At 68.0% G+C, this 55,909-nt stretch carries 49 protein-coding genes and 1 pseudogene; 21 read left to right on the forward strand and 29 right to left on the reverse strand.

The window, feature by feature from the left end:
* Positions 1 to 88: 88 nt before the first annotated feature.
* From ABIC90_RS22925 to ABIC90_RS22960, 8 genes and pseudogenes are all read right to left on the reverse strand, one after another.
* A pseudogene (locus ABIC90_RS22925) lies at positions 89 to 322 on the reverse strand (RNA ligase family protein); the annotation flags it as partial.
* A gap of 310 nt (positions 323 to 632) precedes the next feature.
* The gene (gene mdoH, locus ABIC90_RS22930) at positions 633 to 2,648 is read right to left on the reverse strand and encodes a glucans biosynthesis glucosyltransferase MdoH (protein ID WP_354358204.1); all 2,016 of its coding nucleotides are present in this window, start codon (positions 2,646 to 2,648) and stop codon (positions 633 to 635) included.
* Positions 2,649 to 2,653: 5 nt separating this feature from the next.
* Positions 2,654 to 2,860 (reverse strand): hypothetical protein, encoded by a 207-nt coding sequence (locus ABIC90_RS22935; protein WP_354358206.1) that lies wholly within the window; start codon positions 2,858 to 2,860, stop codon positions 2,654 to 2,656.
* 193 nt (positions 2,861 to 3,053) lie between these two features.
* Complete coding sequence (locus tag ABIC90_RS22940; RefSeq protein ID WP_354358208.1) at positions 3,054 to 4,442, reverse strand: sigma 54-interacting transcriptional regulator; 1,389 nt, start codon at positions 4,440 to 4,442, stop codon at positions 3,054 to 3,056.
* The gene (locus tag ABIC90_RS22945) at positions 4,439 to 5,041 is read right to left on the reverse strand and encodes a hypothetical protein (protein WP_354358210.1); all 603 of its coding nucleotides are present in this window, start codon (positions 5,039 to 5,041) and stop codon (positions 4,439 to 4,441) included. The genes ABIC90_RS22940 and ABIC90_RS22945 overlap by 4 nt, the downstream gene beginning before the upstream one ends.
* A 104-nt stretch (positions 5,042 to 5,145) precedes the next feature.
* The gene (locus ABIC90_RS22950; RefSeq protein ID WP_354358212.1) at positions 5,146 to 6,573 is read right to left on the reverse strand and encodes a sensor histidine kinase; all 1,428 of its coding nucleotides are present in this window, start codon (positions 6,571 to 6,573) and stop codon (positions 5,146 to 5,148) included.
* On the reverse strand, positions 6,573 to 7,940 hold the full coding sequence (miaB, locus tag ABIC90_RS22955) for a tRNA (N6-isopentenyl adenosine(37)-C2)-methylthiotransferase MiaB (RefSeq protein WP_354358214.1): 1,368 nt from the start codon (positions 7,938 to 7,940) through the stop codon (positions 6,573 to 6,575). The genes ABIC90_RS22950 and miaB overlap by 1 nt, the downstream gene beginning before the upstream one ends.
* Positions 7,941 to 8,049: 109 nt before the next feature.
* A complete protein-coding gene (locus tag ABIC90_RS22960; protein ID WP_354358215.1) occupies positions 8,050 to 8,508 on the reverse strand; it encodes a hypothetical protein in 459 nt (152 codons plus the stop codon).
* A gap of 321 nt (positions 8,509 to 8,829) precedes the next feature.
* Between ABIC90_RS22960 and ABIC90_RS22965 the strand changes: the two genes are divergently transcribed.
* Together ABIC90_RS22965 and ABIC90_RS22970 are read left to right on the forward strand one after the other, a co-directional pair.
* Positions 8,830 to 9,996: an efflux RND transporter periplasmic adaptor subunit gene (locus ABIC90_RS22965; RefSeq protein WP_354358414.1), complete on the forward strand. Its 1,167-nt coding sequence runs from the start codon at positions 8,830 to 8,832 to the stop codon at positions 9,994 to 9,996.
* 67 nt (positions 9,997 to 10,063) lie between these two features.
* Complete coding sequence (locus tag ABIC90_RS22970) at positions 10,064 to 13,237, forward strand: efflux RND transporter permease subunit (protein WP_354358217.1); 3,174 nt, start codon at positions 10,064 to 10,066, stop codon at positions 13,235 to 13,237.
* 247 nt (positions 13,238 to 13,484) lie between these two features.
* Here ABIC90_RS22970 and ABIC90_RS22975 read toward each other — a convergent pair whose 3' ends face one another.
* From ABIC90_RS22975 to ABIC90_RS22995, 5 genes are all read right to left on the reverse strand, one after another.
* Complete coding sequence (locus tag ABIC90_RS22975; RefSeq protein ID WP_354358219.1) at positions 13,485 to 14,171, reverse strand: Crp/Fnr family transcriptional regulator; 687 nt, start codon at positions 14,169 to 14,171, stop codon at positions 13,485 to 13,487.
* A 53-nt stretch (positions 14,172 to 14,224) separates the two neighbouring features.
* On the reverse strand, positions 14,225 to 14,869 hold the full coding sequence (locus tag ABIC90_RS22980) for a histidine phosphatase family protein (RefSeq protein WP_354358221.1): 645 nt from the start codon (positions 14,867 to 14,869) through the stop codon (positions 14,225 to 14,227).
* A gap of 30 nt (positions 14,870 to 14,899) precedes the next feature.
* Complete coding sequence (locus ABIC90_RS22985; protein WP_354358223.1) at positions 14,900 to 15,514, reverse strand: DUF4136 domain-containing protein; 615 nt, start codon at positions 15,512 to 15,514, stop codon at positions 14,900 to 14,902.
* Positions 15,515 to 15,561: 47 nt separating this feature from the next.
* Positions 15,562 to 16,497, reverse strand: a complete 936-nt coding sequence (gene ttcA / locus ABIC90_RS22990; protein ID WP_354358225.1) for a tRNA 2-thiocytidine(32) synthetase TtcA — start codon at positions 16,495 to 16,497, stop codon at positions 15,562 to 15,564.
* Positions 16,498 to 16,567: 70 nt separating this feature from the next.
* A complete protein-coding gene (locus ABIC90_RS22995) occupies positions 16,568 to 17,509 on the reverse strand; it encodes a LysR family transcriptional regulator (RefSeq protein WP_354358227.1) in 942 nt (313 codons plus the stop codon).
* A gap of 99 nt (positions 17,510 to 17,608) precedes the next feature.
* On the opposite strand from ABIC90_RS22995, the gene ABIC90_RS23000 reads away from it, so the two are divergent.
* The gene (locus ABIC90_RS23000; RefSeq protein WP_354358229.1) at positions 17,609 to 18,832 is read left to right on the forward strand and encodes an MFS transporter; all 1,224 of its coding nucleotides are present in this window, start codon (positions 17,609 to 17,611) and stop codon (positions 18,830 to 18,832) included.
* A 39-nt stretch (positions 18,833 to 18,871) separates the two neighbouring features.
* Here ABIC90_RS23000 and ABIC90_RS23005 read toward each other — a convergent pair whose 3' ends face one another.
* Complete coding sequence (locus ABIC90_RS23005) at positions 18,872 to 19,249, reverse strand: dihydroneopterin aldolase (RefSeq protein WP_354358231.1); 378 nt, start codon at positions 19,247 to 19,249, stop codon at positions 18,872 to 18,874.
* A gap of 11 nt (positions 19,250 to 19,260) precedes the next feature.
* Positions 19,261 to 20,049 carry an SDR family oxidoreductase gene (locus tag ABIC90_RS23010; protein WP_354358233.1) on the reverse strand — a complete coding sequence of 263 codons (789 nt, stop codon included), beginning with the start codon at positions 20,047 to 20,049 and terminating at the stop codon, positions 19,261 to 19,263.
* Between the two features lie 30 nt (positions 20,050 to 20,079).
* Between ABIC90_RS23010 and ABIC90_RS23015 the strand changes: the two genes are divergently transcribed.
* Positions 20,080 to 21,189 (forward strand): class I SAM-dependent methyltransferase, encoded by a 1,110-nt coding sequence (locus tag ABIC90_RS23015; protein ID WP_354358235.1) that lies wholly within the window; start codon positions 20,080 to 20,082, stop codon positions 21,187 to 21,189.
* A gap of 752 nt (positions 21,190 to 21,941) precedes the next feature.
* Here ABIC90_RS23015 and ABIC90_RS23020 read toward each other — a convergent pair.
* Complete coding sequence (locus ABIC90_RS23020) at positions 21,942 to 22,334, reverse strand: DUF5329 family protein (RefSeq protein ID WP_354358237.1); 393 nt, start codon at positions 22,332 to 22,334, stop codon at positions 21,942 to 21,944.
* Positions 22,335 to 22,445: 111 nt separating this feature from the next.
* On the opposite strand from ABIC90_RS23020, the gene hisN reads away from it, so the two are divergent.
* The 5 genes from hisN to ABIC90_RS23045 are packed head-to-tail and all read left to right on the forward strand — an operon-like array spanning position 22,446 to position 26,453.
* A complete protein-coding gene (gene hisN / locus ABIC90_RS23025; protein WP_354358239.1) occupies positions 22,446 to 23,234 on the forward strand; it encodes a histidinol-phosphatase in 789 nt (262 codons plus the stop codon).
* A gap of 9 nt (positions 23,235 to 23,243) precedes the next feature.
* Positions 23,244 to 23,438: a DUF2905 domain-containing protein gene (locus ABIC90_RS23030; protein ID WP_354358241.1), complete on the forward strand. Its 195-nt coding sequence runs from the start codon at positions 23,244 to 23,246 to the stop codon at positions 23,436 to 23,438.
* Positions 23,439 to 23,453: 15 nt separating this feature from the next.
* Positions 23,454 to 24,380: an ROK family protein gene (locus ABIC90_RS23035; RefSeq protein ID WP_354358243.1), complete on the forward strand. Its 927-nt coding sequence runs from the start codon at positions 23,454 to 23,456 to the stop codon at positions 24,378 to 24,380.
* Between the two features lie 49 nt (positions 24,381 to 24,429).
* Positions 24,430 to 26,010, forward strand: coding sequence for a tetratricopeptide repeat protein (locus ABIC90_RS23040; RefSeq protein ID WP_354358245.1), 1,581 nt, complete (start codon positions 24,430 to 24,432; stop codon positions 26,008 to 26,010).
* A complete protein-coding gene (locus tag ABIC90_RS23045; protein ID WP_354358247.1) occupies positions 26,007 to 26,453 on the forward strand; it encodes a DUF1877 family protein in 447 nt (148 codons plus the stop codon). The genes ABIC90_RS23040 and ABIC90_RS23045 overlap by 4 nt, the downstream gene beginning before the upstream one ends.
* A 44-nt stretch (positions 26,454 to 26,497) precedes the next feature.
* Here the strand turns inward: ABIC90_RS23045 and ABIC90_RS23050 are convergent, their stop codons facing one another.
* On the reverse strand, positions 26,498 to 27,961 hold the full coding sequence (locus ABIC90_RS23050) for a PLP-dependent aminotransferase family protein (RefSeq protein WP_354358249.1): 1,464 nt from the start codon (positions 27,959 to 27,961) through the stop codon (positions 26,498 to 26,500).
* Positions 27,962 to 28,148: 187 nt separating this feature from the next.
* Here ABIC90_RS23050 and ABIC90_RS23055 point away from each other — a divergent pair, with 187 nt between their 5' ends.
* Positions 28,149 to 28,487 carry a hypothetical protein gene (locus ABIC90_RS23055; RefSeq protein ID WP_354358251.1) on the forward strand — a complete coding sequence of 113 codons (339 nt, stop codon included), beginning with the start codon at positions 28,149 to 28,151 and terminating at the stop codon, positions 28,485 to 28,487.
* A 59-nt stretch (positions 28,488 to 28,546) separates the two neighbouring features.
* Here ABIC90_RS23055 and otsA read toward each other — a convergent pair whose 3' ends face one another.
* The 5 genes from otsA to ABIC90_RS23080 form a co-directional block, all read right to left on the reverse strand.
* The gene (gene otsA / locus ABIC90_RS23060) at positions 28,547 to 29,932 is read right to left on the reverse strand and encodes an alpha,alpha-trehalose-phosphate synthase (UDP-forming) (protein ID WP_354358253.1); all 1,386 of its coding nucleotides are present in this window, start codon (positions 29,930 to 29,932) and stop codon (positions 28,547 to 28,549) included.
* Positions 29,929 to 31,851, reverse strand: a complete 1,923-nt coding sequence (locus ABIC90_RS23065) for a glycoside hydrolase family 15 protein (protein ID WP_354358255.1) — start codon at positions 31,849 to 31,851, stop codon at positions 29,929 to 29,931. The genes otsA and ABIC90_RS23065 overlap by 4 nt, the downstream gene beginning before the upstream one ends.
* Positions 31,848 to 32,678 (reverse strand): trehalose-phosphatase, encoded by an 831-nt coding sequence (gene otsB / locus ABIC90_RS23070; RefSeq protein ID WP_354358257.1) that lies wholly within the window; start codon positions 32,676 to 32,678, stop codon positions 31,848 to 31,850. Before otsB ends, ABIC90_RS23065 begins: the two co-directional genes overlap by 4 nt.
* 116 nt (positions 32,679 to 32,794) lie before the next feature.
* The gene (locus ABIC90_RS23075) at positions 32,795 to 34,651 is read right to left on the reverse strand and encodes an ATP-binding response regulator (protein ID WP_354358259.1); all 1,857 of its coding nucleotides are present in this window, start codon (positions 34,649 to 34,651) and stop codon (positions 32,795 to 32,797) included.
* An 83-nt stretch (positions 34,652 to 34,734) separates the two neighbouring features.
* On the reverse strand, positions 34,735 to 35,994 hold the full coding sequence (locus ABIC90_RS23080; RefSeq protein ID WP_354358261.1) for a multifunctional CCA addition/repair protein: 1,260 nt from the start codon (positions 35,992 to 35,994) through the stop codon (positions 34,735 to 34,737).
* Between the two features lie 160 nt (positions 35,995 to 36,154).
* On the opposite strand from ABIC90_RS23080, the gene ABIC90_RS23085 reads away from it, so the two are divergent.
* A complete protein-coding gene (locus tag ABIC90_RS23085; protein ID WP_354358263.1) occupies positions 36,155 to 36,880 on the forward strand; it encodes an OmpW/AlkL family protein in 726 nt (241 codons plus the stop codon).
* Positions 36,881 to 36,905: 25 nt separating this feature from the next.
* Here ABIC90_RS23085 and ABIC90_RS23090 read toward each other — a convergent pair whose 3' ends face one another.
* From ABIC90_RS23090 to ABIC90_RS23100, 3 genes are all read right to left on the reverse strand, one after another.
* On the reverse strand, positions 36,906 to 37,589 hold the full coding sequence (locus tag ABIC90_RS23090) for a glutathione S-transferase family protein (RefSeq protein WP_354358265.1): 684 nt from the start codon (positions 37,587 to 37,589) through the stop codon (positions 36,906 to 36,908).
* Positions 37,590 to 37,713: 124 nt separating this feature from the next.
* Positions 37,714 to 38,289 (reverse strand): MgtC/SapB family protein, encoded by a 576-nt coding sequence (locus tag ABIC90_RS23095; RefSeq protein ID WP_354358267.1) that lies wholly within the window; start codon positions 38,287 to 38,289, stop codon positions 37,714 to 37,716.
* A gap of 46 nt (positions 38,290 to 38,335) precedes the next feature.
* On the reverse strand, positions 38,336 to 40,339 hold the full coding sequence (locus tag ABIC90_RS23100; protein ID WP_354358269.1) for a lytic transglycosylase domain-containing protein: 2,004 nt from the start codon (positions 40,337 to 40,339) through the stop codon (positions 38,336 to 38,338).
* A 36-nt stretch (positions 40,340 to 40,375) separates the two neighbouring features.
* Here ABIC90_RS23100 and ABIC90_RS23105 point away from each other — a divergent pair, with 36 nt between their 5' ends.
* Positions 40,376 to 40,993 (forward strand): 5-formyltetrahydrofolate cyclo-ligase, encoded by a 618-nt coding sequence (locus ABIC90_RS23105; RefSeq protein WP_354358271.1) that lies wholly within the window; start codon positions 40,376 to 40,378, stop codon positions 40,991 to 40,993.
* 46 nt (positions 40,994 to 41,039) lie between these two features.
* On the opposite strand, the gene ABIC90_RS23110 is transcribed toward ABIC90_RS23105, so the two are convergent.
* The gene (locus ABIC90_RS23110) at positions 41,040 to 42,023 is read right to left on the reverse strand and encodes a LysR substrate-binding domain-containing protein (protein WP_354358273.1); all 984 of its coding nucleotides are present in this window, start codon (positions 42,021 to 42,023) and stop codon (positions 41,040 to 41,042) included.
* A 288-nt stretch (positions 42,024 to 42,311) separates the two neighbouring features.
* Between ABIC90_RS23110 and ABIC90_RS23115 the strand changes: the two genes are divergently transcribed.
* A complete protein-coding gene (locus ABIC90_RS23115) occupies positions 42,312 to 42,632 on the forward strand; it encodes a DUF2917 domain-containing protein (RefSeq protein WP_354358275.1) in 321 nt (106 codons plus the stop codon).
* A gap of 58 nt (positions 42,633 to 42,690) precedes the next feature.
* Here ABIC90_RS23115 and ABIC90_RS23120 read toward each other — a convergent pair whose 3' ends face one another.
* On the reverse strand, positions 42,691 to 43,095 hold the full coding sequence (locus ABIC90_RS23120) for a BLUF domain-containing protein (protein WP_354358277.1): 405 nt from the start codon (positions 43,093 to 43,095) through the stop codon (positions 42,691 to 42,693).
* A 92-nt stretch (positions 43,096 to 43,187) separates the two neighbouring features.
* Between ABIC90_RS23120 and ABIC90_RS23125 the strand changes: the two genes are divergently transcribed.
* A complete protein-coding gene (locus ABIC90_RS23125) occupies positions 43,188 to 43,958 on the forward strand; it encodes a Crp/Fnr family transcriptional regulator (RefSeq protein WP_354358279.1) in 771 nt (256 codons plus the stop codon).
* Positions 43,959 to 43,998: 40 nt separating this feature from the next.
* On the opposite strand, the gene ABIC90_RS23130 is transcribed toward ABIC90_RS23125, so the two are convergent.
* Positions 43,999 to 44,886: a DUF6279 family lipoprotein gene (locus ABIC90_RS23130; protein ID WP_354358281.1), complete on the reverse strand. Its 888-nt coding sequence runs from the start codon at positions 44,884 to 44,886 to the stop codon at positions 43,999 to 44,001.
* Here ABIC90_RS23130 and glmU point away from each other — a divergent pair.
* Positions 44,885 to 46,324: a bifunctional UDP-N-acetylglucosamine diphosphorylase/glucosamine-1-phosphate N-acetyltransferase GlmU gene (gene glmU, locus ABIC90_RS23135; protein ID WP_354358283.1), complete on the forward strand. Its 1,440-nt coding sequence runs from the start codon at positions 44,885 to 44,887 to the stop codon at positions 46,322 to 46,324. The two genes, ABIC90_RS23130 and glmU, sit on opposite strands and share 2 nt — an antisense overlap.
* A gap of 126 nt (positions 46,325 to 46,450) precedes the next feature.
* Here the strand turns inward: glmU and ABIC90_RS23140 are convergent, their stop codons facing one another.
* Positions 46,451 to 46,933 (reverse strand): Lrp/AsnC family transcriptional regulator, encoded by a 483-nt coding sequence (locus ABIC90_RS23140; protein ID WP_354358285.1) that lies wholly within the window; start codon positions 46,931 to 46,933, stop codon positions 46,451 to 46,453.
* Positions 46,934 to 47,074: 141 nt separating this feature from the next.
* Here ABIC90_RS23140 and glmS point away from each other — a divergent pair, with 141 nt between their 5' ends.
* From glmS to ABIC90_RS23170, 6 genes are all read left to right on the forward strand, one after another.
* Complete coding sequence (glmS, locus tag ABIC90_RS23145) at positions 47,075 to 48,955, forward strand: glutamine--fructose-6-phosphate transaminase (isomerizing) (RefSeq protein WP_354358287.1); 1,881 nt, start codon at positions 47,075 to 47,077, stop codon at positions 48,953 to 48,955.
* A 613-nt stretch (positions 48,956 to 49,568) separates the two neighbouring features.
* Complete coding sequence (locus ABIC90_RS23150) at positions 49,569 to 52,019, forward strand: phosphoesterase (protein ID WP_354358289.1); 2,451 nt, start codon at positions 49,569 to 49,571, stop codon at positions 52,017 to 52,019.
* Between the two features lie 80 nt (positions 52,020 to 52,099).
* Positions 52,100 to 53,524, forward strand: coding sequence for a cytochrome-c peroxidase (locus tag ABIC90_RS23155; RefSeq protein WP_436318242.1), 1,425 nt, complete (start codon positions 52,100 to 52,102; stop codon positions 53,522 to 53,524).
* On the forward strand, positions 53,521 to 54,168 hold the full coding sequence (locus tag ABIC90_RS23160) for a hypothetical protein (RefSeq protein ID WP_354358291.1): 648 nt from the start codon (positions 53,521 to 53,523) through the stop codon (positions 54,166 to 54,168). Before ABIC90_RS23155 ends, ABIC90_RS23160 begins: the two co-directional genes overlap by 4 nt.
* A gap of 42 nt (positions 54,169 to 54,210) precedes the next feature.
* Positions 54,211 to 54,882: a hypothetical protein gene (locus tag ABIC90_RS23165; protein ID WP_354358293.1), complete on the forward strand. Its 672-nt coding sequence runs from the start codon at positions 54,211 to 54,213 to the stop codon at positions 54,880 to 54,882.
* 13 nt (positions 54,883 to 54,895) lie between these two features.
* Positions 54,896 to 55,780: a 2OG-Fe(II) oxygenase gene (locus tag ABIC90_RS23170; RefSeq protein ID WP_354358295.1), complete on the forward strand. Its 885-nt coding sequence runs from the start codon at positions 54,896 to 54,898 to the stop codon at positions 55,778 to 55,780.
* The last annotated feature ends 129 nt before the right edge of the window (positions 55,781 to 55,909 follow it).

The raw sequence follows: 55,909 nt of genomic DNA on the forward strand, positions 1-55,909 counted from the left end.
GAACTGCAAGCCGTTCACATGGACAGCAACGGCCAATTCGATCCTCGAAAAACTCACCCGCCTATGCGGGCGAATTAACGGGACAGGACACTAGGTAGTGGCCGCGCGATTGCAGCAGCAGTTCGCCCGCCGAGGTGAACGACAGGGCCGCATTGGCGCCATCGAGTTTTTCCTCGATGACCACCTGCTGGCCGTGCAGCGCCAACAACGGCGTCTGGCCGTCGTCGGTATCGCCGGCCTGCAGGCGCGAGCCTTCCAGATGCGCAGTACGCGGGTACTTGAGCAGCGGAATCGACGAAAGAGAAGAAGAGAGAGGGAACACGTTGTTCTCCAGATGCAAATCAGGAAGAACCGACAACGCGCGGGAGCGAAGCTGGAAGAGAGAGTCGACTTCGATGGCCGTAGAGGCCGTGTCTGGTCAATGTGGAACGCAGCTTGGCGCCCGACATGACCAGCAGTGAGGTGGTGTTGTCGGCGTCAGAGAGTGATGACGGCGAATCGGGGCACTTGGCGCTCCAGGGGATCGACGGGGATCCGTGGGTTGAAAGAAAAGAGTCGGCGATTCTAGCCACGCCCATGAAAAAAGCCGACCACGGAGGCCGGCTTTTCGCGGGTGCTGTGTCTTCAGCGCATCAGGCTGCAGCCAGAGCCGCCGGGCGCGCCAGGCGCAGCGCATGCATCCAGGCGCGGCGCAGCACGGCGGGCGAACGCGATTCCTCGGGAATCAGCAGGAAGCCGCGGTCGCGCAGCGTGGTGCCCAGCGCGATCTGGCTGGTCAGCACGGTCAGCGGAATCGCCAGCAGCAGCGGCAGGCCGACAGGCATGAGCCAGATCAGCGCGCTCGGGTCGATCATGGCGACACCGACGGCCAGCATGGCAATCACCAGGGTCATGGGGGCCAGCTGGGTTGCAGCAACCTTCCACGGCACGGCGTTGGCTTCACGCGGGGGCGACTTCCAGTCGAGCTTGATGCCGGTGAGGGCGACCAGCACGAACAGCGAGTGGGCCAGCATGCGAACCGGTGCCTGCACGATGGCCAGGGCGCTTTCCATGAGCGAGCTCTTCACAAGGCCCCAGGTACCGCCGTACTGGCGTTGCTCGCCGCGCATCAGCACGGCAGCGATGCCGAGCACGCGGGGCAGGAACAACAGGCACAGGGTCCAGATCCAGAGGCCGGCCAGCTCGGCGGGCAGCACGCTCCAGCTCGACACCAGGCTGGAGCCGCTGAGCCACAGGGCCGTGCCCAGCGTCAGGAACGCGAGCCACAGCGGCGCCGAAACATAGGCCATGGTGCCGGTCACGAACATCGCGCGGTGCACCGGGTGGATGCCGGGTTCGGCCATCAGGCGGGCGTTCTGCAGGTTGCCCTGGCACCAGCGGCGGTCGCGTTGCAGTTCGGCCAGCAGGTCCGGCGGTTGCTGCTCGTAGCTGCCGACCAGGTCGGACACCAGCCACACGTTGTAGCCGGCACGGCGCATCAGCGCGGCTTCGACGAAGTCGTGCGACATGATGCCGCCCGACATGCCGCCGGTGCCCTTGATGGAGGCCAGCGCGCAATGCTTCATGAAGGGCTCGACGCGGATGATCGCGTTGTGGCCCCAGTAGTGGGATTCGCCCAGTTGCCAGAACTGCATGCCCAGCGTGAACAGGCGGCCCGTCACGCGGGAAGCGAATTGTTGTGCGCGGGCATGCAGCGTGACGTGGCCGATGGCCTGCGTCGCGGTCTGGATGATGCCGGCGCTGGGGTTGGCTTCCATCAGCTTGACCATCGAGGTCAGGCAGTCGCCGCTCATCACCGAGTCGGCGTCGAGCACGACCATGTAGCGGTAGTCCTTGCCCCAGCGGCGGCAGAAGTCGGCCACGTTGCCGGCCTTGCGATGGGTGCGGCGGGTGCGCAGGCGGTAGTACACCTCCACCTGCGGCTGGTTCGGGCTGTCGGCGAGGGCGGCGCGAAGGTCTTCCCAGGCGGCGCGCTCGGCGGCGGCGGTTTCGGGGGTGTAGCTGTCGGACAGCACGAACACGTCGAACTGCTTCGCGTGGCCGGTGGAGGCCACCGATTCGCAGGTGGCGCGCAGGCCGGCGAACACCGTGGCAACGTCTTCGTTGCAGATCGGCATGATGATCGCGGTGCGTGCCTCGGGGTTCATCGGGTGGTTGACCACCTGCTTGGCCGACAGCGCGTGCTTGTCACCGCGCACGGAAACGTAGAAGCCCATGAGCGCGGTCACGAAGCCGGTCACGACCCAGCCCGACAGCAGGCCGTACAGGCCGATCTGGCCGTATTCGAGCCAGACGTTGTTGTAGTCGGGTTGCACGCCGGCAAACAGCGTAGAGGCGATCACGGTGCTCAGCACGGTGAGCAGCATGAAGGCATTGCGGCGGCGGGCCGCGGCGCGCTGCCACGGCTGCTTGACCTGCGAAGCCTGCTCGGCGCTCGAGGCTTCGGCATCGCGGCCGGCACCCAGCTTCACCAGCAGGGCGGTGCCGATGCTGTTCCAGAAACCGCGCCAGGGGCGGGGCGTCATCGAACCACGGTTGACCGGGGGGGCGGTGACGGCGTTGGGATGGCGTTCTTCGCGCACCGGGCTGCGGTGCGAAAAGTCGGCTTCGGTCAGCACGTTCAGTTGGGAGAAGTCAGTGGGCTTCATGGGATTTACCAACGTTGCTTGTCGAGGGAAGAAGGGGTGTCGCCGATTGCAGGAAAGCGCTTGATCACGCAATCCGTCTCGGCGCTGCCGGCGCTGGCGAGAGCCGCCAGCGAATGACCCGCGGCACGGGGCCGCGAGAGGGAAAACTGCTTTTGACGCAGGCCGTCGCGCTGCGGACGCAGTGCGAAAGATGGGCTGGAAAGTGCTGTCATGCCTCTACAGGGGCAAACCCTGTGCCAGCATGGAAAAACGCTTTCAGATCAACGACTTGGCGCGATCTGGATGCCGTTTTGACGGGGATGGCCCGGCCAAGGCCTCCAAAACCCCTGTTTTTGTCGCCGAATCCCGACAAGCCTTCGAGGCTCGGTGGAAATGGCCTTTTAAATCAACAACTTAGGTGCGTCGCTAGTCGGCGACAGGCTCCGGACCCGGAGCGACAGCGTCGGCTTTGAAGTGCCCCGGCGTGAGCTCGTGCTTTTGCAGCAGGCGGTAGAACTCGGTCCGGTTGCGGTCGGCCAGGCGGGCCGCATCGGCCACGTTGCCGTCGGTCAGCTTGAGCAGGCCGACCAGGTAATCGCGCTCGAATCGCTGCTTGGCGTCCGCATAGGTCTGGACCTCGACCGTGGGCACCCGCAGCGCGCGCTGCACCAGCGCCAGCGGAATCAGCGGCGAGCTCGACAGCGCGCACACCTGCTCCACCACGTTGAAGAGCTGGCGCACATTGCCCGGCCAGGCCGCGGTGGTCAGCGCCTTCAGCGCCTCGGGCGCAAAACCCGAGAGCCGCTTGCCGTACTTGGTCGACAGGCGCTGCAGGAAGTGGTTGGCCAGGAGCGGAATGTCTTCGCGCCGCGCCGACAGCGGCGGCAGCGTGAGCGTCACCACGTTCAGGCGGTAGTAAAGGTCTTCGCGGAACTGGCCCGCCTCCATCGCGGCGTCCAGGTCGCGGTGGGTGGCCGAGACGATGCGCACGTCCACCTGGATCGACTGGCTGCCGCCCAGCGGCCGCACCGCGTGCTCCTGCAGCACGCGCAGCAGCTTGACCTGCAGCGCGGGTGGCATGTCCCCGATTTCGTCGAGCAGCAGCGTGCCGCCGTCGGCCTGCTGGAACAGGCCCTTGTGGTTGGCGTGCGCGTCGGTAAAGGCGCCCTTCATGTGGCCGAAGAGTTCCGACTCGAGCAGCGCCTCGGGAATGGCGCCGCAATTGACCGCCACGAAGGGCTTGTCGGCGCGCGCGCTGGCCTTGTGGATGGCGCGCGCCAGCAGTTCCTTGCCGGCGCCGGAGTCGCCGCGCAGCAGCACCGAGGCGTCCGACTTGGCGACCATGCGCGCCTCGGCCAGGAGCTCGGCCATGCGGTTGCTGCGGCTCACGATTTCGGCGCGCCAGCTTTCGTCGCCGCCCTTGGCCGGCGTGCTGGCGGGGGCGCCCAGCGCCAGCGCCTGCGCGATCTTGTCGAGCAGCTCGCGGGCGTCGTAGGGCTTGGTGAGGTAGGTGAACACACCGCGCGCCGTGGCCTCGACCGCGTCGGGGATGGTGCCGTGCGCGGTGAGCAGGATCACCGGCAGCGAGGGGTGGCGCTTGCGGATCTCGTCGAACAGCGCGAGCCCGTCGCGGCCGGGCAGCCGCACGTCGCTGAGCACCAGCTGCGGATGCTCGATTTCCAGTTGGGTGAGCGCGGTCTCGGCCGAGGTCACGGCCGTGACCTGGTAGCCCGCCGACACCAGCCGCATCGAGATCAGGCGCAGCATGTCCGGATCGTCGTCGACCACCAGGAGACGGGCGCCGGTTGTGCTCATGGGGTTGGTTTGGTTCCGTTGGTTGCCGGTGCCGGCGTGCTCGCGGGCCGCGAGAAGCTGCGCTCGATGGCGCGCAGCGCCTCGATGCGGTCGTTGAGCTGGTCGATGCGGCGCTGGCTGTCGCGCAGCTGCTGCACCTGCCTGTCGCGGTCGTCCTCGACACGGCGCTGTTCCACATAGCGGGCGGCCAGGGCGCGTGCGAGCGGATGCAGCGGCTGCGCCTCGGGCGAGGGGTTGGCGATCACGCGTTGCAGCAGGCCCAGAGCGCGCGCCAGGTCGGCCGGCACGCGGGTCTGCGACAGCAGGATCGCCAGCTGCATCTGGGCGGTGGGCGAATCGCCGGGGTCGCCGATGCGGGCCATCTCGGCATTGAGCTCACCGCCGCCGAGCGGGCGCACCTTGTCGGCATACGACAGCATGGCCGCCTGCGGGCCTTGGGTCATCAGCGTGAACAGCGAGGCGGGCTGCGTGGCGACCACCCTGGGCTCGGCCTCGACGGGCATCACGCGCGGCACGACGGCCGGCGGCGGCAGCGCACTGGCCTCGGCCGGCGGCTTGAGCTGCGTGGCGCAGGCGGCCAGCAACAGGGCGAAAGCCATGGCCGTGGCCCCGGCAAGGGTGGAACTGCGGACGAACGAAAAAGGCATGGATCGAAGAAAGGGCGGGAGGCGGTGTTTCAGATGGGCGTGCCGCAAGGGCGGGTTCAAGCCGTGCGCGGCAACTCGATGCGAAAACGTGCACCGGGTCCGCCAGGCTGCAGCGTGATGCGGCCCCCGTGGGCTGCAATGTACTCCTGCACGATGGAAAGTCCGATGCCGGTGCCTTTGACCGTGTGCTCGGGCTGGCGTTCGCCGCGAAAGAATGGCTCGAAGATCCGGTCGCGGTCGTTCTCGGCAATGCCGGGGCCGGCGTCGTTCACGTCGATGTGCACTGCCTCCGGCGTGCTCGACACGGCCAGGGTGATGACACCGCCCGACAGCGAGAAGCGGATGGCGTTGGACAGCAGGTTGGCGATGGCCGTGCCCAGCTTGGTGCGGTCCACGGTGAGCGCGATGGCTTCGCCCTCGGTGCGCACGCGCAGTCCGTGCGCCTGCCATTGCAGCCGCTGCGCCTCGACCTGCTCTTCGATCAGCGGCAGCAGCTCGGTGCGTTCGCGGCGCAGTTCGCGCGCCTCGAAGGCCGCGGCGTTGAAGCGCAGCAGCGCCTCGATCTGGCCCTGCAGCGAGACGGTGTTCTGGTTCAGGATCTGGGCCACTTCCAGCTGCGCCGGGGTCAGCGGACCCGTCACGCCGTCTTCGAGCAGTGAAACCCCTTCGCGCAGCGCGGCCAGCGGCGTCTTGAGTTCATGCGACACATGCCGCAGGAAACGCGCCTTGTCGGCGTCCAGTTCGGTCAGGCGCAGCCGCAGCCATTCGAGCTGCTGCGACACCCGCCGCACGTCGGCCGGGCCGCGGATGTCGATGGGCTCGTCCAGCCGGTTCTGGCCGAGGCCGACGATGGCGCTCTCCAGCCGCTTGAATGGGCGCGCGAGCCAGATGCCGAAGGCCAGCGCCAGCACCACCGCCAGCACGCTCGCGGCCACCACCTCGCGCATCAGCCGGCGGCGCGCGTTCTCGATGCGCTTGGCGAGCGCGTCGTTCTGCATCTCGATGAGGAACTGGGCCTGCTGCGCGAGGCTGGTGTTGAGCGTGTCGAGCTCGCGAAACTGCACGGCCATGTTGCTTTCGCGGGCCAGGGCGCTGTCGGCGCTGCCGCTCATCAGGCCCTCGATCACGGCCAACTGCGCGCGCCATGGCTCGGTGCTCGCAGGCAGCAGGCCGTTGTTTTCGAGCCGCTCCAGCACCTGGTGCGATTCGCGCGCGGCCTCGTCGAAGCGGCGGCGCAGCACCGCGTCGTTGAGCACCAGCGACTGGCGCCCCGCGCGCTCCATGGCCGCGCTGCGTTCGGCCAGCGACTGGGCCGCGCCCGAGAGGCGCAGCGCGCGCGCCGCGGCGTCGCGGCTCTGGGTCATGAGCGCGTCGTACTGGAACACCGAGCGCAGCGCCACGCCCACCAAGAGCGCGGTGATCAGCAAAAAGGCAAAGAGCAGGAGCTGCTGGAACGAGCCCCGGATCGAAGGTCGCTTCGCCATCAGTGGGCGATCGCCGCGGCGGGTTGTTGCAGCGTCGGCGACGATTCGCGTGTCACCACCTCGCCGCGCAGCGTGTAGGCCAGCGAGCGCGTGATGCGCAGGTCGGTCATCTGGCCGACCAGGCGTGCATCGCCCTCGAAGTTGACGACGCGGTTGCAGGCGGTGCGGCCCATCAGCTCGTTGGCGTCCTTGCGCGAAGCCCCTTCCACCAGCACGCGCTGCGTGCTGCCTACCAGCGCGTCGCCGAAGCGGCGCACGTTGCCGTCGATCACCCGCTGCAGCGTCTGCAGGCGCGCGAGCTTCACTTCATGCGGGGTGTCGTCGTGCAGCGCGGCGGCCGGCGTGCCGGGGCGCGGGCTGAAGATGAAGCTGAAACTGTTGTCGAACTGGCAGTCGTCGATGAGCTTCATCATCTTGGCGAAGTCCTCGTCGGTCTCGCCGGGGAAGCCGACGATGAAGTCGCTGGAGAGCGCCAGGTCGGGGCGGATGGCGCGGAGCTTGCGCACCGTGCTCTTGTATTCCATGGCGGTGTAGCCACGCTTCATCGCCATCAGGATGCGGTCGCTGCCGTGCTGCACCGGTAGGTGCAGGTGGCTGACCAGCTGCGGCACCTTGGCGTAGGCCTCGATCAGCCGCGGCGTGAACTCGTTCGGGTGGCTGGTGGTGTAGCGGATGCGCTCGATGCCGGGGATCTCGGCGACGTATTCGATGAGCAGCGCGAAGTCGGCGATTTCAGCGGTCTCGCCCATGCGGCCGCGGTAGGCGTTCACGTTCTGGCCCAGCAGCGTGATCTCGCGCACGCCCTGGTCGGCCAGGCCGGCGATTTCGACCAGCACGTCGTCCAGCGGGCGGTTGACTTCCTCGCCGCGGGTGTAGGGCACCACGCAGTAACTGCAGTACTTGGAGCAGCCTTCCATGATCGACACGAAGGCGGTCGCGCCGTCGACCCGTGCGGGCGGCAGGTGGTCGAACTTCTCGATCTCGGGGAAGCTGATGTCCACCTGCGGGCGGTCCAGGCGCTCGCGGTCGTTCAGCATCTCGGGCAGGCGGTGCAGCGTCTGCGGGCCGAACACGATGTCGACGTAAGGCGCGCGCGCGATGATGGCCGCACCCTCCTGGCTGGCCACGCAGCCGCCCACGCCGATCTTCACGCCCTTGGCCTTCAGGTGCTTCACGCGGCCGAGGTCGGAGAACACCTTTTCCTGCGCTTTCTCGCGCACCGAGCAGGTGTTGAAAAGGATGAGGTCGGCCTCGTCCACGTTCTGGGTGGGCTCGTAGCCCTGTGCGGCGTGGAGCACGTCGGCCATCTTGTCCGAGTCGTACTCGTTCATCTGGCAGCCGAAGGTCTTGATGAATACTTTTTTCATGGGAATTCTCTGAAGCCCTGCGCAAGGTGGAGGGCGCCGCGGCGGACCCGGAAGGCCTGCGCCGCTTCTTGCTCGGTCGCAGCGCGTGGCGCGCTGCTGCATGGCTGCGTTATTGCGTGTTGAGGGTGTCGTTCGAGGTGAACGGCCAGATGTTCAGCAGCGGCTTGTTCAGCGACTCGCGGCTGGCCACGGCTTCCTCGGGCGTGAGGATCCAGACCTCGCGCAGCAGGCCGGCGGCGTCGCGCGTGTAGTTCACCAGGTACTTCTGTCCGATGATCGCGCCGGGCATGACCAGCATGTTCTGCGCGCTGCGGATGCGGGCGCCGGCGCCCAGGCGGTCGGCCCGGCCGTCGAGCTCGACGTCGGGCGCATCGGTCACCATGAATTTGCCGCGCAGCGTGCCGATGGGAAAGTTGCGTCCGCCGTTGAGCGATTCGTTCTGGGTTTGCGGGCGGGGCACCTCGTCCTGGGCGCGTGCCTCGAGCGAGAAAAGGCCGGCGCCGGCAACGACGGCGCAAAGCGCCAGGAGGGAGAGAGCGTGCGTGGGATTCTTTTTGCAGCGGTTCATGGGGTATATCCAGAGGCTGGGGTGAGCGGCGATTTTACGGGGGGTTGGCGCGCGGGCCGACGGCCGCCGGTTTGCCCTTGCCATGCCGGCCCCAGCCGGTTGCGCGGGGGCCGATCGCTGCTTTGGCGCCATTCGCGCCATTGGCACAGGCCTGGCGGTTGACCTGCTTTACTATTCTTTACGGTGCCCGTGACCACTGCGCGTCGACCGCTGATTCAATAGACGGTGTTAGCCCAAAGTGCACAAGAACCCATGAAGAAAAATGCTGCCATAGCCCTTGCGGGTGTGTTGATCGTCGCCGTCGCGGCCGGGTGGTGGAGCATGTCCGGCGACAAGCAGGCGGCAAAAAGCGGCCAGGCCGCCCCGGCAGCCGCCGGCGCCGCCCCCGCACTCGTGACGCTCGCCACCGCCGAAAAGCAGGACGTGCCCGTGACCGTGCAGGTCAACGGCAGCGTGGTGTCCCTCAACAGCGTCGACCTGCGCCCGCAGGTCACCAACACAGTGAGCGCCGTCCACGTCAAGGAAGGGCAGTTCGTCAAGGCCGGCCAACTGCTCTTTTCGCTGGACGACCGCAACGACCAGGCCAACCTGGCCCGCGCCCGCGCCCAGCAGAAGAAGGACGAGGCCACCATGGCCGACCTGGAGCGCCAGTACAAGCGCAGCCAGGAGCTGGTGGCGCAGAACTTCATCGCCAAGAGCGCGGCCGACGCCACGCTGTCGCAGCTCGAGGCACAGCGTGCCACCGTGGCGTCCGACCGCGCCGCGGTGCAGTCGGCGCAGGTGGCGCTGGGCTATGCCACGCTGCGCGCGCCCATCGCCGGCCGCATCGGCGCGGTCAACATCTACCCCGGCACGCTGGTGCAGCCGACGCTGTCGCTGGTCACCGTCACGCAGCTGGACCCCATCGCGGTGAGCTTCCCCGTGCCCGAAGGCAACCTGCAGGACCTGCTGCAGGCCGCGCGCACCCAGGCGCCGGTCGAAGCCCTGGTGGCCGGGCGCAAGACGCCGCTGATCGGCAGGCTCGACTTCGTGGACAACACCGTCGATCCGCAGATCGGCACGGTGCGTGCCAAGGCCGTGTTCGACAACGCCGACCAGGGCCTGTGGCCCGGCCAGTTCGTCGGCACGCGCATCACGGTGCGCACGCTCACCGGCGCCACCGTGGTGCCGGCCGCGGCATTGATGATGCTGGCCGACGGCACCTCGCTCTATGTGGTCGACCAGGCCAGGACCGCCACCCGCCGCAAGGTGAACACGCTGCACACCTTCGGCACCAAGGTGGCGGTGAGCGGCGTCCAGCCGGGCGAGCAGGTGGTGATCGAAGGCAGCCAGAACGTGCGGCCGGGCGGCAAGATCCGCGTGGACGACAAGGGCGCGGCGCCCGCACCGAACGCCCCCGGCACCCCGGGCACCCCGGGTGCCACGCCCGGCAGCGCCGCCTCTTCGGACGGCAGCGACGCCCAGCCGGCAGAGCGGGAACGCGCATGAGCGCCGCGCCCGGCCGCCCCAGGCACACGCAGGCGCGCACCGCGGCGCGGCGCCCGGAGGTCCTCCGATGAACATTTCGGAACTCTGCATCCGCCGTCCGGCGATGACCGTGCTGCTGTCGGCCGCGGTCGTGGTCGTCGGCATCTTTGCGTACTTCAGCATCCCGGTGGCGGCGCTGCCCAGCTACAACACGCCGGTCATCAACGTCAACGCGCAGCTCCCCGGCGCGAGCCCGGACACCATGGCCAGCTCGGTCGCGCTGCCGCTGGAGAAGCAGTTCTCCACCATCCCGGGCCTGCAGACCATCAGTTCGGTGAACACGCAGGGCGTGAGCTCGATCACGCTCGAATTCGTGAGCAGCCGCGACATCGACGCCGCTGCCGTCGATGTGCAGGCCGCGCTGCTGCGCGCCCAGCGCCAGTTGCCGCAAGAGCTCACGCAGCTGCCCTCGTACCGCAAGGTGAATCCGGCCGATGCACCGGTGCTCTTCATCGCGCTGATTTCGCCGTCGATGAATCCGGCCGAGCTCAACGACTACGCCGAGAACCTCATTTCCCCCACGCTCTCGACCATCGACGGCGTGGCGCAGGTGAGCGTGTACGGGCGCAAGGCCTTCGCGGTGCGCATCAAGGCCAACGCCGACCTGCTCAACGCGCGCAACATCACGCTCGACGAACTGGCCAAGGCGGTGAATTCGGCCAACGCCAACACGCCGGTCGGCGTGCTCGACGGCCCGCGCCAGACGCTCACCATCCAGGCCAACCGCCAGCTGGTGAAGGCGGCGGACTTCGCCAAGCTCATCGTCGGCCAGCGCAACGGCGCGCCGGTGCGGCTGGACGAAGTGGCCACCGTGGAGGACAGCTTCGAATCGGTCAAGACGGCCAGCAGCTTCAACGGCCAGTCGTCCATTTCGCTGGCGGTGCAGCGCCAGCCCAATGCCAATACGGTGGAGGTGGTGGACGCGGTGCGCGCGCTCATTCCGCGCTTCAAGGCGGAGCTGCCGCAGTCGGTCGAGATCCAGGTGGTGAACGACCGCTCGCTTTCCATCCGCGAGGCGGTGCACGACGTGCAGCTCACGCTCCTGGGCACCATCGCGCTGGTGGTGATGGTGATCTTTCTGTTCCTGCACCGGCTGGTGGCCACGCTGATTCCGGCGGCGACCATTCCGATTTCGCTCATCGGCGCGGTGGCCTTGCTCTACGCCTTCGGCTATAGCCTGGACAACGTCTCGCTGCTGGGCATCACGCTGGCCGTGGGGCTGGTGGTGGACGACGCCATCGTGGTGCTCGAGAACATCATGCGCTACGTCGAGAAGGGCATGGAGCCCTATGCGGCGGCGCTGCGCGGCGCGCGCGAGGTGGGTTTCACCATCGTGTCGATCTCGATCTCGCTGGTGGCCGTGTTCATCCCGATCTTCTTCATGCCGGGCGTCATCGGCCTCCTGTTCCACGAGTTCGCGGTGGTGGTGGCGCTGGCGGTGCTGGTGTCGGCCGTGGTGTCGCTCACGCTGGTGCCCATGCTCGCGAGCCGGCTGCTCAAGCAGGTGCCGCGCAAGGAAGGCGCGCACGACGGCGGCAACGACCACGAAGAAGAACATCCCGAGCCGGGCACCGCCATCGGTCGCGGCTTCGAGCGCGGCTACCGCGCGGTGCACGGCGGCTACATGCGCTCGCTGGACTGGACGCTGGCGCACCGCAAGCTGATGCTCGTGGTGGCGGGCCTGACTTTCGTCATCACCGGCTGGCTGTTCGCCACCATTCCCAAGGGCTTCTTCCCCGAGGAAGACATCGGCCAGATCCAGATCACCACCGAGGCCGCCGAAGACATTTCATTCACCGCCATGAAGGCGCTGCAGGACCGCGTGGCCGCCGCCATCCAGGCCGACCCCAGCGTCAACTACGTGAGTTCCTTCGTCGGCGTGGGCGGCCCCACCGCCACGCAGAACTCCGGACGCCTCTTTGCCGTGCTCAAGTCGCGCAGCGAACGCCCGCAGATGGCCAAGGTGCTGGAGTCGCTGCGCGAGCGCTTCCGCGAGATTCCGGGTGTGGCCGTCTACATGCAGCCGGTGCAGAACCTGCGCCTGGGCGGGCGCCAGAGCAAGGCGCGCTTCCAGTACACGCTGCAGAGCGTGAACGCCGGCGAAATGGCGCCCTGGGCCACGCGGCTCATGGAGCGCATGCGCGCCGACCCCTCCTTCCGCGACGTGACCAGCGACTCGCAGAACCGGGGCCTGCAGGCCACGCTGGAGATCGACCGCGACAAGGCCGGCGTGCTGGGCGTGGCGGTGGGCGACCTGCGCACCGCGCTCTACAACGCCTACGGCGACCGGCAGATCGGCAGCATCTACGCCGCGAGCAACACCTACCAGGTGATTCTTTCGGCCGCCGACAGCGACCGCCAGTTCGAGGACGACGTCGCCCGCCTCTCGGTGCGCAGCACCTCGGGCAAGCTGGTGCCGCTGTCGGCCTTCTCGACCATCCAGCGGACCGTGGGGCCGACCTCGGTCAACCACCAGGGGCAGCTGCAGGCGGTGACCGTGTCGTTCAACCTCGCGCCCGACGTGCCGCTGGGCAATGCGACCGCCAGGATCGACCAGTTCAAGAGCGAGCTGAAGATGCCGCAGTCGATCATCACCACCTACGGCGGCGATGCGGCCGTGTTCCAGAGTTCGCAGGCCAGCCAGGCGGTGCTGCTGGTGCTGGCGGTGCTGGTCATCTACGTGCTTCTGGGCGTGCTGTACGAGAGCTACATCCACCCGCTGACCATTCTTGCGGGGCTGCCCTCGGCGGCGGTGGGCGCGCTGCTGTCGCTCAAGATCTTCGGCTTCGACCTCACGCTGATCGCCACCATCGGCATCCTGCTTTTGATCGGCATCGTCAAGAAGAACGCGATCATGATGATCGACTTCGCCCTGGACGCGCAGCGCACCGAAGGCATGAAGCCGGCCGATGCGATCCGCGAGGCCTGCCGGCTGCGCTTTCGCCCGATCCTGATGACCACGCTGGCCGCGCTGATGGGCGCCTTGCCGCTTGCGCTGGGCCTGGGTGCCGGCGCCGAGCTGCGCCAGCCGCTGGGCGTGGCGGTGGTGGGCGGGCTGATCTTCTCGCAGGTGATCACGCTCTACATCACGCCCGCCATCTACCTGGCGCTGGACCGCTACAGCGGCACCGGGCCGATGGTGCAACTGCCGGGCGAGGCGAAGGCCGAGGCTGCTGCAGGGCACGCGGCCTCGCACGCCTGACGGCGATTCAAAAGATGCCGGATGGTCATGCGCGTGAACCACCCGGCCAGGAAGGACTTCTGCAGTCCTGCGAAACGCCACACCCAGGCCATCGCCAATTCACGGCGCTCCGGCCTCTTTTTTCAACGGCTCCTCCCGTTCCCTCCGCCATCGCTCTTCTCTTGTGTGTGACGGGGTGAATGATGGCGATGGGGTGAAGGTGTCGACGGTATCCAGCGATACAGGAGGCGGTCTATTTTCTTAAGTGTTACGCATCGCGGAAACGACGCAATGCCGGCGCATTCGGGATGGTGACCTGCCGGGCCCGCGTTTCAATGAGCCCGTGTGTTGCGAGCGCATTCAACGTGCGGGTGACGGTGACGCGGCTCAATGCCGTCATGGCGCCAATTTGTTCATGCGTCAGATCGACGGTGAGTTTTTTCGATGCCTGCGTCGATTGCAGGCGTGCCACACGCAGCAGCAAATCGATGACCCGTTCCTTGGGCGCCGCCGAGGCCACCCCGGCAAGTTTGGCGACGACCATGTGGTTCTTGAATCCGAGCAGCTGGATCAAGGAGGTCGCGAGTCCGGGAAGCTCTGAAAACTGCTGCGCGACATCCGCCGGGCGGTAGCGGCTGAGAAGGGCCGGTGCAACCGCCCGGGTCGTCGTCGGCCGGGGACTGTCGGCAAACGCCGGGCCTTCGCCAAAAATCGCCCCCGGCCCGAAGATCTCGAGCAGGAACTCCGAGCCGTTGCTTCGCTGGATCGTGGAATGAACGAACCCTGATCGCAAGAGATAGAAGTAATCGTGCCGCTCCCCTTCGCGCGCAATGGTGTCGCCGGCTTCCAGGGTGACGAAGCTTCCCAGGTGCGTGGCGGCTATCCACAGGGCAGACAGCGTCTGGGATGCGTCCCAACTGGCGTACGCCGAGGGGGTGGGATTGGTTTTTCTCATGGGCGCGTCTTGCCCGGGTCGGAGAAAGGCAAGCGGCCCATCGTGCCGCCGCGCTAGGCCGTGGCTTCGTCGAGCGTGTCGTCGGCCGTGAGGTGGGCGGTGTCGCTCCAGCCCACCAGGCTGAATCCTTCGGGCGTCCACAGCAGGCGGTTGATGGCCGCATTGCGCAGCAGCCAGGTGCGCGGCGCCTGCAGCGCCAGGCGGGTGGCGGCGCGGTAGAGCACGTCCATCACGCCGCCGTGCGCAACCAGCACGACCAGCTCGCCCGGGTGGCGCGCCGCCAGTTCGGCGGCCACGCCGGTGACGCGGTCGCGGAAGGTCAGCAGGCTTTCGCCGCCGACCGGTTCGAACTCGGGGTCGCGCTCGCGCCAGCGCTTGGCGTCTTCGGGCAGCGTGGCTTCGATCTCCGCAAAGCTCATGCCTTCCATGTGGCCGAAGGCGCGCTCGCGCAGGCGGGGCTCGGGCTGCACCGCGAGGCCGTGCGGCGCGGCGATGTGCTGCGCGGTCTGCCAGGCGCGCGAAAGGTCGCTGGCATAAATTGCGGCGATGGGCTCGTCGGCCAGCGCCTGGCCCGCGCTCCGGGCCTGCCAGAGGCCGGTGTCGTTCAGGCCGATGTCGATGTGTCCCTGGATGCGGGTGTCGACGTTCCAGGCGGTTTCGCCGTGGCGAACGGCGATCAGTCGGGTGGCTTCTTGCATCCGGCCGATTCTAGGAGCGGCCTTTGGGGGCTATCTGACGGCGCCCGTCAGGTCGATGTTCACCCGGCGCTCGCCCTGCGGCGGATTCGGAAAGCCCTGCAGCGCGGCCTGGAACATCACCGGCAGGATTGCCGCGCTGGCGTTGTAGGGGCCGTCGTTGCGCGCCCGGGTTTCGTAGACCACCCGGTTGGAGCCCGCCTCGCGCAGCACGATGCTCACTTCGCGCTCGTACCAGGGGTTGGCCGCCGGCGGGAAGAAGGCGGGGCCGCCGTACCAGCCGCCATAGCCGTAGCGGCCATAGCCGCCGCCGTAACCCCAGCCGCCGCCGACGAGCCACGGGTCGGCCCAAGGCGAAAGCCCGGCGGTCACGCGGGCGCCGATCTGGGCGCTGTACTGCGGCTTGGCGTCGTCACGGCGCAGGCCCACCTTGTCGAGCGCGGCGGCGGCCATCGCTTCGAGCGATTCCTGCCGGGCGGTGTCGGCCTGCTGCGAAGGCAGGCGATCGAAGCGGTAGGTGGCGCCGGGCGGCACCGTGGCCAGGGAAGAAAAGCTCTTCACATCGCTGTCGACCACCCAGGAGGTGGCGCAACCGCTGAGCGTGGCTACTGCTGTGGCGAGAAGAAGAGCGGGGAACGCGCGTTTCATGAAGGGTCTCCGGGCAGCGATGCCCCCAATTCCCCTGGGTAGCCGGATCAGCCCTGGACGATGCGAAGGGCCGACGGTGCCTGGGAGAGCAAGTCGAAGGAGGGCGTGTCGAAGGCCTTGTCGCCGTCGTCGTCTGCCACGCCCGTCGCCTTCAGACCCTTGAAGTCGTGCCGCGTTCCGTCCAGCAGGTGCGAAGGCACCACGTTCTGCAGCGCGGTGAACATGTTCTCCACGCGGCCGGGATGCTTCTTGTCCCACTCGCGCAGCATCTCGCCGACCTGCTTGCGCTGCAGGTTCTCCTGGCTGCCGCAGAGGGTGCACGGAATGATCGGGAATTCGCGGTGCTGCGCCCAGCGCACCAGGTCTTTCTCGGCCACGTAGGCGAGCGGGCGGATCACGATGTGCTTGCCGTCGTCGCTCACCAGCTTGGGCGGCATGCTCTTGAGCTTGCCGGCGAAGAACATGTTGAGGAAGAAGGTCTGCAGCATGTCGTCGCGGTGGTGGCCCAGCGCGACCTTGGTGGCGCCCAGCTCGTCCGCCACGCGGTACAGGATGCCCCGGCGCAGGCGGCTGCAGAGGCCGCATGTCGTCTTGCCCTCGGGAATCACGCGCTTGACGATGCTGTAGGTGTCCTGGTTCTCGATGTGGAAGGCCACGCCGAGTTCGCTCAGGTACTTGGGCAGCACCTCTTCGGGAAAGCCGGGCTGCTTCTGGTCGAGGTTGACGGCGACGATGTCGAAGTGAATGGGCGCGCGCGCTTTCAGCTTGAGCAGGATGTCCAGCATCGCGTAGCTGTCCTTCCCGCCCGAGACGCACACCATGACCTTGTCGCCCTCTTCGATCATGTTGTAGTCGACGATGGCGCGGCCCACCTCGCGGCACAGGCGCTTTTCGAGCTTGTGGGTCTCGCGTTCGATCTTCAGGGAGTTGGTGGCGGCAGCGCCGGCGGCGGCGGGCGCCTCGTCGATCCAGACGGCGTTCATGGTCGGTTGACTTCGGGAAGTCGGGGAGTCGGGGGAAGCCGCGATTGTCCCCGATCCGCCATTCCAGGGGCTACGCCGAGGGAAAGGCGGTGCGCATCGCCTCCACGAACAGGCGCAGGCGGGCCGGGTAGAAGCGCGCATACGGGTACACGATGAACACCGGCGCGGGCGCGGCCCGCCACTGCGGCGCCAGGTGCACCAGCCGGCCGGCTTCCAGCTCCTCGGTCAGCATCCAGGCGGACGACACGCCGATGCCCACGCCCATCACCGCCGCGCTGCGCAGCGCGTAGAGGCTGTCGGTGATCAGCCGCGGGCGGATCGGCACGCGGTGCGCCTCGCCCGTGGTCTCGTGCGCCAGCACGACCTCGGTGCGGTAGAAATTGAGCGCGGCCAGCCAGGGCAGCGCCTCCAGCTCGCGGGCATGCACCGGCAGCGGCGTGTTCCCGAACAGCGAAGGCGCGCCGACCACGATGCGCGGCACCTCGTACAGCCGGATCGCCACCACGGCCGGGTCCGTCACCTCGCCGACGCGGATCGCGCAGTCCACGCCATCGGCGATGAAATCGGGCGTCCGGTCGCGCGGGGTGTCGTGCAGCAGCCATTCGACGTTGACCTGCGGATACCGCGCCAGATACGCCGACAGCGGCCCGATCAGGTGCTGCTGACCGAAGACATGGGGCGCCACCACCCGCAGCCGGCCCTCGGGCTGGTCGCCGGCGCCGCGCAGTTCGGCCTCGAAAGCCTCCCAGCCCGCGATGAGCTCCCTGGCCCGGTCGAAGCAGCGCTCGCCGTCCTCGGTGAGCTTCATGGCATGGGTGGAGCGCTGCAGCAGGCGCACGCCCAGCGAGCGTTCGAGCGCCTGGAGGCGGCGGCTCACGGTGGGCTGGGTGGTGCCCATCCGGGCCGCCGCGGCCGACAGGCTGCCCGCCTCGACGATGCGCACGAAGGTCTGCATCAGCTCGATGCGGTCGGCGGAAGCGGGGGTGGAGAGGGGTGTAGCGGGCGCTGTCATGCGCACAGCGTATATCAATTGTTCAGGCTAAAGGGCTACCTCATTGGAGCGGCGAAGTTCACACTCCGGCCCTGACTTCGTGATTTAAGGGTTAACACCATGTCTTCCATTCAAAAAACGCATGAGGGATTGCCGGCTTCGCTGATCCTGTTGCTCGCGGCCAGCGCCGGTTTCGGCGTGGCCGCGCTTTACTACAGCCAGCCGATGCTGGGCGAGCTGGGGCCCGACATCGGCGCCTCCGCGCGCAGCGTGGGCTTCGTGCCCACGCTCACGCAGCTGGGCTATGCGCTGGGCATCCTGCTCTTGGCGCCGCTGGGCGACCGCTTCGACCGGCGCCGGATCATCCTGGCCAAGGCCGCGGTGCTGGTGCTCGCGCTCCTGGGCGCGGCGTTCTCGCCGTCGGTGGCGCCGCTGCTCGCGGCGAGCCTGGTGATCGGCCTGGCAGCCACCATGGCCCAGGACGTGGTGCCCGCCGCCGCCACGCTGGCGCCCGAAGCGCACCGCGGGCGGATCGTCGGCACGGTGATGACGGGGCTCTTGCTGGGCATCCTGCTGTCGCGCGTGGTCAGCGGCTTCGTGGCCGAGCACTTCGGCTGGCGCACCATGTTCGTGGTGGCGGCGGCCAGCATCGCGTTCATCGGCGTGGCTGTGGCGCGCGGCCTGCCGCATCTGCGCCCGACCACGCAGCTGGGCTATGGCGCGCTGCTGGGTTCGCTGGTGCAGCTGTGGCGCAAGCACGGCGCGCTGCGCCGCGCCACTTTCGCGCAGGGCCTGCTGTCGGTCGGCTTCAGCGCCTTCTGGTCGACGCTGGCTGTGATGCTGCACGGCGCGCCGTTCCACCTGGGCAGTGCAGCGGCCGGCGCCTTCGGGCTGGCCGGCGCGGCGGGTGCGCTGGCCGCGCCCATCGCCGGGCGCTTGGCGGACCGCCGGGGCCCGGAGCTGGTGATCCGCATGGGGGCGGCGCTGGTGGTGGTGTCTTTCGCCGCGATGCTGTTCGCGCCGCTGATGGCGCCGGCCGCTCGGCTCGCGCTCATCGTGGCGAGCGCCATCGGTTTCGACTTCGGCCTGCAGGCGGCGCTGATCGCGCACCAGACGGTTGTCTACGGCATCGACCCCGGTGCGCGCAGCCGGCTCAATGCAGTGTTTTTTACCGGCGTCTTCATCGGCATGGCCGCGGGCTCGGCACTGGGTGCGCTGGTGCTGGCGCAGTGGGGATGGTCGGGCGTGGCGCTGATGGCCGCGGTGTCGGCACTCGGTGCGCTGGGGGTGCGGATGTGGCCCGCGGGCGGCAAGCCGGCGGCGGCTTGCGGGTCAGCGGCTTGAGGTGCTTGAAAAAGGGGGCGCTCGGCGATCACTCGCCGATCACCACTCCCCGGCTTCCATGCGGATCGCCACCTCGCAGTCGTCGAAGATTTCGAGCTTGGCGATCTTCACCCGCACGCCCAGCACGCCGGGCAGTTGCAGGAGGCGGTGCACCACCTTGCCGATCAGGCTCTCCAGCAGGTTGACGTGCTCTGCGGTGCACTCGTCGATGATGATCAGCCGCACCTTGCCGTAGTCGAGCACGTGGAAGATGTCGTCGTCCTGCGGCAGCAGCGGCTGCCGGCCCATGTTCAGTTCGGCATCGACCTGGATCGGCTGCGGCGCGACTTTCTCGTGGTCGAGGATGCCGAGGTTGGCGTTGAAGCGAAGGCCCAGCAGGGTGAGGGTCTGGCGGCCGTGGGAGTGGGAGGAAGACATGCGTGTGGTGCTCACATGAGCGAGAAATCGCGCTCGAATTTCATCAGGTGCTGGCCGCCGTCCACCAGCAGCGTGGTGCCGGTGATCGAGCCGTTCTCCAGCGCGAACTTCACCGTGGCGACCACGTCGGCCGGCGTGGAGGAGCGGCCCAGCGGCGACAGCTTGTGCAGCTGCGCGAATTTGTCGTCGTCCAGCATGTGGCTGGGCAAGGTGAGGCCGGGCGCGACGCCCACCACGCGCACGCGCGGCGCCAGGGCCAGCGCAAGCATCGGCGTGGCGGCTTCCAGCGCGGCCTTGGAGAGCGTGTAGCTCAGGAAATCGGGGTTCGGGTTCCAGAGCTTCTGGTCGAGCAGGTGAACCACCGCGCCCTGCTGCGCATCGCGGCGCGCAAGATGGTCGTGCAGCGCCTGCGCCAGCAGGATGGCCGCGCCCGTGTTGCTGCGCGCGTGGCGCTCCATGAGCGCATAGCTGAAGGTGGCCGGGTCGTCGTGCTCGAAGAGGGCGGCGCTGTGCACCACCGCATCGACGCTGCGAAAGCGCGCCGCCACGCGGGGCAGCAGGGCGCGGGTGGCCTGCTCGTCTTCGAGGTCGGCCTCGAACAGCGCCGCATCGCCCGAGAGCGCCGCGCAATCGGCCACCGTCTGCTCGGCATCGGCGCGCGAGTTGCGGTAGTGCACCGCCACCTGCCAGCCGCCCGCGGCCAGCGCCAGCGCGATCTCGCGGCCCAGCCGTCGGCCCGCGCCGGTGACAAGGACGGTGCGGCGCGTGGGGGAGGTCAAGGGGAGGGAGGGGGTGCTCATGCGGGGAGAGAGGGCGAGAATCAGGGGGTGATGACCAAGACCCCGAACAGTTTACCCACCGCCCTCGACCACCTGATCGCCCGCGCCGTCGAGCGCGCCGGCGGGTGGATCGGCTTCGACCGCTTCATGGCGCTCGCTTTGTATGCGCCCGGTCTGGGCTACTACGCCAACACCTCGGCCAAGTTCGGCCACATGCCGTCGTCGGGCAGCGACTTCGTGACCGCACCCGAACTCACGCCGATGTTCGGCCAGACGCTGGCCGCGCAAGTGGCCGAGGCGCTGCAGAAGACCGGCACCGACACCGTCTGGGAGTTCGGCGCCGGCTCCGGCGCGCTGGCGGTGCAGCTGCTGCACGCGCTCGACGAAATGGGGCGCGGCGGTGTGCGCTATCGCATCGTCGATCTGTCGGGCACCCTGCGCGAGCGGCAGCAGCAGGCGCTGGTACGGTATGCGGGCCGCGTCGAGTGGCTGAACGAACTGCCCGAAAAGATGCAGGGCGTGGTGGTCGGCAACGAGGTGCTCGATGCGATGCCGGTGCAACTGTTGGCGCGCGTGAAGGGCGTCTGGTTCGAGCGCGGTGTGGCGCGCAATGCAGCAGGCGATGGGTGGACCTGGGCGGACCGCGCGACCGAGCTGCGGCCGCCGGTCGATGTGCCTGGCGACCACGACTACCTCACCGAAATTCATCCGCAGGCGCGCGCCTTCATCGCCACGCTGGCGGACCGCCTTGAAAAAGGCGCGGCCTTCCTCATCGACTACGGCTTTCCCGAGAGCGAGTACTACCACCCGCAGCGGCACATGGGCACGGTGATGTGCCATCGGGCGCATCAGGCCGACGGCGATCCGCTGTCCGATGTGGGCTACAAGGACATCACCGCGCATGTCGATTTCACCGGCATTGCGCTGGCGGGGCAGGATGCGGGGCTCGCGGTGCTGGGGTACACCAGCCAGGCGCGGTTTCTGTTGAATTGCGGGTTGCTGTCTCTCATGGAAAAGGGCTCCGTGGCAGAGCGGGCGATGGCGGCTCGGCTGATCCATGAGCATGAGATGGGGGAGCTGTTCAAGGTGGTGGGGTTGGCGGTTGGCGAACCTTGGGACGCTTTGGGGTTTGGGGTGGGGGATCGGAGCCATGCGCTTTGATTTTTTCTTGTGGTTTGGTTTGTGTTCCGGGGCCGGGACTCGCCCCGGCGGGCGACCTACTTTTCTTTGCTTCGCCAAAGAAAAGTAGGCAAAAGAAAGGCGACCCCACTGTCTGCGACCCCTTCGCTTCGCTACGGGGCAACCTGCGGTGCTCGCGTTTCGCGGGGTCCGCAGAACTCGCTGCGCTCAAACAGCTGCGGCCCTGATCCGCGAAACGCTCCGCTCCTCGGCGCAGCCAGAGGGGAGGGGAATCCTTCGGGCCATCGCTTCGCTCGGCCTCTGGCTTCAGTCGGGCCTTCGCTTCGCTCGGCCTCCGGACTTGCTCCTTCCCCCTCTGGGGGAAGGCTGGGATGGGGGCAGGCAGAGCGCTCGATAGGCATGCCGCTTGCCCCACCCCAACCCTCCCCAAAAGGGAGAGGCAGCAACCCAAGCCGAGCGCAGCGAAGGCCCGCATCGCGTCAAGCGCCGAGCGAAGCGATGGCCCGTCCCACTCCCTTCTGGGTGTGCCGAGGAGCGCAGCGGTTCGCGGATCAGGGCTCGCAGCTGTTTGAGCGCAGCGAGTTCTGCGAGACCCCGCGAACCGTGAGCACCGCAGGTTGCCCGTAGCGCAGCGGAGGGACACACACAGCAGGGTCGCCTTTCTTTTGCCTACTTTTCTTTGGCGAAGCAAAGAAAAGTAGGTCGCCCGCCGGGGCGAGACCCGGCCCCCGCCCTCAAGAAAAACCCCCGAGCAATCACGAAAGCGAGCCCCCTCAACCGCTCGCCTTCTTCACCTGCTGCCGCAACGCCCTCAACTCAGCGTTGAGAAACTCGTTGGCGTCCTTCACCACGCCGTCGTTGAGCTTCACCTTGTAGGCCTGCCCGGTCATCTCCGAGCGCGAGGCGCAGCGCTCGATGAAGTCTTCGGCCGTGACCAGTTCCTTTTTGAAGTGGTCGTACTTGGCCTGCATGTGCTTGGCGGCATCCGCGGCGGTGTATTCGTTGCCGTTGCGCAGGAACACCATGGCGCTCATCTTCGACACGCGCTGGATCAGCGTGTCGATGAGCTTGTCCTCCGCGGCGGAAGGGGTGGCGTGGGCCAGGATGGCACAAGTGCCGAACAGCAAGGCCAGCAGTGCGGCGCGGAAGAATTTGAATGAAGCCATGCGTGGATCCCGGGGCAATTTTCGGGCCATGCTAGGGCGGCGGGCCTGCTCATGTCAAACCGGGGCAGGCTCGGGTCTAATCGCAGTTTTGGCCCGCGATCACTCTCTGTCATGAGCAATCCCAACAGCTCCCCCACTTCCGATCTGTCGACCATTGCACAGGCGCTGGCCGATGCGGCTGGTGCGCAGTCGATGCACTACTTCCGCACGCCGCTGGACATCGTCACCAAGGCCGACGAAAGCCCCGTCACGCTGGCCGACCGCGCGGCGGAGACGGCGATGCGCGAGATCCTCGGCGCCCGCGTGCCCGCCGACGGCATCTACGGCGAAGAACACGGCCCCGAGCGGCTGGACGCCGAGCGCATCTGGGTGCTCGACCCCATCGACGGCACGCGCAGCTTCATCACCGGCTCGCCGCTCTGGGGCACGCTGATCGGCGTGCTGCAAGGAGCGCGCGTGGTGCTCGGCATGATCGACATGCCGGTGCTGAAAGAGCGCTGGATTGGCCGGGCCGGACAGGGCGCCACGCGCGATGGCGTGCCGGTGCGCGTGAGCACCTGCACCGAGGTGGCCAAGGCCCGCATCGTCACCACCTCGCCCGACATCTTTTCGCCCGCCGACTGGCAAGCCTTCGACCGCCTGAGCCGCCAGTGCGCGATGCGCCGCTTCGGCGGCGACTGCTACGGCTACGCGCAACTGGCCGGCGGCACCATCGACCTGGTGGTCGAAACCGGCCTGCAGCCCTACGACTACCTGGGCCCGGCCGGCCTGATCGAAGCCGCGGGCGGCGTCATCACCGACTGGCAGGGCCAGCCGCTGGGCCTGAAGTCCGACGGCAGGGTGATTGCCGCCGCAACGCCCGAACTTCACCGACAAGCCATGGCGGTACTCGCCGCCTAGACTGTTCTTATGTTCCGCTGGCTGATCGTCGTCGTCCTTGCACTGGTGCTCCTGAGCGGCCTCACGGCCTGGCTGCGCCGCTTCGGCTTCGGACGGTTGCCCGGCGATTTCGAGTTCCGCGCCTTCGGCCGCGAGTGGCAGCTGCCCATCGGGAGCACCGTGGTGCTCAGCATGCTCGCTGCCCTGGTCGCGCGCCTTCTGTAGAAAAGACACACAGCAATGAGAGCCTGCGTTGACATCGGCGGCACCAAGGTGGCCGTGAGCCTTTCCGCTTCCAGTGACGCGCCGTTGATCGGCCGCCGCAGCGAGCCCACCGCCAAGACCGGCGACAACGACGCCGTGGCGGTGCAGATCCTGCGGATGATCGACGAGGTCTGCGCCGAGCAAGGCGTGGATGCGGCCAGCATCGACCGCGTGGGCGTGTCCTCGACCGGGCCCTTCGAGCTGCACGACGGCATGGTCGAGCTGGCCACGCCCAACATCTGCGGCGGCATTGCCGGCCCGGCCCGGGGCCTGCCCAACCAGTGGATGACCGCCATCATCGAAGCCCCGCTGGCCAGGCGCTTCGGGCAGGTGCGGGTCGAGAACGATGCGGTCGCGGGTCTCGAAGCCGAACGCCACTGGGGCGCGCTCAAGGGCTTCGATCACTGCGCGTATGCCACATGGAGCACCGGCGTGGGCGTGGGCCTGTGCGTGGACGGCCGGGCGTTGCGCGGCAAGAACGGCAATGCGGGCCATGCGGGCCACAGCTTCGTGGTGGACGACGCGAGCGATGCGCTCTGCGGCTGCGGCAACCTGGGCGACGTCGAGGCGCTGGTGGCCGGCAACTCGATGTCGCGCCGCTTCGGGCAATCCGCCCCCGACCTGTTCTCGGCGGCCTCGGCCGGCGACGCGAAGGCGCTGGACATCGTCGACGGGCTGTGCCGCGTGATGGGCCGCATGCTCTACAACATGATCATCACGCTGGACCTGCAGCGCATCAGCCTGGGCGGCAGCGTGTTCTGGCACCACCGCGACTTTCTGTTGCCCAAACTGCAGGCGCAGATCGACGGCAAGCTGATGCCGCTCACCCGCGGCGTGTTGCTGGTGCCCGCGGGCCTCGGCGACAAGGTCGGCGACTACGCCGCCCTGGCGCTGCTGGACTGAGCGGCCCCGGGCCCACCCCGCGGATCAACACCACGGATTCCGGCGAACCATGCGCAAGCCCTGCACCCGCCGCGCATCCTTCGCCTGGTTGCTGCTGGTGGCGGGCGGCTTCCTCGGCGCGCACCGCTTCTATCTCAACAGCCCCTTCGCCGGCGCGGCGCAACTGGCGCTGCTGCTCGCCGGCGTCAGCGGCCTGCCGGCCTCGCGGTTCTGCCTGGGCCTGCTCGGCCTGTGGCTGCTGGTGGACATCTATTGGGTCCATGTGCGCCTGAAGCGCGATGACGGCGCACACGCCCGGGCCGCGCGCCGCCCGATGGCGAAAGACTACGACATGGCCGCGCTCGACGAGGCCCACAAGCTGCGCGAGCGCTTCATCGCCGCTGCCGCAGCGCAGGACTGGGCGCAGGCGGCGGCGCTCGGCGAACAGATCGTGGCCGCCGCCCGCCGCGTCTTCAAGGGGCCGCACGAGAACCTGGCGATGTCGCTGTGCATGCACGGGCAGGCCTGCTACCGGCTCGGCACCTTCGACAAGGCCAAGGCGAGCCTGGAGGAGAGCCTCTCCATCGCGCTGCAGATCGACCTGTCCGCCGAAGACCTGCAGACCATTCGCAAGGCGCTCTCGCTGGTGTACGCCGAAACCGGCGAGTACCCTGCCGCGCAAGCAATCCACGCGGCCTTGCCCATCCTGTCCACGCTGTCGGGCGCCACCGTCCGCCCGGAGGACGCCCCCGAACTGCAGGCCCTTCAGTCCCTGCTGGCCCGCCAGGAAAAGCAGTACATGGAAGCCTTCGCGCAGGGCGACCTGGAGCGTGCCGAGCCGCTGTGCGCCGAAGCCGTCGCCACCAGCCGCCGGCTGTTCGCGGGGCCGGACACCGCGGTGGTCTTCCACCTGGTGAACCTGGCCGAGATCCGCCGCCAGATGAAATCGCACGACCAGGCCATCGCCACGCTGCACGAGTGCCTGACCATGATCGACACCCTCGACCTGGACGACAGCTGGCGGCTGGGCCCGACCAACACGCTGGCGCTGGTGCATGCCGCGACCGGCCGCCACACCGAAGCCGAGGCGCTCTACAAGCAGACCATCGCCATGGCCATTGCCGCGGGCAAGGGCGCCTCGACCAACGCGGTGGTGCGCGCCTTCAACAACCTCGCGTTCCTCTATGCGGACACCGGACAGGCGCGCAAGGCCGCGCTTTGCTATGCGCGCGCGCTGGTGCATCTGGACAAGCTGGACGCCGAAGGCGCCGAAAAGACCGAACAGCGCGAAGGCAGCGACAGCGACCTGCACGCCAGCATGCTGAACAACTACGCCGACCTGTTCATGGCGCGCCGCGACATCGCCAGCGCCCAGCCGCTGTACGAACGCGCGCTGGCCATCCAGGAGCGCAGCTGCAAGGGCATCTCCTCGATGGCGGCGCATGCGCACAACGCGCTCGGGCTGATCGCGCAGGAGCGCGGCGACCTGCGCCAGGCGCTGGTGCACTTCAGGCGCACGCTGCTGCTCAACCAGATCTGCGCGCCCGACCACCTGGGCAACATCGCCAATGCGCAGCGCAATGTCGACGGCGTGAGCGGCACGCTGGCTGCGGTGGCGCATGCCGCGCGGGTGGAGCGCAGCCCGACATGAGCATCGGCGGCGCGTTCTATGCGATCGACCGCTACCGGCTGCGCGCGCTGGTGATGGACCCCGCCACTTTGGCCGACCTGGTCCGCAAGCCCGCCGACCAGGGCGGCCCGACCGACAGCCAGACCGTGGAGCAGGCCTGGGACGTGGTGCAGGCCCTCATGCCCGAGGCGGTGGACGGCGAGCCGCTGGCCGGCACCGACGGGCTGGGCTGCGTGTACCTCACGGCCAGCCATGTGGAGCGCAGCGCCGCGCGGCTTGCGCACCGCAGCGTGCCGCAGCTGTTGCGTCTTTTTGCGGAAGAGCCGGATCGGCATGCCGCGCTCTACTGGGCCAAGGCCTGGCAGGACGACATCGAGGGGCTGCGCGAATTCATGGAAGGCGTGCAGCGCTTCTTTGCCGCGGCGGCCGCGCGGCGCGACGCGGTCGTCTTCTACATGGCCTGAGTGACTGGCTGGCCGGCGTCGCGGTGCCGGAGTGCCGCGGTGCCTCAGCGGCGCGCGGGCGGCGATTTGCCGGCCGCCACCGCCGACACGATCTCGCCCAGCCGCCGCAGCCCCGCATCCACCGCCGGCGAATACGGCCAGCCGCAGTTGATGCGCAGGTAGTTGTCGAAGCGCCCCGAGTTGGAAAACTGCGCGCCCGGCGCCACCAGCATCTGCTCGTGCAGCGCCGCATCGAACACGCTGACCGACGACGCCTCCGCCGGCATCTCCACCCACAGCTGCAGCCCGCCGCGCGGCAGGTTCAGCCGCGTGCCGGCCGGAAAGTACTTGGCGATGGCGTCGGCCGTCTGGTCGCGCTGCACATGCAGGTGCTCGCGCAGGCGCCGCAGGTGCCGGTCGTAGCGGCCGCTGTCGATGAACTCGCCCGCGGCGATCTGCGCCAGCGCCTCGTTGTTGCGCGTCTGCGCGTACTTGAGCATTTCCACCTGCGCATGCCAGCGCCCCGCGGTGATCCAGCCCAGCCGCAGGCCCGGCGCCAGCACCTTGTGCAGCGACGCGCAATAGATCACGTTGCCCGTGCGGTCCCACGACTTGGCCGCGCGCAGCGGTACCTCGGCCTCCAACAGGTCGCTGTAGGTGTCGTCTTCGACGAGCGCGATGCCGTGCTTCTCGCACATCTGCACCAGGCGCTGCTTGTGACTGTCGGGCATCACGCTGCCGATGGGGTTCTGCAGGTGCGGCACCACCACCACCGCCTTGATGTCGTCGTAGGTGTGGATGGCCAGGTCCAGCGCCTCCAGCGACATGCCGGTCTGCGGGCTGGTCGGTATCTCGAGCGCCCGCATGCCCAGGCTTTCCAGCACCTGCAGCAGGCCGTAGAAGGTGGGCGACTCCACGGCCACTGTGTCACCGGCCTTGCCGATGGCGCGCAGCGCGAGGTTCAGCGCCTCGATGCAGCCGTTGGTGACCAGCACCTCGTCGGGCGAGACTGTCATGCCCACGCGCAGGTTCCGTTGCGCCAGCGCCTGGCGAAATTGCAGGTTGCCTTTTTGCGAGGAGGCCGTGGTCAGCAGCTCCGGCCGCTGGCGCAGCGCGCGGGTCATCGAATTGCGCAGGGCCTCGGCCGGGTACAGCTCGGGGGCCGCGCGTGCAATCGCAAAGTTGAGCTTGATGCCGGTGTGCCGCCCGCGCGCCATGAAAGTCGCCATGCGCGTGCGCATGCTGACCAGCTGCGCCGGGTCGGGCGGCACGTCGGCCACCGGCTCAGCCATCGGCGCGATGGCCATGCGCTGCGGCCGGCGCACGAAGTAGCCCGATCGGTCCCGCGCCTCCACCCAGCCGTCGCTTTCCATCGCGCGGCACAGCTGCAGCGCGGTCGACAGGCTGATGTCGTGCAGCCGCATGAGGACGCGCAGCGAGGGCAGCTTGTCGCCCTGCTTGAGCGAGCCGGTGTGGATCGCATCCACGTAGTGCGCGGCGAGTTGCCGGTAGAGCGGTAGCGAGTCCATGGCGTCGATGCTCCCCCAATCGGGCATCCGAAAACAGATGCAGTTGCTCGGGAAAACGACCATAACAGATGCCTGCCGCCGTGGCTGTTCCGGTGCGAATGGCCGGTGGGTGTGCCTGTTTTTCAGGCGGCCGAATTTCTACGATGGCTGCTCGCCCCACCGCTTTCTTCACCCACCGAGGCCCGCCATGATCACCACCCTGTCCCAAGCCCCCGATTCCATCGTCCTCGCGTCCGGCGAGTCCTTGCGCACCGCCGTCGATGCCGGCACCTGGCTTCAAATGGCCGAGGGCCGGGCACGCGTGGTGTCGCCGCCGGGCTGGTTCGGCGGCACGGTGTACATGCGCGAGACGGTGCTCGACGAAGGCGAGGTGCATCGCATCGAGCACGGGGGCTGGATCGAGGTGTCGGCGTTGGCGCCTGTGCACCTGCGGGTGCATGCGCCGGCGAAGGGCCTGGGCTCTGGGGCCGAACTCGGCGAGGCGCGGCCGGTGATGCGCTTCGTGCGCCTGCTCACGGGGTGGTAGGGCGCCGCTCGTTCAGGGCGCGATCGCCGCCCTGAACAACACGCAGCCGCGCCAAAAAATTAGCGCTGGCTCGCAGCCTCGCGCAGCGCATCGAGAAAGCTGCGCCGCCACCAATGGATGTCCTGCTCGCGGATGCGCGACAGCAGCTTCTGGTGCCGGTCGCGCCGCTCTTCCAGCGGCATCTGCAGCGCCTGCTGCACTGTCTCGGCGGTGCCGTGCGTGTCGTAGGGGTTCACCAGCAGCGCTTCCTTCAACTGCTCGGCCGCGCCCGCAAAGCGCGACAGCACCAGCACCCCCGGGTCGGCCGGGTCCTGCGCCGCGATGTATTCCTTGGCGACCAGGTTCATGCCGTCGCGCAGCGGCGTGACCAGCCCCACGGCGGCCGCGCGGCACAGCCCCGGCACCCGCTTGCGTGCCACCATGCGGTGGATGTAGCGCACCGGCATCCAGTCGAGCTCGCCGTAGTCGCCGTTGATGGCGCCGCACAGCGACTCGAGCTCGCGCCGGATGTCGCCATAGGCATCGACCGTCTCGCGTGTGGGCGAGGCGATCTGGATCAGCGTGGCGCTGCGCCTGTTCTCCGGGTAATGGGCCAGCAGCTCGCGGAAGGCGCGCACACGCTGCGGAATGCCCTTGGAGTAGTCGAGCCGGTCGATGCCCAGCAACAGGCGCCGGCTCGAGTACTCGCGCTTCATGGTGTCGTACATGTCGCGCGATTCCTTGGCATGCGTGAGCGCCGCGAATTCGTCCACGTCGATGCCGATGGGGAAGGCGCTGCAGCGCACCGTCTGCCCGTAGGCGCGGTACATGTCCTCGCCCAGGTATTCGCCGTGCGCCTCGTTGCGCACGTAGTGCTCGAAATGCTGCACGTCCTGCTGGGCCTGGAAGCCGATGAGGTCGTAGGCGAACAGCGAGCGCATCAGCCACTCGTGCTGCGGAATGGCCGCCACGATGATCTGCGGCGGCAGCGGAATGTGCAGGAAAAAGCCGATGCGCTGCTTGCAGCCCATGGCGCGCAGCTCGGCGGCCAGCGGCATCAGGTGGTAGTCATGGATCCAGATGATGTCGTCGTCTTTCAGCATCGGCATCAGCTTGCGCGCGAACAGCTGGTTCACGCGCCGGTAGCCGCCGATGAAGCCGGCGTCGAAGTGCGCCAGGTCCAGCCGGTTGTGGAACACCGGCCAGAGCACGTCGTTGCTGTAGCCCAGGTAGTAGCTGTCGTGGTCCTCGCGGCTCAGGTCGATGGTGGCCAGCGTCACCTTGCCGGCCTGCTGCTTGTGCAGCTCGCCTTCGCCGGTGGGGCCGTCTTCGACGACATGGCCGCTCCAGCCGAACCACAGGCCGCCGGATTGCTGAAGGCTTTCGCCGAGTGCGACGGCCAGGCCGCCGGCGGCGGGCTTGCGCGGATCGGCCACGCGGTTGGAAACGACGACAAGGCGGCTCATATGCAAGAGTCCCAAGGAGCGGACAGGCGCACCGCCGCATTGATGATGCCGACCATGGAATAGGTCTGCGGAAAGTTGCCCCACATCTCGCCCGTGACCGGGTGGGTGTCTTCCGAGAGCAGGCCCAGCGGGTTGCGCGCCGCGAGCATGGTCTCGAAGATCTGGCGGGCCTCGGCCTTGCGGCCGATCTTGGCGAGTGCGTCGATGCGCCAGAAGGTGCAGATGTTGAAGGCGGTCTCGGGCTTGCCGAAATCGTCGGCCGCCTCGTAGCGGCGCATGTAGGGGCCGTCGCAGAGCGACTTTTCCATGGCGTCGACGGTGGAGATGAAGCGCGGGTCGCGCGCATCGATCAGGCCCACCTCGACCATCAACAGGATGCTCGCGTCGAGCTCGTGGCCGCCGAAGCTCTCGGCAAAGGCCTGGCGCTCTTCGCACCACGACTTTTCGAGAATTTCCTCTTTCATGCGCGCGGCATGGGCGTGCCAATAGGCGGCGCGGTCGGGCAGCTCCAGCGCGATCGCGATCTTGGCCAGCCGGTCGCAGGCGGCCCAGCTCATCAGCGCCGAGCTGGTGTGCACGCGGGCGCGGGTGCGCAGCTCCCACATGCCGGCGTCGGGCGTGCCGTACACGCGCACCGCCTGCTCGCCCACCGCTTCCAGGTGCGGAAATTCCGCCACGCCTGCGCGGGCCAGCAGCCGGTGGTCGTGGAAGGCCTGCGCCGCGCCGAGCACGATGTTGCCGTACACGTCGTGCTGAAAGTGTTCCTGCGCCTGGTTGCCCACGCGCACCGGACCCATGCCGCGATAGCCGGGCAGGCCCTCGACGAAAGACTCGGGCAGCTCGCGCTCCAGCCCGATGCCGTACAGCGGCTGGATGTGCTCGCCGTGCGAGCCGATCACCACGTTGCCCAGCCAGCGAAGGTAGTCCTCCATGGTGCCCACTTCGCTCAGCGAATTGAGCGCGCGCACCACGAAGAAGGCGTCGCGCAGCCAGCAGTAGCGGTAGTCCCAGTTGCGCTGGCTGCCCGGCGCCTCGGGGATGCTGGTGGTCATGGCCGCGACGATGGCGCCGGTGTCCTCGTACAGCGACATCTTCAGCGTGATGGCCGCGCGGATCACCGCGTCCTGGTACTCGAAGGGAATCGCCAGGCGCTTGCTCCAGGTGCGCCAGTAGGCGATGGTTTCCTGCTCGAACTTGCGCGCCGTGTCGGCGATGCCGTCGAGCAGCGTCTCGTCCACGCCGAACATGAAGTTGTACTCGCGCGAGATCACGAAGGGCTGGCGCGAGAGGATGTGCGAGATCGAGGCGTCGGTGTTCAGCCGCAGCGTCACATCGGGGCCGACGTAGCGGATGTGGTTGCTGCCGCGCGTCACCTCGACGGGCGCCGAGGCGCCCCACTGGAAGCACGGGTCCAGCGACACGCGCACGCGCGGCGCGCCGGCAATGGGCCGCACGCGGCGCACCAGCATCAGCGGGCGAAAGTAGCGCGAGCGGCTGTAGAAGCGGGGCGCGAAGTCGGTGATCTCGATGCCCTGGCCGGCGCTGTCGAAGAGCTGTGTGCGCAGCACGGCGGTATTGGGCTCGTACCACTGCTTGGCTTCGGCGAAGTCTTCGATCTCGAAGCTCCAGGCGCCGGCGTCTTCGCCGGGGTGCAGCAGGGCGTTGAAGACCGGGTCGCCGTCGAAGCGCGGCAGGCAGCACCAGACCGCGCGGCCACGGGCGTCGATGAGCGCGCTGTAGGCGCAGTTGCCGACCACGCCGACATTGAGCGAAGGCTCCGCCGGTGGCGCGAATCCGCGCGGGCCTGGCGCGGTGACGGCCTTAATGTCGACCGGCGCGCGGTCGTCGGGGCCGGCGGCGTCGGGCACCGCCTGGCCGGCGCGGTCCTCGGGCGCCTTCGGCAGTTGTTGTTCGGTCATCCGGGGTTCCTCGGTGATTCTTCGGGTTTTTGTTCGTCGGGGGCGGCAGGGGCGTCTGTGCGGTCGGGGGCCGGTGTCACCAGCATGTCGCGTGCCTGCACCAGCCATTCGTAGACGGCGCGCGGCGATTCGAGGCGGTGCAGCGCGAGGCTGGGCCCCGAGCCGACCTTGATGGCGATGCCGCCGGCCGGCTGCACCACGGCAAAGCCGCTCTCGTCGGTGGTGTCGTCGCCCGCGAAGAAGGGCGTGCGGCCCGCGAAGGGCGGCTCGGTCATGAAGGCCTCGATGGCCAGGCCCTTGTTGACGCCCGAAGGCTTGACCTCGAACACGAACTTGCCGTGCAGCAGTTCCAGGTGCGGACGGCCATCGACGGCGCGCGACATCGCATCCAGGCACACCGCCTCCAGCTGCGGCGCGAGCCGGTAATGCAGCGCAACCGCGGCGTGCTTGCGCTCGACCAGCAGGCCCTCGTGCACGCGCGCGAGTTCGTTGGCGACTTCCAGAATGGGCTTGAGGTCGGGCGCATGCTGCTCCTGCATGCGGCCTTTGGCGTCGCGGCGCTGCACCCCGTGCTCGCCGGCGGCCGGCAGGCGCAGCGGCGCCAGGAAGCGGTCGATCGCGTCGATCTGGCGGCCCGACACCACGGCGAGTGCGCCGCCGAGCTGGTCGCTCAGGTCGCTCAGCAACGAGACGAGGGCCGGGGGAATTTCGATGGCTTCCGGGGTGGGCGCAAGGCCCACCAGCGTGCCGTCGAAGTCGAGGAAAAGGGCGGCGTTCCGGCCCAGCGGAGGAGGCAACTGGAGGTTGCTGTCGAAGGACTTTGGCATTGGGAAAAACCATAACACGGGTGCCATGCCCCGTGTGTCGGCCAAAACCGGACGTCCTGCGCGGCCTGGGCCGCGATCTTTGTACGGCCCGCGCGGTGCTGCGTACGTGGTGCGGCCTACGCAGCCTGAAGGGTGCCCGGGGCGTGCGGCTCGCGAACCAGGCCGGGCACGAAGTCGCCCAGCGTCCGCAGCAGCGTGGCGGCGCTTACCGGCTTGAACAGCACCGGCACGCCGGATGCGCGCACCCGCTGCAGCCGCTCGGGCGCGGTCTCGCCGGTGATCAGCACCAGCGGCGCATCGAGCCCGAAGCGGCGCTGCAGCCGCAGGCCCACGTCCAGCCCGTTGTCGCCGTTGGACAGGCGGTAGTCGCACAGCAGCAGCACGACGGGGTGTTCCTGCGCCCCGGGCCGGCCCAGCGTCTCGATGGCCTCGGCTTCGCTGGCGACGGTCTCGATGCCGATGCCGTGCGCATGCAGCAGGCCGCGCATGGCCTCGCGGATCTCGGCTTCGTCGTCGATCAGCAGCACGCGCCCGTGGGCCGGCGCGGGGGCGTGATGCGAAGCGGGCGATTCAGGTGGCGCGAAAACAGCGTCGGCCGCCGCCGCCTCCGCCGCGGGCAACTGCAGCCGAAAGCGCGTGCCGCGACCGACGCGCGAGTTCACCTGCACCGGGTGGTCGAGCAGGCGGGAGAGCCGCTCCACCACCGACAGGCCGATGCCCAGGCCCTGCGCGCGGTCGCGGCCGGGGTTGCGGACCTGGTAGTACTCCTCGAACACCCGCGCCTGCTGCTCGGGCGCGATGCCGATGCCGGTGTCGCGCACCTCGATCCACACTGCATCGCTGCGCGATCGTGCCCGCACGGCGACGCCGCCCTCTGCGGTGTACTTGAGCGCGTTGTCGATCAGGTTCGAGAGCATGCGATGCAGCAGTTGCGGGTCGCTGCGCACCCACAGGCCGCTGGCGCGCATGCGCAGTTGCAGATCGCGCTGCTCCGCCTGCGCCGCGAAGGTGTGGTTGAGCGCGCGGAAGAGGGCGTCCAGCGACACCGCCGCGAGCCTGGGCGTGACCACGCCCGCGTCCAGGCGCGAGACGTCCAGCATGGTGTCCAGCGAATCGCCCAGCGCATTCACCGCGCGCATCAGCCGTCGCGCGTTGCGGCTGCCGTGGTGCTCGCGCAGTTCGTTCTCCAGCGCGGCGCCGAAGAGGGCGATGGCGTGCAGCGGCTGGCGCAGATCGTGGCTGGCGGTGGCGAGAAAGCGCGTCTTCTCCGCGCTCGCGCGCTCGGCCGCGGCGATCTGAACACCCAGCTGCGCGGCCAGCGCCTCGTTCTCGAAGCGCAGCACCAGCGAGTCGGTCAGCAGCCGGTGCTGCTGGCCGCCCACGCGCAGCGTGAACAGCAAATACCCGAGGCTGAACACGGCAAGGAAGAGGTGCATGCCGTCGCCCTGCCAGGCCAGCGCGGCGATGAGGCTCAGCATCATCGGCAGCGTGTAGCCGTAGAGCGCGGGCTTCAACGGCCACAGCAACTGCATCGCGCGGGCGCAGCTGCCGATGACCACGACCGTGAGCACCGAGGTGGTGGCCAGGTCATGGGGCGAGATGAAAAACCACGGCGCCGTGGCCGTGGCCATGCTCACCAACGTGACGGTGCGCGCATGGCGTCGCGCCCAGAGCGGCGTCGCGTCCAGCGGCAGGCCGGCATGCCAGCGCGGCATCAGGTACAGCGCAAGGCCCAGGCTCAGATGGGCGGCCATCCACGCCAGGATCCACCACCTCGGATGCTGCAGATACATGGTCACGCCGAGCGCGGCGCCCAGGCCGAAGTGCACCACGATCGATGCGTTGTAGGCCGCGTACACCGAGGCCACGTGCTCCCGCAGCACACGCAGGGCCAGGTCGCCCGGCACCGCCGGATGGGGCGATGCGGGTTCGCGCGAGGGCGACGGCGAGGTCTGCGGCTCGGGGGCTTTCATCCGATCGATGCTATTGCGCCGATCCGACCGGGGAAGTGCCAGAAGTCATGCCCCGCGCGGGGCGGCTGGGCTCGACCGCTGTCTCAGCCCAGCGACGCCGCGACCGCCTCCACGCGCGCCTGGTGAATGGCCTCGCCGATCTGCGGCCCCTTGGCGCCCGACTGCTGGGCCTTGCGCGCGATCTCGTCGGTGGCCACCGCCGCCGCCGCGGCGAGCACCGCCAGCAGCCGTGCACGCTGCGGATAGGGCGCGTCCTCCAGGCCGAGCCGGCCGCGCGCATCGCACTCGCAGGCCAGCAGCACTTCGGCAAAGCGCGCGGGCTTGCGAAAGGCGTCGCAGCGCTCCAGCAGCCGCACCAGCGCCGCCGCATCGAGCTCGCCGCTGCGGTGCAGGTTGCCGTGCTCGCGCGCCACCACCTCGGCCAGCTCGCGCACATCGACCGGCACGCGCCAGCGGTCGCACACCGCGTGCAGCAGCTCGGCGCTGCGTTTTTCGTGGCCGATGTGGCGCGGCAGCATCTCGGCGGGCGTGGTGCCCTTGCCCAGGTCGTGCATCAGGCAGGCAAAGCGCACCGGCAGCGGGGCCGCAAGCCGCGCGCTGGTGTCCACGACCATCATCAGGTGCACGCCGGTGTCCACCTCGGGGTGGTGCTGCGCGGGCTGGGGCACGCCCCAGAGCCGGTCGACTTCGGGCAGCAGCACCGCGAGCGCGCCGCATGTGCGCAGCACCTCGAACATGCGCGACGGCCGCGTTTCCATGAGGCCGCGCGACAGCTCCTGCCAGACGCGCTCGGGCACCAGCGCATCGGCTTCGCCGGCCGCGACCATCTCGCGCATCAGCGCCATGGTTTCGGGCGCGACCGAGAAATCGTCGAAGCGCGCGGCGAAGCGGGCCACGCGCAGGATGCGCACCGGGTCTTCGCGAAAGGCCTCGGTCACGTGGCGCAGCACCTTGTCGCGCAGGTCGCGCCGGCCGTGGAAAGGGTCGGCCAGCGTGTCGGCATCGGGTTCGAAATCGCCGTCAGGGCCCACCAGCTCGGCCGGCAGGGCAATGGCGTTGACGGTCAGGTCGCGGCGGGCCAGGTCCTGCTCCAGCGTGACGTCGGGCGCGGTGTGGATGGTGAAGCCGCGGTAGCCCGGCGCGCTCTTGCGCTCGGTGCGGGCGAGCGCGTATTCCTCGCGCGTGGACGGGTGCAGGAACACCGGAAAGTCGCGCCCCACGGGCAGGTAGCCGCGGCGTGTCATGTCTTCGGGCGTGGCGCCGACCACCAGCCAGTCGCGGTCGGACACCGGGCGTCCGAGCAGCCGGTCGCGCAGGGCACCGCCGACGAGAAAGATATTCATGAATGCAGTGTAGGGATACTCCCCAAGAGCCGAAAAGAACGACCGTTCGATAATTCGAAGGCAAACCGAACGGTCGTTCGAAAATGGGTCCGGTCGCTCCATCAGTCTTGCGCTGATGCCGTGTTTGCAGTGACTTTTCAACCAAAGGAGCATTCACATCATGAAGAAAACAAAGTTTGCGCTGGCGGCTCTCGGTGTCCTGGCTTCCGGCTGTGCGTTCGCGCAAAACGCCGGTGACTGGGTTGCCGGTGCGGGCTGGTTTCATTTGTCGCCGCAGGATTCGAGCAAGCCGCTCACGGTGACGGCGCCTGTGCAGAGCGTGCTGCAGGGTTCGGGCGCCAGCGTCAAGGACTCGGACACGCTGGGCCTGAGCCTGGCCTATTTCATCGACAGCCACTGGGCCGTGGAGGGCGTGCTGGGCGTGCCGCCGAAGTTCAAGCTCGAAGGCAAGGGCACGCTGGCCCGCGTCGGCGAACTCGGCGAGGCCCGCCAATGGAGTCCGACCGTCCTGGTGAAGTACAACTTCAACGAAGGCAACGACGCCTTCCGTCCCTTCGTGGGCCTGGGCGCCACCTACGTCTGGTACAGCGACGTGAAGCTCACGCCGAACCTGCAGGGGGCGCTGGCCAGCCAGTTCCGCCAATCGCCTTATGCGGTGAACACGACGGCCAAGCTGGACAGCTCGTTCGCGCCGGTGCTCAACGCCGGTGTCTCCTACCAGCTCGACAAGCACTGGGGCCTGTCGTTCTCGGTGTCGTACATCCCGCTGAAGACCAAGGCCAAGCTGACCACGACCTCGGTCACCGGCCTGCCCGTTGCCCGCAGCGAGGCGAGCCTCAAGCTGAATCCGATCGTCACCTTCCTGTCGGCGACATACCGGTTCTGACCGCCGGCCCGCAGCCGATGAAGCCTTACCGCCCGGTGCGGTAGGGCTCTTCGAACTGCAGGAAGTCTTTTTCCGCCAGCGCCTCGTCGATCCAGGCCTTGACGCCCGGCAGCGCCTGCACGCGCTCGATGTAGGCCGAGAGGGCCGGCGGCACCGGCAAGCCGTAGGTCTTGATGCGCGTGCCGATGGGCGCGAAGTAGGCGTCGGCGATGCTGAAGCCGCCGAACAGCATCGGGCCGCCGTGGGTGTCCAGGAGGTCGGTCCACATCTGCACGATGCGGTCCAGGTCGCCGCGCACGGCGGGCTGCTCCCGCAGCAGCTCCGCGCCGACCTCGGGCAGCGAGGCCTCGATGTTCATGCCGCAATGGCCGCGCAGGCCGCCGAAGCCCGAATGCATCTCCGCGCAGATGCTGCGTGCGCGCGCCCGGTCGGCTGCGGCCCGGGGCCAGAGCTGCTTGTCGGGAAAGGTCTCGGCCAGGTATTCGGCGATGGCCAGCGTGTCCCAGACCACCAGGTCGCCGTCCACCAGCACCGGCACCTTGGCCACCGGGTTGATCGAGCCGATGGTGTGCTTGAACTGCGATTCGGCCTCGAAGGAATCGAAGCGCACCATCACCTCGTCGAAGGCGATGCCGGCCTGCTTCATGAGCACCCAGGGGCGCATGGACCACGACGAGTAGTTCTTGTTGCCGATGTAGAGCTTGCGCATCAGGGTGTTCCTTGGGTTCGGTGTCGCGTGCAAAGCCGTCGATGCTAGCCGGGGTGCGTTGCGCAATTGATGCCGAACGCGGCGTGAATTGATGCGGCGCCGCGCCGCATCGGCGCTGGCGCGTTCAGCGGTCGCGGCGGGTGTCGTCGTCTGGCGAAGCGATCACGCGCGGGGCGGCCGGCGAGCCGTCTTTGCCTTCCTCGCGCGGCGGGCCGACCACGCGCTCGATCACGCCCACCAGACGCGGCACCAGCGACAGCACCGCCAGGGCGAGCAGCGCGCTCAGCAAGGCCGTCGCTTCGCGGCCCAGGCCGCAGGCCATGCCGATGGCGGCGGTCATCCAGAGCCCCGCGGCGGTGGTGAGGCCCTGCACCTGCGACTCGTCCTTGCCCTGCTTGAGGATGGTGCCGGCGCAAAGAAAGCCCACGCCCGCCACCAGCCCCTGGATCACGCGGCTCATGTCGGCCGGGCCGATGCCGGTCTGCTGCGGGATCAGCACGAACATCGCCGAGCCGATGGCCACCAGCATGTGGGTGCGCACGCCCGCCGCCTTGCCCTGCTGCTCGCGCTCGAAGCCCAGCACGAAACCCAGCACCGCCGCGAGCGTGAGCCGCAGGATGATGCGGGTGAGCTGCGCGACATCCGTCACGTCCGAGAACTCGGACGCGATGGTGTCCAGCACCTCGGTGTGCCAGCTCATCTGCATCTCAGTGTTCCATCACGCTTTACTGGGAGTAAGTCTCATCCTAGGGGAGGTCCTTGTTCGGCTCGGGTTCGGCGGCGTTGCGCGGGCCGACGCGGCCGAGGCGCTCCTTCAGCGACTGCGGCTTGCCGCTGATGACGGCGGCATAGTTGGTGGTGTTGGCCAGCACCTTCTTCACGTAGTCGCGGGTTTCGGAGAACGGCACGTTTTCGGCCCAGATGGCGGCATCGATCACCGGCCCGTTGCGCCAGTTGCGCGGACGGCCCGGGCCTGCGTTGTAGGCGGCGGCGGCCAGCGCCATCGAACCGTCGAAGTCGTCCAGCGCGAGCTTCAGGTAGTTGGTGCCGATGGTGATGTTGGTTTCGCGGTCGTTGATCTGGCCGGGCGTGAAGTCGGTCATGCCGATCTTGCGGGCCGTCCAGCGCGCGGTGGCGGGCATCACCTGCATGAGGCCCGACGCACCCACGCCCGAGCGGGCGTCCATGATGAAGCGGCTCTCCTGGCGGATCAGGCCGTAGACGTAGGCCGGGTCCAGGCCGATGTCCTGGCTCTTGCGCAGCACCGTGTCGTGGAAGGGCATGGGAAAACGCTGGTCGGCGTCGACCACGCCCTTGGTGCGCTCGCTGGTGTTGATGCAGCGGTCCCACACCTCGCGCTGGCAGGCGAAGTCGGCCGCGGCGAGCAGCGCGCGGTCGTCCATGCCGCCCTTGTCGTGCAGGTTGGTGCTGTAGTTCCACTCGCGCGTGCCTTCGGAGCGCAGGCCGATCGCGATCGCATAGAGGCCGCGGTTCAGGCCGAGGTTGCTGCGGGCGGCGGCTTTTTCTTCGGGTGTCAGCGGGGCGGGCTTGGTCGGCGCCATGATGCGCTGGCCCAGCTCTTCGAGCGCCAGCATTTCATAGAAGCCGCGCGAGCCGGCGATGCTGGCGTACAGCTCGCGGGCCTGGGCGCGGCGCTCGTCGCCGCCGGCGGCGCTGAGTGCGCGGGCCTTCCAATAGACCCAGGTGGGGTCGAGCTGGGCGGCATCGCTCATGGCGTTGATGGCGGGCGTCACGTCCTTCCACTGGCCGGCGCGCAAGGCGGCGCGCACGCGCCAGCCGAGCATGTCGTCCGACAGGTCGCTGTTCTTCGTGACGTTGGCAAAGTAGCCCACGGCCTGCGGCGAGAGCTTGTTGGCCGAGGCGCGGCCGATGGCGCCCCAGACCCAGTTGCGCTCTTCGGCGGAAAGCATCGGCCCCCATTTGCTGTCCAGCTGCGCGGCGGCCATGTCGGGGTCGGCAATGGCGACCTTGACGAGCGCGAGCACCACCAATTCCTTGCGCGACTTGGCGGCCACGAAGGCTCGGCCGGTGAGGAACTTGGCCGAGCTGGCGTTGAGCTCCTCGAACAGCGGCAGCGCATCGGGCGCGGCAATGGCGACGGCGCCGCGCGCGGCCTGCGGACGGTTGGCCTCGATAGCCAGGCGCGCCTTCTTCCAGGCGTCGTTGGGCGACATCAGGCGCGAGGCGACCATGCGGTCGGCGGCGGTGAGGCAGCCGTCGTCGGCTTCCTTCTGGCCGAGCCAGTCGCGGCGCACCTCGTCGGCCTGCGCCTGGGTGGCGGTGCCCGAGCGCAGCGTGTCGGCCAGGATGGCGTAGCAGCGCACCTGCGGGTCGTCGCCCATCCGGAAGCCCGCCACGTTGGCGGCAAAGCCGTCCCAGTCGCGGCGCTGGCCGAGCAGCAGCAGCCAGTCGTTGCGCAGGCGGTCTTCCTGATACGTGCCGGGGTAGCGTGCGTAGAAGTCCTGCACCTCGTTCGGCGAAGCCTCCTGCAGGCGGGCCTTGAGCTCCCAGTAGGCGGCCCAGGGCTCGAGCGCGTGGCCGCGGGCTTGCGGCAGCAGGGCCGAGAGCCGGGCCTTGTCGCCGCGCTGGAACGCCTGCTTCATCTGCACCAGCACGCCGTCGTTGGTGTTGGTTTGCGCGTCTGCGGCCGGGTGGAACAGCAGTGCGGCGGCAGTCAGGACGAGGGAAAAAGCAACGGCTGGCGTTGCGTTGCGCGGGCGGTGGCGCATGGATGCCAAAATGCTTGGGAACTGCATCGGGGGATTATGGACAAGTCAAAGGGTACCGACACTTCGGCGACGGCGAGTTTTCTGAAGGACCAACTGCGCAAGGCACTCATCGAACAACGCCTGGCCATGCCGGACCGGATGACACGTGCCGATCTGCTGCAGCGCGTCATGCGCATCTGGCTGGTCGGCAGGCCCGACACCGTGATCGGCGCCTACTGGCCGATCAAGGGCGAGTTCGATCCGCTGCCCGCATTGCACCGCTGGAAGGAAGACGGCGAGCTGATGGAAGAAACCCAGCGTCGCCGCATCGGACTCCCGGTGATCGACAAGGTTCACAAGACCCTCACCTTTCATGCCTGGTACCCGGGCTGCCAGATGGAAGAAGACGCCTACGGCATTCCCAAGCCCAAGGACACCGAACTCATCGTGCCGACCCTGCTGTTCGTGCCCTGCGTGGGCTACAGCGCCGGCGGCTACCGGCTGGGCTACGGCGGCGGCTTCTACGACCGCACGCTGGCGGCGCTGGAGCCGCGCCCGTTCACCGTGGGCCTGGGGTTCACGCACGGCTTTCTCGATGACTTCGAGCCAGAAGCCCATGACCTTCCTCTCGATGCCATCCTGAACGACAACGGCGTCGTCTGGCCATTCACTTGACTCTCCCCCAGGCGCCGCGCACTTCGTGTTCCTGGAATGGGAGTCCTCAATCGATGTCGTCGATGGTGTCCGGGTCGGGCACCTCGCCGATGGTTTCGCGCGTGGTGCTCGCCTGCAGCTGCAACCAGTCTCCAAACGCCTTGACCTCGGGCCGCAGCGCATTGCGCGGGCCGGCGATGAGCCAGTAGGCCATCGGTGAATCCATGCGGTGCTGCGGCAGCACCTCGACCAGGTCGCCGTTGGCCAGGCTCTCGGCAATCAGCGAACTGCGCGCCAGCACCAGGCCCTGGCCGGTGAGCGCGGCCTGCACCATCTGGTAGGCGTAGTTGAAATAGAGCCAGCGCTTGGGTTGGGCGCGCTCCAGGCCGTTGACCTCGAACCAGCGCCGCCAGGTCAGCCACTCCAGGTGCGTGCGATGCGCGTCGCCGGCCTCGATCAGCGTGAAGCGGGTGATGTCCGCGGGTGTCTTGATGGGCGGGCTGCTCTTGATGAGCCAGGGGCTCGCCACCGGCGTCAGGTTTTCGCCGAACAGGCGCACCGCGCCGGCGGGCATGGCCTCGCGCGGGCCGTAACGCAGGGCGATGTCGACATCGGCCACTTCCAGGTCGACCGCCACGTCGCTGGCGTCGATGCGGATGTCGATCTCGGGGTTGTCGCGCTGGAAGGCTTCCAGCCGTGGAATGAGCCACATCGAGGCGAACGACGCAAAGGTGGTGAGCGACACGCTCTTGCGCCCCGCGCTCTGGCGAATCTGCCGCACCGCATTGTCGATGCGCGGCAGCGACTGCTGCACCGCCAGCAGCAACTGCGCGCCGGCGCCGGTGAGCTCCACCGCCCGCGTATGGCGCAGGAACAGCGCCACGCCCACCTCTTCCTCCAGCGACTGGATCTGCCGGCTGACCGCCGACTGTGTGAGCGCCATTTCCTCGGCCGCGGCGCGAAAGTTCAGGTGCCGGGCCACGGCCTCGAAGGCGCGCAGGTGTCCGGCGGAGATGGGGCGGGAACGCAGGTGGGTTTGCGAATGTTGCATGGATGAGCCTGTGAAAAGACCGGCCCGCATCAACTTGCGCTCTCCCTTCGTGGAACACCGCGGAACCGGCTTCGCCGGGCCGCAGGTGTTGCCCCCGGCGAGGGGGAAGGAGAAGCGACACGAAGTGCGCGAAGCCTGGGGGAGAGTCTTTGATTGATGCGAAACGAGCATCAGTAGGCTACTTCGTTTTCATTGGACCGACAACGCCGCAAAAACGATCATTCATGTCCGAACTGCGCGATTGCCTCCCTCTGTCAGTGCGCTTCGGTCAGCCCAGGAGTTTCAATCATGTCCACCGCCGTCTGCACCACCCCATCGCTCGCATCCGCTTCCATTCCCGCACGCACCGCTGCCGCCATTCCACCGGCCGTGCGCCGCGGCGCCTGGCAGATTGCGCCCGGCGAGGCGATGAGCCTGAAGGCGCGGTCGGCCAGCGTGCTGAAGGTCAAGCAAGGCCGGGTCTGGGTCACGCCGGACGCCACCGCCGCCAACGCCAGCGAAGATCTGGTGCTGGCCCCGGGTGAATCGCTCACCGTGGCCGCCGGCCAGCGGATCGTCATGGAAGCGTGGGACGGCTACGGTGCCACCTATGCGTGGGATCCGGTCTGAACGGCCGCGCGCCCCCGGATGCTCAAACAAAAGCGGCTTCGGCCGCTTTTTTCATGCCTCAGCCGTTGATGTCGAAACTGGGCCGCAGCGCCAGGAACTGCCTGAGCGCCGCTTCGCCGTCCAGGGCGTGCACGCCGGCCATCAGGTCGGTGCCCTCGCTCTCGGCCAGGCCCATGCCGAAGCCGCTGTAGCGGCGCTCCGCGAGCGGCCCTTCGTAGAGCACCCGCACCTCGACATGCCGGGGATCGCTCTCGATGCGGCGCATCAAGGTCTGGACAGCCTCGCGCGGGCCTTCGAGGTGCTGGCAGAAGCGCATGCCGTCGAACACCAGCAGGCCGGTGATGCCCTGCACCGCGTTGCGCACGCGCGCCCGGGTCACGATCGCACCGACGGTGGTGGCCGGCAGTTCCTGGCCGAGCAGGCTGCAATAAAAGATCTCGTGAAGGGGCTGGGCTTCGGTCATGCGGCGGGAAAGGTAAAAACGCTGCGGAGTCTAGACACCTGCGAAGTGCTCGGAAATGTAAAAAGACATAGCGCTTGCGCCTATAGTGAGGCGTGAAATTCGACGACTACCCCTTCGCCGCCTCCCCGCCGCAGGGGCCGAACCCTTGCGAGGACTGCGCCTTGCGGCGGCTCGATGCCTTTTTGCCTTCTTCCGACGAAGAACTCAAGACCATTCAGTCGTTTCGCGTCGGCGCCCGGCGCGTGGAGGCCGGCGGCACCATCATCGACGAGCATCGGCCCAGCACCCAGCTGTTCACGCTCTATTCGGGATGGGCGTTTCGCTACAAGACCCTGACCGACGGGCGCCGGCAGATCCTGAGCTTTTTGCTGCCCGGCGACTTCATCGGCCTGCAGGACGAGTTTGCCGACGGCCACACGCACGGCGTGGAGGCGGTCACCGACGCCACCTTCTGCGCCTTTTCGCGCGACCGGCTCTGGCCCTTGTTCCATGCACAGCCCAAGCTGGGCTACGACATCACCTGGCTCGCCGCGCGCGAGGAAAAACTGGTGGACGACAACCTGGTCACCACCGGGCGGCGCAACGCGGGCGAGCGCGTCGCCATGCTGCTGATGCACCTGTATCGCCGCGCCGAGCGCGTGGGCATGGTGCGCGACGGCTGGGTGGAGTTTCCGTTCAACCAGCAGCACATTGCCGATGCGCTGGGGCTTTCTCTGGTGCACACCAACAAGACGCTGCGGCGGCTGCAGCGGCTGGGGCTCTACAAGCTGGACGCCGGCTGGCTGCGCATTCTGGAGCCGCATGCGCTGGAGACGCTGGGCGACTACTTCGAGCGCCCGATGCGGCCGACGCCGCTGATCTGATCCGAAAAGCGGAGCGGCGGACGCGCCTTCTTTAAGCCCTTCAGCGAGCGGCCACCAGCTGGCGCAGATCGTTCTCGTAGGCCTGCAGCCGCCGCACCGCCTGCTCGCGCTGGCTGGCGGTGGTGCTGTTGTGCAGGGCGACGAGGTTGCGGCAGCCTTCCTCCAGCAAGGCCTGTTGCTGGTCGCGCCAGGGCCCGGGCGGCGGCTCGGCGATGCGCAGCAGGTAGGCATGCAGCGCCGCGCGCGCTTCGGCCGGCGACGGCTTCTGGGTGCTGAAGCCGCGCAGCATCGCCAGCGCCTCCTGCTGGCGCTTGCGGCGCTCGGCGAAGGCCAGGCGCGGGTCGAACACCGACTGCGCGACCTGCTGCCTGAGCAGATCGCGCTGCGCCTCTGTCAGCCGGCCGTAGAAATCTTCCCAGCGGTCGAGGAACTGGTCGTAGCGCTTTTCGTGCACCTGGGCCGGCGTGCGGTCCAGCCAGTCCTTGCGGTAGTCGTCGTTGAGCCTGGCGTACTTGCGCTCCAGCTGCTGCAGCTGCGATTCGCTCAGGCTCAGCGCCAGCTCGGTGGTGGCGGGCTCGGCGCGCTCGGTCACGGCCAGGAGGCGCTCGCGGATGCCGTCGGCGAACTTGCAGGCCTGCGCCGGCGTGACCTCGGCTGGCGCCAGGCCCTGGGCGTCCCGCAGCAGCGAAATGACCTTGGGCAGCTCGTTCTGGCGGTGCCAGGCAAGGAGCTGGGCGAGCTCGTCGCGCACCTTGGGCGTTTGCGTGCTGTCGAAGTCGAAGTAGCCGTCCAGCCACCAATAGCTCACCTCGGGGAGGTTGTTGTAGGCCAGCTTGACCGCGCTGCAGGCGCCCAGCGCGGCGATCAATGCGACGACGCCGATAATTCGCGCCAGCTTCGCGCAACGACTCGGGAAAGAAAAAAGCATGAATCAGACTCCGCAGCAAGACATCCAGGGGCCGATCGACGTGGTGATCATGGCGGCCGGCAAGGGCACGCGCATGAAAAGCAAACTGCCCAAAGTGTTGCATCGTTTGAGCGGCCGCGCACTCATCGCCCATGTGGCCGACACCGCCGCCCGCATCGGCGCCCGCCATGTGGTGGTGATCACTGGCCACGGCGCGGCCGAAGTCGAAGCCGCCATGGCAGGCGCCGTGGGCGGCGCCACCCCGCGTTTTGCGCGCCAGGAGCCCCAGCTGGGCACCGGCCATGCCGTGCAGCAGGCCGTGCCGCTGCTGCCGGACGACGGCACGGTGGTGGTGCTCTCGGGCGACGTGCCGCTGATCGGCGAAGACACCTTGAGGGCGCTGGTCGCCGCCAGCGCGGGCGAGCGGCTTGCGCTGTTGACCATCGAATTCGACGACCCGACCGGCTACGGCCGCGTCATCCGCGCAGCCACGGGGGATCGGGGCAAGGGCGCCGTGACCGCCATCGTCGAGCACAAGGACGCCACGGAGGCCCAGCGCGCCGTGCGCGAGATCTACAGCGGCGTGATGGCCGTGCCCGCGCGGCTGCTCAAGGGCTGGCTTGCGCGCCTGGACAACCGCAACGCGCAGAACGAGTACTACCTGACCGACGTGGTCAAGCTCGCCGCCGCCGACGGCGTGCCGGTGGTCGCCCACATCACCACCGATGCGCTCCAGGTGGCGGGCATCAACAGCCCCGTGCAGCTTGCGGCGCTGGAACGCGCCTGGCAGCTGCGCCAGGCCAACGCGCTGATGGCGCAGGGCGTTCGCCTGGCCGACCCGACCCGCTTCGACCTGCGCGGCACCCTGCAATGCGGCACCGATGTCGAGATCGACGTCAACTGCGTGTTCGAAGGCCAGGTGTCGCTGGGCGAGGGCGTGCGCATTGGTGCCAACTGCGTCGTCGCCAATGCGCGCATCGAAGCGGGCGCGGTGATCCATCCGTTCACCCATATCGACGGCGAGAAGGCCGGCGTAAAGGTGGGCGAGCGCGCGCTCGTCGGTCCGTTCGCGCGCCTGCGGCCCGGGGCGCAGCTGGGCGCCGAGGTGCACATCGGCAACTTCGTCGAAGTGAAGAATTCGACGCTCGCCGCCGGCGCCAAGGCCAACCACCTGGCCTACCTGGGCGACGCCACCGTGGGCGAGCGCGTCAACTACGGCGCGGGCAGCATCACCGCCAACTACGACGGCGCGAACAAGCACCGCACCGTGATCGAGGCCGACGTGCATGTGGGCAGCAACTGCGTGCTGGTGGCGCCCATCACCATTGGCGCGGGCGGCACCATCGGCGGCGGCTCGACGGTGAACAAGTCGACCGAGCCTGGAGCGCTGACCGTCGCGCGCAGCAAGCCGATGAGCTTTCCCAACTGGAAGCGGCCACAGAAAAAGCCGAAGGCCTGATGCCAAGCTGCGTTCGAAAAGATAAATCCGTTCACGCTGAGCTTGTCGAAGCGCCGCGCGAGGCTTCGACAAGCTCAGCCCGAACGGTTCTTGTTGATCGGATGCAAGATCGTATGGAAGCGGGCCTCAGGCCAGCGGCACCGCAGGCTCGAATTTGGCGCGCTTGAGGCTGAAGAAGGCCTTGACGTTGCGCACGTTCGCGTCGCTCGTGAACAGGCGCTGGGTCAGCGCGCCGTAGTCGGGCATGTCGCGCGCCGCGACCACGAGCACGAAGTCCGGGCCGGGCGAAACCCGCCAGCACTGCTGCACCGCATCGTCCGCGATCACGCGGGCTTCGAAGGCATCGAGCGAAGCGGCGTCCTGCCGGTCCAGCGAAATCTCGACCACCGCCTGCAAACCGTGGCCCTGCACCGCGGCCAGCCGGTCGGGCGACAGCAGCGCGACCTGGCGCTCGATGAGGCCCTCGTCCTTGAGCCGTTGCACGCGCCGAAGACAGGTCGGCGGCGAGATGCCGGCATCGGCGGCCAGCCGCTGGTTGGTTTGGGAGGCGTCGCGCTGCAGGGCGTCCAGCAGGCGAAGGTCGGTGGCATCGAGGGAGATTGATTCCATATGGATTGAAATTATGGAATAAAAAACCATATCAGCCATTCGATGAAATAAAAGTCCGAAATCAAATAAATTTCGAGTGCATATTTTTCGGGCGCCTCTCTACCATCGGCCTTCTTCTTGTTCATTCAAAGGCAGTTCACCATGTGCGGCATCGTCGGGGCAGCGTCCCATCGCAACATCGTTCCGGTTCTGGTCCAGGGCCTGCAGCGTCTCGAATACCGCGGTTACGACTCCTGCGGCGTGGCGGTGCATGCGGGCGGCCTGACGCGCGCGCGCACCACCTCGCGCGTGGCGGACCTGGTCACGCAGGTTCGTGACGACAAGCTCGAAGGCCTCACCGGCATCGCCCACACGCGCTGGGCCACGCACGGCGCGCCGGCGGTACACAACGCGCATCCGCACTTCAGCCACGGCCCTGGCGCGGACGCCCAGTCCACCCGCCCTGGCCGCGTGGCGCTGGTGCACAACGGCATCATCGAAAACCACGAGGCATTGCGCGCCGCGCTCGAGGCCAAGGGCTACGTGTTCGAGAGCCAGACCGACACCGAGGTCATCGCCCACCTGGTCGACAGCCTCTACGACGGCGACCTGTTCGACGCCGTCAAGGCCGCGGTGCTGCAATTGCAAGGCGCCTACGCCATCGCCGTGATCTGCCGCGACGAGCCGCAGCGCGTGGTCGGTGCGCGCGCCGGTTCGCCGCTGATCCTGGGCGCGGGCAAGGACGGCGCGGAAAACTTTCTCGCCAGCGACGCGATGGCGCTGGCCGGCGTGACCGACCAGATCGTCTATCTGGAAGAAGGCGATGTGGTCGACCTGCAGCCGGGCAAGTACTGGATCATCGACAAGAACCACAAGCCCGTCACCCGTCAGGTGCGCACCGTGCACGCCCACAGCGGCGCGGCCGAACTCGGCCCCTACCGCCACTACATGCAGAAGGAAATCTTCGAGCAGCCGCGCGCCATCGGCGACACGCTCGAAGGCGTGGCGGGCATCGTGCCCGAGCTGTTCGACGGCATCGGGCAGGACGGCGCCACGGGTGCCAGCGCGCACCGTGTCTTCAAGGACATCGACAAGATCCTGATCCTGGCTTGCGGCACCAGCTACTACAGCGGCTGCACCGCCAAGTACTGGCTCGAAGGCATCGCGAAAATTTCCACGCAGGTCGAGATCGCCAGCGAGTACCGCTACCGCGACTCCGTGCCCGACCCGAAGACGCTGGTGGTCACCATCAGCCAGTCGGGCGAGACGGCCGACACGCTGGCCGCGCTCAAGCATGCACGTTCGCTCGGCATGGAGCAGACGCTGACCATCTGCAACGTGGCGACCAGCGCGATGGTGCGCGAGTGCAAGCTGGCGTACATCACGCGTGCCGGCGTGGAGATCGGCGTGGCATCGACCAAGGCATTCACGACGCAGCTGGCCGGGCTGTTTTTGCTCACGCTGGCCATCGCGCAAAGCAAGGGGCTTCTGTCCGAGGCCGACGAGGCGCGCTACCTGAAAGAAATGCGCCACCTGCCGGTCGCGCTGCAATCGGTGCTCGCGCTGGAGCCGCAGATCATCGGCTGGGCCGAAGACTTCGCGCGCAAGGACAACGCGCTGTTCCTGGGCCGCGGACTGCACTACCCGATTGCGCTGGAAGGCGCGCTCAAGCTCAAGGAAGTGACTTATATCCATGCCGAGGCCTATGCGGCCGGCGAGCTCAAGCACGGCCCGCTCGCGCTGGTGACCAGCGAGATGCCCGTGGTGGCGGTCGCGCCCAACGACGCGCTGCTCGAAAAGCTCAAGAGCAACCTGCAGGAAGTGCGCGCCCGCGGCGGCGTGCTGTATGTGCTGGCCGACGGCGACACGAAGATCAAGTCCAGCGAAGGGCTGCATGTGATCCGCATGCCCGAGCACTACGGCGCGCTGTCGCCGATCCTGCATGTGGTGCCGCTGCAGCTGCTGGCGTATCACACGGCCTGCGCACGCGGAACCGATGTGGACAAGCCGCGCAATCTGGCCAAGAGCGTGACGGTGGAGTGAGGGGGAGGCATCTTTTGCGGATTGAATGGGATCTCCATTCCTTTCGCAAAGGATGCCGCCGGGAAATTGGAAAAAAATAAATCCAATGCCCGGGCCAATTTGGCTGGCGCGCAAATATTGCGTCAGCGCGTAGTTCTGCCAGGGCAAGACTTTCATCTTGCTTGCAGAGCGGAGAAGTCAAAAGAATCCAATGACTCCCACGCAGCAGCGTGCGAGAGTTTTTTCGGATACGACAGCCTGATCGATTGAATTGCCATTGACGCGGTGAAACACCGAGGATGTCCCGTGCTTCGCCATTGCGCTGGGCCCGCTATCGCCTGAACGGCATGCCTCAGGCGGGGCAGGTCGGCTCCCTCTGAAATCGCTTCAATCGAGGCCCAATTCCGACTCGTTCAAAAGTCAGTTGCTGGTCAGGCTGACTCTATAGAGCAATTTGAATTGCCGCATCCTGCCGTATTTATTAGGCAGGAATTAGCGCCCGCATTTGACACACAGATGTCACCCGCAATTTCTACATTTCTCCCGAATCTGGCGTCGTCCTCAAAGCGAACGATGCCCGCGCATCCCACGCAGACCGGCCAAAACCATCCATAACTCACCGCCCAAGATATATATGGCGATTTTCGAAAAGAAGGTTTTATTCACGTCGTTGACCACAGTCGCGGCGTGCGTGCTCGCCGCGTGCGGAGGCGGCGGCGGTGGGAGCAGCGGCTTCTTCCCGATCGTCACCCCGCCCGTCAGTGAAACCAGCACCACCCTCAGCGGCGTGGTGGCTGCCAGCGACTATGTGCCGGGCAGCACCACGGGCAACCCGACGCTCAAGGCCGGCTACTACCAGAAGGCCACGGTTTTCGTCGATGCCAACGGCAACGGCGTGCTCGACAGCGGCGAAGCCTCGGCCGTCACCGACCCCGGCGGAAAGTTCACGATCACCACCACCCGCACCGGACCGCTGGTGGCCGACATCGGCACCACCGCGACCAACTCCGCCACCGGCGCTGCCGTGGCCAGCCACCTGATCCTCCGCGCTTCGGCCGATCAGATCGCCGACCAGGGCGCGAACAAGATCGTCATCAGCCCGCTGTCGAGCGAAGCGCAGCGCCTGGTGGAAGCCAACGGCAGCAGCTACGCGGCCGAAAAAGCCAACCTTGCTGCGCGCCTGAACGGCCCGGCCTTCAATCTGGGCACGGCCTCGATCACCGACCCGCTGGCGGACGTCAACACCCTCGCCGGCGCCAGCCAATATGCGGCGTTGTACGAAGGCAACCAGCTGACCAACCGCTACACCTACGCGACGACCAAGCTCGACCGCAAGGACCTGTTCCCCGACAACCTGGCCGTGCCGGGCGGCGACCCGCGCCTGGCCGGCCTCTCGGGCGTGACGCTCACCAACCGCGACGGCACCCAGGCCACGCCCACGGGCCCGATGCAGAAGCAGGCGCCCATCACCTTCGCGCAAGCACAGCAGGCGGCCTTCAACGTGGAAGGCGTGCCGGCCTACGACAACATCTTCGTGATCGTCGAAGAAAACAAGTCGACCGATGTGATCCTGGGCAACCCGCGCGCGGCCAACATCAACTACATCCTCGCCAACTACAACCAGCTGAAGACCTACTACTCGACCGGCAACCCGTCCGAGCCCAACTACACCGCGCTGGGCGGCGGCGACGACTTCGGCATCCACGACGACAACTGGTTCGGCTGCGGTGCCGTCGCGCCCTACGACATCAAGGACGTCGAATTCGCCGGCGGCACGGCCTCCGACGGCCAGGTGATGCCCGCCCAGGCCAAGCTCCCGCCGGCCAACAAGATCAATCGCGCCGGATACGCTCCGGCCGACACCACCTGTGGCGACAACCCGACCGGCGGCACCGTGCACAACGTGCCGGGCGCCAACCTGTTCACCGCGATGTCCAAGGCGGGCCTGACCATCCGCACCTACAGCGAGTCGATGAACCCCGGCCAGGATGTGCGCTCCGACAGCGTCGTCGACAACGCCGTGACCGCCACCTACGACTCGAGCAAGCTCAAGGGCGCCACCCGGCTCGACGGCTCCGCCCCGCCCACGCTCGTCGGCTCGCCCAACTTCGCCGCGCAGGGTGGCCTCTACAAGGTCAAGCACGGCCCGTCGATCGCCTTCCAGGGCGCGCGCAGCCTGCCGGATTTCGTGGCCAACAACCGCACCATCTTCGGCACGCAGTACCAGGAAGCGGACTGGCTCAAGTCCTCGATCTACCCGGTACCCGGCGGCTGGATCTACGACCAGTTCGGCAAGGACCTGGCCGCGGGCGATGTGGGCAACATCAACTTCATCGTTCCGGACCAGTGCGACGACATGCACGGCGTCGGCGCCGACACGAGCTGCGCCAACACCAACAACGACGGCCAGGCCGCCGGCACCCTGCGCGCCGACATCTACCTGGGCATGGTGGTCAACAGGATCCGCAGCTCGGCGCTGTGGAAGAACCCGAACAAGCGCGTGGCGATCGTCGTGATGTACGACGAAGGCGAGGGCGGCAGCAACGGCTCCTGCTGCGGCTGGAATGCCGGCGGCCCGACCTCCGGCGCCACGCCGGTGACCGTGGACGCGAGCGGCAAGGCGACCGGCACCGCGCCGCCGCCCAACTACGCCCAGGGCAACTTCGGCCACGGCAATTCGATCTTCGGGATCATGTCCAACCAGCAGGACGTGGGCACGGCGAAAAAGCAGGTGGCCGACAGCGACGCCTACAGCCACTTCTCGTTCCTGCGCACGCTGCAGGACATGTTCCAGATCGCCGACCCGGCCGTGGATGCGTCGTACCTGAACCGCACCAAATACACCGAAGCCTTCATCACGGCCAACATCCTTGCGCTGCCTGAATACCAGAACAGCGCAGACACGCACTTCGACTCGGTGCGGCCGATCAACCATGCGTATGTGATCCCGGCCAACTACACCCAGAAGCTGTACGCGAACGACATCGACGGCGTGCAGGATGCCGCCACCGGCAAGCTGGAAGGGCAGGTGATCCCGCAAGTCGGCGCCGACGCGAGCCAGACCAACGTCTGGGCGACCCGGTAAGCCGAAGACCGATTTGAGAAAGCACCGGGGGCCGTGCGGCCCCCGGATTTCTTTCCGCAGTTCTTGAGATGCAACGGTCAATGATGAATCTGGTCCTCGGCAAGTTCGCCCCGTTCGGCATGGCGCTGTCGGTGGCGCTGCTGGCCTTGGCGGGATGCCAGGGCAAGGGCTCGGCCACGGCGGCAAACACCGCCGTCAGCGCCGCGCCCCGCACGCCGCTCCTGAGCCTGGCCGCCCAGGTCGGGCAGCAGGCCTTCTTCGACAAGAACCTGTCGGGCGGCAGGAACATGTCGTGCGCGAGCTGCCACGACCCGCAGTACGCCTACGGTCCGCCGAACAGCATCTCGGTGCAGCTGGGTTCCGATGTCACGAAGACCGGCGCGCGCGCCGTGCCTTCGCTGCGCTACAAGGAATCGACGCCCGCCTTCAGCGACGACGCGCCCAACCCCGACGGCGTGACCTCCAACTCGCCGGGTGGCGGCTTCATGTGGGACGGCCGTGCGGCAACGCTGGCAACGCAGGCCGGGATGCCGCTGCTCAACCCGCTGGAGATGAACAACCCGTCCAAGGAAGCGGTCGTGAAGGCGGTCCGGGCCAGCACCTATGCCGGCCTGTTCAGGCAGGCCTTCGGTGCCGATGTGTTCGACCATACCGATGTCGCCTTCGACGCCCTCGGCCGCGCGATCCAGGCGCTGGAGACCGAAGACCTGAGCTTTCATCCGTACAGCAGCAAGTACGACCTGCATGTCTTCAACAAGATCGGCGGCACGCTGACGCCGGCCGAGCAGCGTGGCGAGGTGGTGTTTCACAGCACCGGCGTGGCCAACTGCTCGGGCTGCCACTACACGGGCGCCAACTTCAACGGCAACACCGGCCTGATGACCGACTTCACCTACCAGGCCCTGGGTGCGCCGCGCAACGACAGGTCGATCCCGAACAACCCGGACCCGATCCCGGCCAACGACGACCCGAAGTACTTCGACATGGGGCTGTGCGGCCCCTTCCGCACCGACCACATGCCCGCCACGCCAGGCACGGCCAACCCGTACTGCGGCATGTTCAAGGTTCCGGTGCTGCGCAACGTGGCGACGCGGGGCGCGTTCTTCCACAACGGCGTGCTGCACTCGCTGGACCAGGTCGTCAACTTCTACAACACGCGGGACACCAACCCGGAGTACTGGTATCCCGTTGACAAGGACGGCACTGGAGCGCCGCAGGCCAACCCCAGTTGGGCGCTGCAACCCACCCACGTGCCGGGCGCCGCGGTCGCCAAGTACAACGACCTGCCGGCCTCGCAGCAAGGCAGCATCGACGAGGAAGTGCCGATGGGCACCGGCGAGGGCGGCGACAAGACGCTGGCCAGCGGCACGCGGCCGCGCCAGCCCGGCTCCGTGCCGGTGATGACGGCGCAGCAGATCGCCGACCTGGTCTGCTTTCTCGGCGTGCTGAGCGATGGCTACCAGCCGCCCGCCGCAGCACCGACCACCGGCAGGTGCGTGAAGTGAAGACGAACAGAAGCGCTGTGCTTGTCGCGTGCCTGCTGGCCTCGCTGGCCTTGCTCGCGGGTTGCGACAACGAAGAAGCGCGCATTGCCAACCGCGACAACTTCACCGCAGCGACGAACGACTACCTCGCGCAGCGCGGGCATGTGTGCCTGGCCAAATACGAATGGCCGATCACCGTGGCGGCCGGGTCGCACGCGCCCGACGCGCAGCAGATGCCGGTGCTCGAGAAGCTGGGCCTGGTGAGCGGCAAGGATGTCGCAGTCACCGCCGGCAGCGCCGCGGCCGCCGTGCCGGCCCGCGAATACGCGCTGACCGAGGCGGGGCGCAAGAACTACCTGCAGGTGCCCGTGGTGATACGCACCACGACGCAGACGCTCAAGCACCCGGCCGACTTCTGCGCGGCCACCCTGAGCCTGGACCGCCTGATCGGCTGGGACCCGCCGCAGACACGCGACGGCCGCACCGCGACCTCGTTGCTCTTCACCTACCGCATCGCACCTGAACCCTGGGCCGGTGCGCCCGAGGTGCTGCAAGCCTTTCCGCTGCTGGCGCGTGCCATCCAGCGCGAGGGAACGATGCAGATACGCCTGGGCGTTCACCTGACGCCGCACGGCTGGGTTGCGGACGAACTCGATGTGCACTGAATCCCTGCGATTGCCGCTACCCGAACATCAACCAGAGACCCCATGAATCTCCGCTTCATCCAACTGAGCCAACCCACCCGGACTTCGATCAAGACCCTGACCAGCATCGCCATCGTCTGCGCGCTCGCCGCATGCAGCACCGACCACGATGCCAACGCGCCTACCGCCGAGAACCTCGCGGCGCCGCTGGACGACTACCTGGCCCAGCGCGGCGACATCTGCCTTGCGATGTTCGACTGGCCCATCGACCTGACCGAAGCCGAGGCCGGTTCCGGCGCGCGCCATGCCGTGCAGTTTCCGGTGATGGAACAGCTGGGCCTGGTGCGCAGCACCATCGTCCCCGCACCGAAGAGCAGCCAGAACCCGGACGGCGCGGTCAAGCGTTTCGAGCTGACCGAGGCCGGCCGCAAGTTCTACAAGCCGCGTCCGTCCTCGGCCCAAGGCACGGCGCACGCCAACGACTTCTGCGTGGCGCATCTTCAGCGCGAGAAGATCGTCGACGTCAAGCTCGACACCTCCGACGCACAGCACAAGATGGCCGTGGTGAGCTACACCTACCGGATCGACGCGGCACCGTGGATGCAGAGCGCCGACGCGCAGCGCGTGTTTCCGATGGTGGCGCGCATCGCCAACGGCGCGGGCGGAAAGCTGCAACTGCGCCAGGGCTTCACGCTCGGCGACAAGGGCTGGGTCGCGCACGCGGGGCCGGTTTGACGCGCTGCCGTCCATGAGCACCGTCGTCCGCTTCTCGCCCGACCTGGGCCGCTGGCTCGCGCACAACCTCGACGCCGGCCAGGCGCCGCACGCGCTGGTTGCCACGATGCAGGGCAAGGGCATGGCCGAGCGCCCCGCGCAGGCCATCGTCGCGGCCTTCATCGATGCGCGGCAACGCGGCGGGGCCATGCCGGCCGACGCCGTCGAACTGCCCGACGACGCCCCAATGAAGCCCGTGGCGCGGCTCGCACCGGGCACGCGAATCCTGACTGCCGACCGCGAGATCGTCGTGCACGCGCGCGGCGATGACCCGGTGTTCGCCGCGCTCGGCAACGTCGTGGACGCCGACGAATGCAAGGCCCTCATCGACATGGCGCGGCCGCGCCTGACGCCTTCCACGCTGGTCGATCCGGCGAGCGGCCGCGATGTGGTGAGCGACAGGCGCGCGAGCTGGGGCATGTTCTTTCGCCTGTGCGAGAACGATTTGGTCGCCCGCCTCGACCGGCGCCTGTCGATGCTGATGAACCTGCCGCTGGAAAACGGCGAGGGCCTGCAGCTGCTGTACTACCCGAGCGGCGCGGGCAGCGAGCCGCACCACGACTACCTGGCGCCCACCAACGCCGCCAACCGCGAATCCATTGCGCGCAGCGGCCAGCGCGTGAGCACGCTGGTGACTTACCTCAACGATGTGCCGGAGGGCGGCCAAACCGTCTTTCCGCAACTGGGCCTGGCGGTTTCGCCGGTTCGCGGCAATGCCTGCTACTTCGAGTACGGCGACGACAACGGCCGCGTCGACACACGCTCCCTGCACGCCAGCGCGGCCGTGGCACGGGGCGAAAAATGGGTCATGACCAAGTGGATGCGCCAGCGCCGCTTCGTGGCCGCTGACGCCGCGTGAACGCCTGCCATTGAAACTTAGTGTCGGCCAGGCCGGCGCGGATACACAGGCATACGAAAGCCGGCAGCCAGGCGGTCCTGCCACCGAAGAATCGCGCCGATCACCCGCCAGGGTGCGCTTCACTCACTT

The sequence above is a fragment of the Variovorax boronicumulans genome (genome assembly GCF_040544675.1).
GTDB lineage: Bacteria > Pseudomonadota > Gammaproteobacteria > Burkholderiales > Burkholderiaceae_C > Variovorax > Variovorax boronicumulans_D.

Coding starts and splice junctions, on each gene's coding strand:
- ABIC90_RS23155 (WP_436318242.1), top strand. CDS start 52,100: ATGATGAATCTGGTCCTCGGCAAGTTCGCCCCGTTCGGCATGGCGCTG.
- otsA (WP_354358253.1), bottom strand. CDS start 29,932: ATGAGCCGCCTTGTCGTCGTTTCCAACCGCGTGGCCGATCCGCGCAAG.
- ABIC90_RS23055 (WP_354358251.1), top strand. CDS start 28,149: ATGATCACCACCCTGTCCCAAGCCCCCGATTCCATCGTCCTCGCGTCC.
- ABIC90_RS23030 (WP_354358241.1), top strand. CDS start 23,244: ATGTTCCGCTGGCTGATCGTCGTCGTCCTTGCACTGGTGCTCCTGAGC.
- ABIC90_RS22965 (WP_354358414.1), top strand. CDS start 8,830: ATGTCCGGCGACAAGCAGGCGGCAAAAAGCGGCCAGGCCGCCCCGGCA.
- miaB (WP_354358214.1), bottom strand. CDS start 7,940: ATGAAAAAAGTATTCATCAAGACCTTCGGCTGCCAGATGAACGAGTAC.
- ABIC90_RS23015 (WP_354358235.1), top strand. CDS start 20,080: ATGACCAAGACCCCGAACAGTTTACCCACCGCCCTCGACCACCTGATC.
- ABIC90_RS23150 (WP_354358289.1), top strand. CDS start 49,569: ATGGCGATTTTCGAAAAGAAGGTTTTATTCACGTCGTTGACCACAGTC.
- ABIC90_RS23080 (WP_354358261.1), bottom strand. CDS start 35,994: ATGAATATCTTTCTCGTCGGCGGTGCCCTGCGCGACCGGCTGCTCGGA.
- ABIC90_RS23000 (WP_354358229.1), top strand. CDS start 17,609: ATGTCTTCCATTCAAAAAACGCATGAGGGATTGCCGGCTTCGCTGATC.
- ABIC90_RS23110 (WP_354358273.1), bottom strand. CDS start 42,023: ATGCAACATTCGCAAACCCACCTGCGTTCCCGCCCCATCTCCGCCGGA.
- ABIC90_RS22945 (WP_354358210.1), bottom strand. CDS start 5,041: ATGGCTTTCGCCCTGTTGCTGGCCGCCTGCGCCACGCAGCTCAAGCCG.
- ABIC90_RS23075 (WP_354358259.1), bottom strand. CDS start 34,651: ATGAAAGCCCCCGAGCCGCAGACCTCGCCGTCGCCCTCGCGCGAACCC.
- ABIC90_RS23105 (WP_354358271.1), top strand. CDS start 40,376: ATGGACAAGTCAAAGGGTACCGACACTTCGGCGACGGCGAGTTTTCTG.
- ABIC90_RS23045 (WP_354358247.1), top strand. CDS start 26,007: ATGAGCATCGGCGGCGCGTTCTATGCGATCGACCGCTACCGGCTGCGC.
- otsB (WP_354358257.1), bottom strand. CDS start 32,678: ATGCCAAAGTCCTTCGACAGCAACCTCCAGTTGCCTCCTCCGCTGGGC.
- ABIC90_RS23130 (WP_354358281.1), bottom strand. CDS start 44,886: ATGCTTTTTTCTTTCCCGAGTCGTTGCGCGAAGCTGGCGCGAATTATC.
- ttcA (WP_354358225.1), bottom strand. CDS start 16,497: ATGAACGCCGTCTGGATCGACGAGGCGCCCGCCGCCGCCGGCGCTGCC.
- ABIC90_RS23100 (WP_354358269.1), bottom strand. CDS start 40,339: ATGCGCCACCGCCCGCGCAACGCAACGCCAGCCGTTGCTTTTTCCCTC.
- ABIC90_RS23065 (WP_354358255.1), bottom strand. CDS start 31,851: ATGACCGAACAACAACTGCCGAAGGCGCCCGAGGACCGCGCCGGCCAG.
- glmS (WP_354358287.1), top strand. CDS start 47,075: ATGTGCGGCATCGTCGGGGCAGCGTCCCATCGCAACATCGTTCCGGTT.
- ABIC90_RS22935 (WP_354358206.1), bottom strand. CDS start 2,860: ATGACAGCACTTTCCAGCCCATCTTTCGCACTGCGTCCGCAGCGCGAC.
- ABIC90_RS23120 (WP_354358277.1), bottom strand. CDS start 43,095: ATGACCGAAGCCCAGCCCCTTCACGAGATCTTTTATTGCAGCCTGCTC.
- ABIC90_RS23115 (WP_354358275.1), top strand. CDS start 42,312: ATGTCCACCGCCGTCTGCACCACCCCATCGCTCGCATCCGCTTCCATT.
- ABIC90_RS22940 (WP_354358208.1), bottom strand. CDS start 4,442: ATGAGCACAACCGGCGCCCGTCTCCTGGTGGTCGACGACGATCCGGAC.
- mdoH (WP_354358204.1), bottom strand. CDS start 2,648: ATGAAGCCCACTGACTTCTCCCAACTGAACGTGCTGACCGAAGCCGAC.
- ABIC90_RS23085 (WP_354358263.1), top strand. CDS start 36,155: ATGAAGAAAACAAAGTTTGCGCTGGCGGCTCTCGGTGTCCTGGCTTCC.
- ABIC90_RS22985 (WP_354358223.1), bottom strand. CDS start 15,514: ATGAAACGCGCGTTCCCCGCTCTTCTTCTCGCCACAGCAGTAGCCACG.
- glmU (WP_354358283.1), top strand. CDS start 44,885: ATGAATCAGACTCCGCAGCAAGACATCCAGGGGCCGATCGACGTGGTG.
- ABIC90_RS23170 (WP_354358295.1), top strand. CDS start 54,896: ATGAGCACCGTCGTCCGCTTCTCGCCCGACCTGGGCCGCTGGCTCGCG.
- ABIC90_RS22980 (WP_354358221.1), bottom strand. CDS start 14,869: ATGCAAGAAGCCACCCGACTGATCGCCGTTCGCCACGGCGAAACCGCC.
- ABIC90_RS22970 (WP_354358217.1), top strand. CDS start 10,064: ATGAACATTTCGGAACTCTGCATCCGCCGTCCGGCGATGACCGTGCTG.
- ABIC90_RS22995 (WP_354358227.1), bottom strand. CDS start 17,509: ATGACAGCGCCCGCTACACCCCTCTCCACCCCCGCTTCCGCCGACCGC.
- ABIC90_RS23095 (WP_354358267.1), bottom strand. CDS start 38,289: ATGAGCTGGCACACCGAGGTGCTGGACACCATCGCGTCCGAGTTCTCG.
- hisN (WP_354358239.1), top strand. CDS start 22,446: ATGAGCAATCCCAACAGCTCCCCCACTTCCGATCTGTCGACCATTGCA.
- ABIC90_RS23140 (WP_354358285.1), bottom strand. CDS start 46,933: ATGGAATCAATCTCCCTCGATGCCACCGACCTTCGCCTGCTGGACGCC.
- ABIC90_RS23165 (WP_354358293.1), top strand. CDS start 54,211: ATGAATCTCCGCTTCATCCAACTGAGCCAACCCACCCGGACTTCGATC.
- ABIC90_RS23035 (WP_354358243.1), top strand. CDS start 23,454: ATGAGAGCCTGCGTTGACATCGGCGGCACCAAGGTGGCCGTGAGCCTT.
- ABIC90_RS22960 (WP_354358215.1), bottom strand. CDS start 8,508: ATGAACCGCTGCAAAAAGAATCCCACGCACGCTCTCTCCCTCCTGGCG.
- ABIC90_RS22975 (WP_354358219.1), bottom strand. CDS start 14,171: ATGAGAAAAACCAATCCCACCCCCTCGGCGTACGCCAGTTGGGACGCA.
- ABIC90_RS23040 (WP_354358245.1), top strand. CDS start 24,430: ATGCGCAAGCCCTGCACCCGCCGCGCATCCTTCGCCTGGTTGCTGCTG.
- ABIC90_RS22950 (WP_354358212.1), bottom strand. CDS start 6,573: ATGGCGAAGCGACCTTCGATCCGGGGCTCGTTCCAGCAGCTCCTGCTC.
- ABIC90_RS23090 (WP_354358265.1), bottom strand. CDS start 37,589: ATGCGCAAGCTCTACATCGGCAACAAGAACTACTCGTCGTGGTCCATG.
- ABIC90_RS23020 (WP_354358237.1), bottom strand. CDS start 22,334: ATGGCTTCATTCAAATTCTTCCGCGCCGCACTGCTGGCCTTGCTGTTC.
- ABIC90_RS23010 (WP_354358233.1), bottom strand. CDS start 20,049: ATGAGCACCCCCTCCCTCCCCTTGACCTCCCCCACGCGCCGCACCGTC.
- ABIC90_RS23005 (WP_354358231.1), bottom strand. CDS start 19,249: ATGTCTTCCTCCCACTCCCACGGCCGCCAGACCCTCACCCTGCTGGGC.
- ABIC90_RS23050 (WP_354358249.1), bottom strand. CDS start 27,961: ATGGACTCGCTACCGCTCTACCGGCAACTCGCCGCGCACTACGTGGAT.